The sequence below is a fragment of the Bacillus sp. bc15 genome, from assembly GCF_900142585.1.
GTDB classification, from domain to species: Bacteria; Bacillota; Bacilli; order Bacillales; family Bacillaceae_G; genus Bacillus_A; species Bacillus_A cereus.
The window spans coordinates 86414-143175 of record NZ_FRBJ01000008.1 but is presented as its reverse complement, the minus strand read 5'-3'; the positions used below and the strand labels follow the sequence as shown (position 1 = coordinate 143175).

Sequence of the window (56762 nt, the reverse complement as noted above, 5' to 3'; positions counted from 1 at the left end):
GTTTTTCGTAAAATTCCTCAACCCATCTTTGAAATGCAACGATATCCATTTCTTCCTCATCTCCTCAATATGTTGTACAATGTTCATTGTATCATAACAATATATAGTTTCGGGGTGTAGGAATGAGAAAGATTTGTGTGTTTGCAGGTTCTAATTTAGGGGAGAGACCAGAATTCAAAGAGCAGGCAATTCAGTTAGGTAAAATGTTTGTTGAGAACGAGTATGAGCTCGTATACGGTGGTTCATGCGTTGGATTAATGGGAGAAGTAGCAAACGAAGTTCTTCGTTTAGGTGGACGTGTAACAGGTGTTATGCCACGCGGTCTATTCCGAGGAGAAATTGTGCATACAGGATTAACAGAATTAATTGAAGTAGAGACGATGCATGAACGTAAAGCGAAAATGGCAGAGCTTGCAGATGCTTTTATTGCGCTTCCAGGCGGATACGGAACGTTTGAAGAACTATTTGAAGTTGTATGTTGGTCACAAATTGGTATACATAATAAGCCGGTTGGTTTATTAAACATAAAAGGTTTTTACGGACCAATTCTGCAAATGGTTGAACGTGCAGCAGAAGAAGGATTTATGAATCCATCAAATAAAGAATTGATCGTTTCAGCTGAGACGGCAGATAAACTAATTCATGCAATCCAAAATTATGAGCGTCCTGTTTTGGGAACGAAGTGGAAGCAACTATCATAGCAAATACGGAAACACATGTCGTTTTAATTTAAGATGGCATGTGTTTTTAATTTGGTTAAATATGTTAATGTTGAGATGTGATGTTTTTTGGAAAAGGAGAAATTGATGGAGGAGTTTGTGTATTTACGTCCTGTTTTTAAAAGTATTTTAGCAGCGTCTATTCTTGTTATGCTAATCGTTTCAATACAGAAGAAAGAGCTAATTAATGAATTTTCGCTTTGGTTTATTTCGATATTGTGTATCGGTGTTTCGGCGATAACACTCTTTATGATTGGCTTTATTGTTGATGAGTATAATTTGGCTGGAGATCCACAATCGTTTTGTATGTTTATTGCGATTGGTTGTATTAGTGGCCTGAATTTCATTATTTATTACAGAAGGCAATAAAAGAGGCATTCCATATTACTTTGGAATGCCTTTATCATTTTGATTGCTTTGTTTTTTATACAGGTACCAGCCACCCCAGCCGCCACCAATTGCTACGACAACGAGGAAAGCATAGTCTTTAACCTCGACACGTATATTGAAAATATTAGCTATAAGTAAGAGAATCCCAACTGTTATCAACGCAAAAAATGCTCTAATTAAGTAGTCTTTCAACTGAACCACTCCCGTCATTTAAGTAGTAAATGATGAATTTGGAAAAGCTTTTTGGATCTATGATACTAAAGGGTGTTTCCTATATTTTAACATAGATGAGATTGTAATATATTGATAAAAGTAGGGGAGAGGGGCGCTGATATTGTCGTGATTTGTCGGCAAATTGATATCCTTTGTCAAATCGTTGATATATTGCGGGTAATGATTGATATAATGAAAAAATCGTTGATATATTTCGAGTAATGATCGATATATTTGAAAAATCGTTGATATAATTTCGTGTACCGTTAAGTGCGACCATTACATAAAAAAGCGACTCTAAACGAGCCGCTTCTGCTTTAAAGTAATATCCAGCTCCGGTAGCTAGAATGTTCGGTGGCTTCGCTTTTTCCTGCGAGGCAAAGAGCGCCTCTACGTCAAAAGCTCCATCCCCCTCACATTCTGAGCAAGCTACCTCCGCTTTTAGGTGATATCCAGCTCCAGCGGCTAGAATCTCCGGTCATTTCGCTTTCTCGCTCGAAGCAAAAAGCGCTTCAAGGTCGAGAGCTCCAATGCCCTGCGATTCTGAGCAAGCCGCCTCCGCTTTTACATATTATTGATTCAAGAACGCACGTAGCATCCAAGCGTGTTTTTCTAGTTCTGTGTAGATACCTAGTAGTAGGTCAGATGTCATTTCATCGTCAGAATCTTGAGCGATTTCCATGCCTTTTTTCAGTTCGACTAGCATCATTTCGTAGTCTTTCATGATTGCTTCGACCATCCCTTCTGCAGTTTCTCCGTATGCTGCTTCTTGAATAGAAGATAGTTCTAAGTATTCTTTCATTGTTGCTACTGGTTTGCCGCCAATTGCTAAAATACGTTCTGCAATTTCATCGATGTGAGTAGCTGATTCTGTGTAAAGTTCTTCGAATTTCTCGTGTAATGTGAAGAATTGAGGTCCTTTTACATACCAATGGAAGTTGTGAAGTTTTGTGAATAAAACGCTCCAGTCTGCTACTTGTTTGTTTAATACTTCGATTACTTGTTTGTTCATTATGATCAATCTCCTTTTGAGTTGTTATGTGATATCAATTACTAATTTATAATTATTATAATCTAGTAATGTCTATAAATCAACCCTTTTGCTGGAATTAATTTGAACAAATTATGAACTGTTATAAATAAAAGGCCCTATTACGGTGAAGTAATAGGGCCTTTGTTTATTAAACAGCCTTTTGTTTTTCTTCTACATCCTGCCCATCCCAGCACTCTGTATTCTTTAAGCCAGGGATAGAGTTTGCAACGAAGACAGGATCTTTGCCTTGTTTCTTTTGCTTCAAATAGTCTACTAATGCAGCGTAAGCAAATTTGCTAAGGAATGAGATGGCAATTAAGTTTGTGAATACCATTAGTCCCATGAATAAATCAGCTAAACTCCAAACTGTTTTAAGAGCAGCGATTGATCCGAAGAATACCATTCCGACAACTGCAACACGATAAATCATTAACCATGTTTTGCTTTCTTTAATGAATGCGATATTTGTTTCACCATAATAGTAGTTTCCTAGAAGTGAACTGAAAGCGAATAGGAAAATAATAATCGCTAAGAAAGTGCTTGCCCACGGTCCAATTTGTGAACTTAATGCGTTTTGTGTTAATTCGATGCCTTCTAAATTTGATCCTTTGTAAAGTCCAGAACATAATACGATAAATGCTGTTGATGTACATACTAAGAATGTATCTACGAAAACGCCTAACGCTTGAACAAGTCCTTGTTTTACAGGGTGAGATACATCAGATGTTGCGGCTGCATTAGGAGAACTACCCATTCCTGCTTCTGTCGCGAATAAACCGCGCTGAATTCCGAACTTGATTGCGGCTCCAATACCACCAGCGATGGCTTGGTCTAAACCGAATGCACCGTTAAAGATTTCCATGAAAATGCTTGGTAACATACTAAAGTTGTTAATAACGACAAAAATAGCCACGCCGATATAAACGATTGCCATTGGCGGAACAATCATTTCTGTAATACGTGAAATGCTCTTAATACCACCAAAAATAATGACTGCAACTAATAAGGCTAATAGAGCTCCTACGATTGTTCGCTCTAGTCCAAAAGCATTTTCAAACGCTATTGTTACTGTATTCGCTTGTACTGAATTGAAAATTAATCCGTACGCAATTGTAATAAGAAGTGAGAACCAAACACCCATCCAGCGTTTGTTTAATCCTTTTTCCATGTAATATGCCGGCCCACCACGGAACCTGCTACCATCTTTTACTTTATAAATTTGAGCGAGCGTACATTCTACGAAACTAGTAGCTGCTCCGATAATTGCTATAAACCACATCCAAAATATTGCGCCAGGTCCACCCATCGAAATTGCTAATGCCACACCGGCTAAGTTCCCGATACCAATACGTGCGGCTGCACTTAAGCAAAATGCTTGGAATGGGGAGATGCTATCTTTCTTTTTTTCTTTTCGATTAAAGCCTTTACTAATTAAGCTGACCATCTCACTGAAATGAGTAATTTGGACAAATTTTAATTTAAAAGAGAAGTAAAGACCGAAGCCGATTAGCATTGCAATAAGAATATATGACCATAAAATATTATTCGTTACCTCAAGGAATCTGCTAAAGATATCAACCATATAATACACTTCCTTTTTTTCGTAATAAGAAAATTATATGCAAAAAATATACGAGAATCAATTTTTCTAAAAAATCATGTTACTTAAATCATTTTTGTGTTATGATTATGTTACATCGTAATATTTTTAGAATTATTTACATTTTAAAAAACTAAATTTAAAGCGGGAAAGTGGGGATAATTTGAAAGAAGATTCTTTATTGAAAGTAAGTCTTGAGAGTTTGAAAATGAGAAGTAATATATTTTTTATCATTACATCTTTAAGTATCTTTTTAGGGTCCACTTATTATTACAATAAAAGATTTCCAAGTCACAAATATCCTGAGTGGTTAGAATTTCTAAAGTTGATTGGATGAATAAAAGACAGAAAAACAGAAAATTAAAATAAACAAGTTATGGAGGAGCTAAAAATGAATATTAGAGAAAGTGAACTTCCAGGTATTGGTTATAAGTTTCAAATCGTTACGAAAGGTAACGAAAAGATGGTAATTGTCATTCATGATGATGGACGTAGAGAAATGTATCATTTTGATTCAGACCATGAAGAAAGCATCTCAAGTATTTCACTACGTGACTCAGAGGCAAGACAAATCGCAGCAATATTAGGTGGAATGGTATATAAGCCTAGGGCGTTAGAAAATGTTGAGATGGTTTTTGAAGGTTTAGCGATTGAGTGGTTTAAAGTGGAGAATACAGCTCCAGCAATCGGAAAAACAATTGGCGATCTTGAAATAAGAAAAACATATAGCGTAACGATCATCGCAGTTATGAAGAAGAACATGAAGAAGTTATTTAATCCAGGACCAGAAACAGTAATTGAAGAAGGAGATATGCTTGTAGTTTCAGGTGAGAGAGAAGAAATAAAAAAAATCATTAATGAATTACTTTCAAATAGGGGGGACTGATTATATGGATACGTTAATTTTTGAAGTTGGTACAGCTTTAGTTTTAGTGGCAATTGCAGCAGTAATTGCTGGGAAATTTAAATTCTCAGTAATTCCTTTTCTAATCGTTCTTGGAATGTTAGTAGGACCGCATGCACCGACAATAGGTGTTATCGATCTCAAATTTATTGAAAGTGCAAGTGTAATTTCCTTCCTTGGACGAATTGGGGTTCTATTCCTTCTATTCTATCTAGGATTAGAATTTTCAATGAAAAAACTAATTAAATCTGGACGCTCTATTGCGATTGGCGGAACGATTTATATTTTAATTAACTTTTCACTTGGTTTGTTATACGGATTTATAATGGGATTCCCATTACTAGAAATCTTAATTATTGCGGGTATTATTACGATTTCTTCTAGCGCTATCGTTGCTAAAGTGTTAGTGGACTTAAGAAGAACTGGTAATAATGAAACCGAATTAATTTTAGGAATTATTATGTTTGAAGATATATTCCTTGCTGTATATTTATCAGTTGTTTCTGGTTTAGTACTTGGGGATCACGCTTCCTTCTTAGGTGCCCTTACTTCAATTGGAATTGCTTTAGGATATATGCTTCTATTCTTTATAGTAGCTAGAAAGGCTACGCCGTTATTAAATAAATTGCTCAATATTAGCTCAGATGAAATCTTTATTATTGTAGTATTTGCTTCGTTATTCTTCATTGCTGGTTTTTCAGAAACAATTCACGTTGCAGAAGCAATTGGAGCACTTCTACTGGGGTTAGTTTTCTCTGAGACAGAGCATAGTGACCGAATTGAACATCTTGTTGTTCCATTTAGAGACTTTTTCGGAGCTATTTTCTTCTTCAGCTTCGGGTTAAGTATTGATCCATTCTCATTAGGCGGAGCGATATGGTTAACGTTAGGTGCTGTCCTTCTTACGATAATCGGTAACTTTGTAGCAGGGATGATTGCAGGAAGACAAGCTGGATTATCTCATAAAGCATCAACAAATATCGGATTAACAATCGTTTCAAGAGGAGAGTTCTCCATCATTATGGCTAATATCGGTATCGCCGGTGGTTTAATGTCAGTCTTAAAACCATTCTCAGCACTATACGTGCTTATACTATCCATTTTAGGCCCACTTCTGACAAAAGAGTCGAAGAATGTATATAAATTCTTAAATAAAATCTTTAAGTGGGATACGAAAACTAACTAAATTAAAAAAAATAAAAGTACAAGATATTTCCTGCTTGTACTTTTATTTTTGTAATGAAAACAGTAAAGAGAGGTAAATGATGTTAGGAGAGTTGATTCATTCGGTTTTAGTTTTTTTAGAAGGACTTGGTTATTGGGGAATTATGGTTGGATTAATGCTAGAGGTTATTCCAAGTGAAATCGTATTGTCTTATGCGGGTTATTTAGTATCAACAGGAAGCATTACATTTTGGGGCGCTGTCGCGTTCGGTACAATTGGTGGTGTAATTGCACAACTATTCATTTATTGGATTGGTCGATATGGAGGAAGACCTGTTCTTGAGCGATATGGAAAATATATTTTAATTCAGAAGAAACATATTGATTATGCTGAAGATTGGTTTAATCGTTATGGAACTGGCGTTATCTTTACCGCACGTTTTATTCCGGTTGTGCGTCATGCTATTTCAATACCAGCGGGTATTGCGAAAATGTCACATGCTAAGTTTATTACGCTAACTACATTAGCTGTTATTCCGTGGTCCATTGTGTTTGTATATTTAGGTTTTAAATTAGGAACAGAGTGGGAAAGTATTAATAAAGTTGCGGGGCCATATGTGAAATACTTTGCACTTGCTGCTATTGTTTGTGCAATTAGTTATTTTGTATTAAAAAAAATAATGAAAAAAAAGTGATTACAGAAAAGGAATCTATGTCGACGTAGATTCTTTTTTATTGGCATTTTTTCAAGGATGAAAGAATACGTTTAATATTTACCATATTGTGGCATACATATAGAAAAAGGGTGCTTGGAAAGGGGAATAAAGAGAAATGGAACTCCAGTTTGAAAATGTATATCAACAGGTAGAGAATTGGTATGTGTTGGATTCGGAGCTTCCTTGGGATGTCAAAAAGTTGAGAGAGGATTTGTTTTCTCTTATTGAAGTATGTAAAACGCCCGTTATTTTTTGTGATACGTGTGATGCAAACGATGTGCTTCTATCATTAGGAGAAGAGGAAGAAGAGTTCCTATTCCCAGTAGGTGGTTTTTATCATAAAGAAAAGCAATTAATTTTCGTTTGTATATGGGAAGAGTATGAGCAAGTTCTCAGAACGCTACTGCATGAATTCCGCCATGCGATGCAGCATAAGAGAGATATATTGTATGTGGGAAGTGAACGGTACGAAGAGCGGTGGATTGAAAAAGATGCGAGGAAGTTCGCGGAGAGGAAATTGGATGAATATAAGAGTAGAAAGTTAATGTAAAGCATAGTGGAGAAATAGCGCTGTGCTTTCTTTTTACTTATTAAAAATAAGTATTTGACTTTTATAAAGTTTAGTTCTAAACTAATGGTATGAAACGAGCGAGGTGATGAAATGAAAACAGAAGATAGACTAGGGCTACTATTATGGTTTCGTTTATCACGTTTTTATAATAAGAGTATTCGTGAGACGAATCAGCATTTGAAGAAATGGAATGTATCTGCCGCCCAGTTTGATGTGTTAGCTCAAGTTGGAGGACATGATCGTTTAACGCAGCAAGAACTTGGAAATAAGCTATTTGTTACGAAAGGAAATGTAACGCAGCTTTTAAATAAAATGGAGCAGCTTGAGTGGATTTCGCGTGAACAAGAGGGTACTACGAAATATATTTCTTTAACAGAAAAGGGAAGAGCTTTATATGAGGAAATCGTCCCACCTCAAGAAACGTTCCAAGCAGAGAAGTTTCATAATTTAAATATAGAGGAACAAAAGCAATTATTAACACTACTAAAAAAGTTACAGTAAGAAAAAATTTTAAAATAAATCTCGAATTCGAGATAGTATGAGGTGAAGGCTATGTTTAGAAAAGTTGATCATAAAAATATGGGCAGAGCAAATCATGGCTGGTTAAATACACATTTTCATTTCTCTTTTGCTAATTATTATAACCCAAATAACATGAACTTCGGAGCGTTACGTGTTATTAATGATGATCTAGTAGCGGCACAAACTGGTTTTGATATGCATCCGCACCGTGATATGGAGATTATTTCTTACGTTGTAGATGGTGCTTTAACACACGAAGACAGCATGGGAAATCGCGGAACGATTGAGCGTGGACATGTTCAATATATGAGTGCTGGCACGGGTGTATTTCATAGCGAGCATAATTTAGGCAATGAAACGCTGCGTTTATTACAAATTTGGATTTTACCAGACCGTGCGGATCATAAACCAAACTATGGTGAGTTTAAATTTGATTGGAGCAAGCGCGAAAATGAATGGTTCCATATGGTATCTTCAGTAGAAGGAAATGCACCAATTCAAATTCACCAAGATGCGAATTTATACTCCTTATCATTAGAGGCTGGAAAAGAAATTCATTTTCCAGTGAAAGAAGGCCGTCAATTGTACCTTGTACAAATTGAAGGAAGCAGTGTAATCAATGGTGAAAATCTTGTTATGCGTGATGCAGCAGAAGCGGTAGAAGATATTCACATTCAAGCGAAAGAGCAATCACACTATTTAGCAATTGAATTGAAAAAACAATAAAAGGTTTATAGAAAAGAGGACATCCGATAGATGTCCTCTTTTTTGATTGGAATTGTCTGAAAAATGTTTCTCAATTTTTTGGTAGAGGTATCGGTTGTAAAAATCAGAATTTTATAAAAGTGTCAAAAATCTTTATGGGAATGGGGAATGTTATAGTGAAAAAGCAAGTCATTTCATCAGCATTAGCGTTAACTGTTATCGCCGGGGGATTTGGAGCGTTTGGGGCAACGACAACGAAAGCGGAAGAACAAAAAATTCAATATCATCAAGAATTTAAAACACCTGCATACATAGGTGAAGAATGGAAAGCACCGGAAGGGCTAGATAAAAAAGAGACGGTCTTTCAATACTTAGAGAGTAAGAAAGATATGTTTAAATTAGCAGGAAATATTGAAAAGCATTTTAATATCGTTGGGGAAGAAAAAGACGCTGAATCTGATACGACACATGTAAAGCTAGTTGAGAAACATAATAACATTCCTGTGTACGGTTCTGATCAAACTGTTACACTTGATAAAGAGAATAATGTAAAAGCATTCTTCGGACAAGTTATTCCGAATTTAGATGATAAAAATATTCCTGCAGCTGCAAGCATTACTGCGGAACAAGCAGAAACAATTGCTAAGGCAGATATTGAGAAAGAAATTGGTAAAGTAAAGAGTTATGACGGTGTGAAAAAAGATTTATTTGTATATGAAAAGGAAGGTAATTACTACCTTGCATACTTAGTTAAGGCATCGATTTCAAAACCAGCTCCAGGGTATTGGCATTATTTTGTTGATGCAACAAATGGAAAAGTTATTGAGAAATATAATGCTGTAGATCACGTTACAGGGTTTGGCTACGGAGTATTAGGTGCTAGACAATCATTTGAAATTGCTCAAGATGAGAAAACAGGAGCATTCAATTTATTTGATGGTAAGCGTGGACAAGGTGTTCATACATTTGATGCAGAAAATATGGATGAAAACTTGTTTAATTTATTCTCACAATGGCTTGGATATACAGGCGAAGAAGTTGAAAGTAAATCTAAGTTCTTCGAGGATAAAGCTGCAGTCGATGCGCATGTAAATGCAGGAAAAGTATATGATTACTACAAAAAGACATTTAATCGTAACTCTTTCGATGATAAAGGTGCGAAGCTTATTTCTACTGTTCACGTAGGGGAGAGCTGGAATAACGCAGCTTGGAATGGTGTGCAAATGATGTATGGTGATGGCGATGGAAAAACATTCATTCCATTATCTGCGGGACTTGATGTTATCGGTCATGAATTAACGCATGCTGTAACTGAACATACAGCAAACCTTGTTTACAAAAATGAGTCAGGGGCGTTAAATGAATCATTATCTGACATTATGGGTGTTATGGTTGAGAAGAAGAGCTGGGATTTAGGTGCTGATATTTATACACCTGATAAACCTGGTGATGCACTTCGTTCACTAAAAGATCCGGCATCTATTCCAAACCCATTAAAACCAAGTGAAGGTTACCCAGATCACTATAGTAAACGTTATACTGGAACAGCTGATAATGGCGGCGTTCATATTAACAGTAGTATTAATAATAAAGCTGCTTATTTAGTATCTGAAGGCGGAGATCATTACGGCGTGAAAGTAACTGGAGTGGGCCGTGAAGCGACAGAAAAAATTTACTACCGCGCTCTTACGAAATATTTAACTGCAAACTCTGACTTCAAAATGATGCGTCAAGCTGCTCTTCAGTCAGCTGAAGATTTATATGGTAAAAACTCTAAAGCTGTACAAGCTGTAACGAAAGCTTATGATGCAGTAGGCGTAAAATAATAAGAGAAAAAAACCTGACTAGAGTGTCAGGTTTTTTTTCTTTATCCAGCTAGTCGCGAATACCTAATGCGATTTTCGCCATACGTGACATACGTTCTTTCGACCACGGTGGATTCCAAACGACATTTACTTCTATTTCATTGACTTCAGGTACGTTCGTTGATAATACTTTTTTAACGTCTGATACGATTTGCCCAGCCATTGGACAACCGATAGAAGTCATAGTCATCGTAATGACAGCATTATTATTTTCATCTGCTGTAACATCATACACTAATCCAAGATTAACGATATCAACACCTAGTTCAGGGTCAATAACAGCTTCTAAATTGGCAAATAATTTATTTTCAAATGCTTCTTGTGACATAAGCAGCCCCTCCTACATTTTAATGATATCGATTCTCATTATAACGGAAATGAGCATAATGTGCAGGAAATGAGCTCAAAAAAATATCCCTCTTTGAAAGAGGGATATTTTTTTGAAAATCTATTCTGTTTTAAAATGAGATACGAGTTGATCTAACTCTTCAACTGTTTGTTTCATTTTTCCAGCAGTTACTGTCATTTCATTCATAACGATAACTTTCTGTTCAGCAGATTGTGCCGTTGCGGCGGTTTCGCTGGATACTTCAGTCGAGATAGAAGCGATGTTATTAAGTGAAGCGTTCATTTCTTCAGCACTTGCAGCCATCTCTTCAGCAGTTGCTGATATATCTTGCATTTGAGTAGATACTTTATTTACTTGTTCTACAATTGTTGAGAAAGAAGTACCAGCTTCACGAATAACATTAATGCCTTCAAATGCTTCAGAACGGCCTTGAGACATCATAGAGCTAGCAGTTTCTGTATCATTTTGAATTTGATGTAGTAATTGATTAATGTCTGTTGCAGCTGTTTTAGATTGTTCAGCAAGTTTTCGAACTTCGTCAGCTACGACAGCAAATCCTTTTCCTTGCTCGCCAGCACGAGCTGCCTCAATAGAAGCATTTAAAGCAAGTAAGTTTGTTTGCTCAGCAATATTAGAAATAGATTGTACAGCAGTATCAATATATTTCGTATGAGTGATTAGACGTTCAACCACTTCTGACGTAGCATTTACAGCTTCGTGTATCGTTGTCATTTGTGAAACAGATTTTTGGATAACGGTACTTCCATCGCTAGCATGTTCAGATGTGGCAACAGCAAGTTCCGCTACAGATGAAGCAGATTCAGCAATACGCTGAACACTTACTGCCATATCGTCCATTGCAGTTGAACTTTCTTCCATACTAGAAGTTTGTGATTGAATACTTGCATTTAAGTTAGACATCGAGCTTTGGACTCTTACTGTCGCCTCACGTGATGTATTCGTTTTTTCTAGCATATTTTCAGAAGCAGTTTGTACTTCCACTGATGTTTTTTGAACACGATTAATGATATGTTGTAGGTTTTCTAACATTTTATTAAATGATGCTGCGATAGCACCGATTTCATCGTTGCTATTTACTTGTAGACGTGCCGTTAAGTCACCTTCTTGAGAGGCTAATTCTTTTAGTTTCGTGTCAATTTGTTGAATCGGTTTCACAAGTTTACCAGAGAACCACCATGCAAGAATAATTGCAGCGACAATACAAATAACAAGTGATAAGAAAATAACATATTCGATTAAGAGTGCAGATTGGTCAATTTTTTCAATAGATTGTTCACGTAATTTAGCTTGTTCATTACTGTAATTTGTGAAGTCACCAATTACTTTATAGACAGTTCCGTTCTCTGAAGAAGCTACTTGTAAAGCTTCTTCCCATTTTTGTTCTTTTGCAAGAGTGAATACTTTTTCTTCAACGAACTTTCTCCAAGTAGACCCTAATTCCATTGTGCTTTTTACGGACGAAGAAGCATTTGGATTAGAAAGAAGTTTATCTTTTGAATCCTCAAGACGTTTACTCATCTCATTAAACTTGTCTAATTCGACTTGATCATGTTGTAGTAAATAACCTCTTAAAGCAGAGAGCTGTACTTGATAAGCGTCTCCACGTTCTTTCAATTCTGTTGCCAGTGGAGAAATTTCTTTTTGTAATGTTTCAGCTTTACGAGATTGGTCGATAGCAAAAAATAAAATAAAAGCTAAGGCGATACCAAATAAAGCGCAAATCGTTCCCATCATGAACATAAGTTTTTTTCTGATACTTACAAAATTCATATGATAAAAAGCCTCCTTTGTGAAATCTTAGTATTAGAATTAATTAATGTAAAAAATTGAAAGAAAGCTTTACTCCAGTTGGAATAAAGCTTTCTTATTTCCTTTAGGAATTATAGCAGACGGAATGAGAGATAGAAAGAGATATTTTAAAGTGAAAAAAGAGAGACTGTAAAACTTTCTTTCTTATACCTTTGAGCTTGTGTCATTTTCACTTTAAGCGTTTGTTTTGAAATGAGAAACGAGAACTTCAAGTTCTTGTACGATTGTTTTCATTTCAGATGATTTGTTAGCCACGATACTCATTTTGTTTACTTGATCACCAGCCGAATGTGCTGTTTGTGATGTTTCTGCAGCAACTTCATTTGAAATAGAAGCGATATTATTTAAAGCTGCGTTCATTTCTTCAGAGCTTGCAGCCATCTCTTCAGCAGTTGCAGACATTTCTTGCATTTGCGTAGAGACTTTGTTAATGTGGTTAACAATTTCTGAGAATGAAGATCCAGCGGTACGAATAACCGTAATTCCTTCAGAAGCCTCTGCTTGACCTTGTGTCATCATGTCATTTGCTATTTTTGTATCAGTTTGAATTTGATGCAGTAAATGGTTAATGTCAGTTGCGGCTAGTTGAGATTGTTCAGCAAGTTTTCTAACTTCATCGGCAACAACAGCGAATCCTTTTCCGTGTTCACCAGCACGAGCTGCTTCAATAGAAGCATTTAAAGCAAGTAAATTTGTTTGTTCGGCGATATTCGAAATAGATTGAAGTGCAGTATCGATATGATTTGTATGTGTAATGAGTCGCTCAACTACTTGTGATGTAGCGTTAACGGCTTCGTTAATTGTATGCATTTGTGTAATAGATTTCTCAATGACTTTATTCCCATTATCTGCTTTTTCTGAAGTTGTGACAGCTAAACTAGTAACAGAAGAGGCGGACTCAGCGATACGCTGAACACTCGTTGCCATGTCATCCATTGCGGTTGAACTTTCTTCAATGCTAGAAACTTGTGAACGAATATTGTGTTCAAGAGCATTCATAGTTTCTTGGGTCCTTGCGGTATTTTCCATAGAAGCGGTTGTTTCAATAAATACATTTTCGGAAGCTTCTTTTACACTTGTTGATGTTTGTTGAACTTGTTTTATTATATGCTGTAAGTTAGTGAGCATTTGATTAAAGGAATTTGCAATGTCACCAATTTCATCTTTACTCGTTACGTGTAATCTAGCCGTTAAATCTCCATCTTGAGAAGCTAATTCTTTTAACTTCTCATCAATTTGTCGAATTGGTTTAACGAGTTTACCAGAGAACCACCATGCTAATAAAATAGACGTTAATGTACATGTAATGAGTGAGAAGAAAATAATATATTGAATAAGTGATGAAGAAGACTCGACATCAGCAATTAATGCGTCACGTTTCTCATTTTCTTCATTTGTATATTTATTAAAACGACCTAAAAGATCATTTACATAATCTGTTTGTGCTAAAGCAATTCTAGATGCTTCGTCCCATTTTCCTTCACGCGCAAGAGGGAGTACCTCATTATCTATGACGCTACGCCATTTTCCTCCCATTAAAATGGCTTCTTTCATTCCTTCTGGGAGCTTTTTGTCACTTGTTACTTTCTCTCTAGTATCAGCTAATTTTTTCCCTTCTCGGTTGAACTTATCTAATCCTTTTTGATCATGTGATAGCAAATATTCTTGTAAACCAGCAACTTGTCCTTGGAACCAATCGCCACGTTCTTTTAAAATCGTCGCTCTTTTCGATACATCATTTTTTAACGTTTCGATTTCACTTGCTTGATTCATGGCGAATGAAAGAATAACAATAAGAGCAATGCTAAATAAAGAAGAAATGCTTAAGAGTGTGAACAGTAGTTTTTTTCGAATACTAACATATTTCATAGTTACCCCTACCCTCATTTAAACTGTTTATTATGATTTATAGATATTTAAAACGAAATTAATAAAAACATTATTATGAAGTTATTAATCTGTTCAATAAAAATTATAGCAGATAATGGAAGGAGTCAGATTGGTATTAGAAAAAGTTCTTAAAATGTATACATTTGCATATCATAAAATTCATAAATAAATATTAGAAATGCTATTGAAATTTGAAATGACATCATGTATACTTTTAATTAGTTGATAACGATTATCAGTATCAACTAAAAAACATTACTCTTCGTTATGTTGGTCATACCCCTTTTTGACGACGTAAGTCAGAGACGAAATGTTGAAATATCTTGTGTCCTATTCTACAGAATTATGGTAATCTCCAACCTCAACTTATATGCGTGAGCATGCAAAAAGGATCCTATCCGTGAAGGGATCCTTTTTTGCATGCTGTCGCAATTATTGTATATAGACCAGGGATACGTTCTTCGATTCCTTCTGGTGCAGTAGAAGGGAAGACCCATCTTTGATGAGATCCATGTTCTTCAACTAGTTTTTCAATTTTAAAACGTTCTTCCGCAAGTGTTGTAATGATTTCTCCTAGCGTCCAGCGACGGATGGCTGTTTTAGGTAGCGATTCTTTCTGTGCTTCTGTAAGAAGGATGCTATAAGCAACATCATCTTCAATTAATTCTTCATCGAAATAATTTCCACTTGCTCGAAATGATGGATGGTCTACTCCTAATAGCTTTGTGTATATTGGATGGTAATCGCGAAGGATAAGTATCCCACCTGGCTTTAGTAGTTGAGAAATTTTTTTGAAAAGTGGTTTTAAATCTAGAAAGTAATGAAGTACACCAAGCTCCAGTAATACGATATCAAATGACTCGGAGAGATTTACATCTAGTACATCAGAAACGATGTAATGAATAGAGACGTCTGCGGCGGCAGCAAGTTCATTTGCATATTTTGCATTACTTGCTGAAATATCAACAACTGTTACGTCAGAGCCTAAAAGGGCGAGAGCAACAGCTTTATTTCCTTTTGAGCCGAGTAAATTAATAATACATTTTCCTTTTGGAGATTGTATGTAAGGTAAATAATGTGCTACTTCGCGTGTGGGATCTTCCATGATTTTTTTCGCATAATCCTCCGGTGCCCCATGGCGATTCGTCCAAGCTTCATAAGCAGCTGTATTCCAGCTTTTTTCATTTATAGTGCTTAGTTGTTTTTGGTTCAATGTTATCACTCCTTTTGTGAACGTATAGGTATTCGGCGGGAGGATGGGATTTCCTTTTCGTTCCGGATAAAAGTTTGATTTTTCTGTGATTAAGTCGTAAAATACTTGTTATACGTAAAAGCGTTGAAAAGGAAAAGTAGGATGAACACATTCTTTCCAGAGAGCTTCGGTAGCTGAGAAGAAGCAAGAATATTCATTTGAACAATGGCCTTTGAGCTTCGTCCTGAACTTATCAAATGATAATAGTAGGCGGCGACGAGAGTTGGTACTCGTTATCAAAACCACAGTATAAGAGCATAGAGCTCCGTACTTGTTAAGGCTAATTATGTGAGTGATTGGCGAAATAAGGTGGTACCGCGACTGTTTATACAGCCCCGCCCTTATCTTTTTTAAGATAGGGGCGGGGCTTTTTATATTTTAAAGGAGGAATATAAGATGAGTATTTTTATTGGAGGCGCTTGGCCGTATGCAAATGGTTCGTTACACCTTGGCCATATTGCGAGTTTATTACCTGGAGATATTTTAGCGCGTTATTACAGGGCAAAAGGTGAGAATGTGCTGTATGTTTCAGGGAGTGACTGCAATGGAACACCGATTGCAATTAGAGCAAAACAAGAAGGTGTGACAGCAAAAGAAATTGCTAATAAGTATCATGAAGAATTTCAGCGATGTTTTCGTGATCTCGGTTTTACGTATGATTGCTATACACGTACCGATAGCGAGCATCATCATGAAACTGTTCAAAAAGTTTTTTTACGTTTATTAGAAGAAGGCTATATTTATAAAAAAACAGTGGAACAAGCGTATTGTGAAACGTGTACGCAGTTTTTACGGGATCGTTATGTAGAAGGAATATGTCCATATTGCCATGAAGCAGCAAGAGGAGATCAATGCGATGCTTGTTCTGCTATTTTAGATCCTCTTGATTTGTTAGAAAAGAAATGTAAGTTATGTGGTAGTACGCCATCTGTAGAGGAAACAGAGCATTTCTATTTTGCATTGCATACATTTCAGGAGCAAATTAAAAAAGTTGTAGAAATCGCAAAAGAAAAAGGAACATGGCGTGATAATGCAATTCAATTAACGGAAAGATATGTAAAGGAAGGGTTACAAGATAGGGCTGTATCAAGAGATTTACCAATCGGGGTATCAATTCCAGTGAAAGGGTATGAAGATAAAAAAATTTACGTATGGATTGAAGCAGTGGCAGGATATTATTCAGCGAGTAAACATTGGGCTGAAGAAACAGGAAAAGATGATCAAGAGTTTTGGAATAGCGATGCGCAAACATATTATGTACACGGCAAGGATAATATTCCATTTCACTCCGTCATTTGGCCAGCGGTATTACTTGGAATAGGGGAAGAAGCAATCCCGCGTCATATCGTTTCGAATGAATATTTAACAGTTGAAAAAAGAAAATTATCTACAAATAAAAACTGGGCAGTATGGGTGCCTGACATATTAGAACGCTATGATCCAGATTCTATCCGTTACTTCTTAACAGTAAATGCACCAGAAAATCGTGACACTGATTTTTCATGGCGTGAATTTATTTACAGTCATAATAGTGAATTGTTAGGAGCATATGGAAACTTCGTGAACCGCACATTAAAGTTTATTGAAAAATATTATGATGGCACTGTACCAAAGGGGACTATTGATATAGAGCTGAAAGATAAAGTAGAAGGATTATATAAAAATGTAGGAGAGGCGATTGAGCAAACTAAATTTAAGGTGGCGTTAGAGACAATATTTGATGCAGTACGTTTTGCAAATAAATATTTTGATGAAAAGCAGCCTTGGAAACAAAGAGAAGATGATCCAGTTTCGTGTGAAGAAACGATTTATAACTGTGTGTATCTTATCGCTAATTTTGCAAATCTCCTTGAACCGTTTTTACCATTTTCAAGTGAAAGAGTTAGAAGCACATTGTCGATTATTAAACGAAATTGGGAACCGCAAAATACGTTGCCAAGTAGAATTGATAGCGTGCAGCCACTATTTGAGCGAATCGATGTAAAACAAATTGAGCATGAGGTAGGGAAGCTATATGGAGCGGTAAAGTGAAATATAGAAAAAGACCTTTCAAGTAAATGAAAGGTCTTTTGTTATGCAGTATGATTCTCTTTCTTATCTTTCAAAAAGAAAAGTACGGCAAGGATTACAAGAATAATAGCTGCAATATCATACGTTATTTTAAATGTAGTATTAAAGTTTAAGTACTCTACGAAAGGAGTTTTCACTGCTCCTGCATATATACAAACGGGAATGAGAAGTAAATCGTAAAATTTCTTTTCTTTCATATATCTTATTAGGAAGAAGATACACATAATAGCAAAAAATATGATGCTTAAAATAGTCATTTATACCTCCAGATAAATTTACTTATTTTAATTGCAGTTATATCTTTTATATAAATTCTGTATTTTTTCAAGCGCTATGCACGCGATTGTGTTTCCTTTCTTTCCTAGCCGTAAGCAGCTGAGGAGTGAAAATCCCAACCAATATAAAAATAATACCAATCCACTGCATGAATGTTACGACTTCATGTACAAGTGTAATAGAAGCGATAATAGCAGTTGGTAATTCAGCTGCACCTAATATTGTACCGAGTCCTGTTCCAACCTTTGGTACACCGATTGAAAAACAAATGACAGGTACAACAACGCCGAATAATCCGAGGAAGAAAGCATATTTCCATAGACCGGCTTGGAGGGCACCATCTGTTAAAAAGGTTGGTGGGAAGAATAGACATACGATAAGAGTCGCACTTGTTGTCATGAGAAAGCTTTTCGTATAAGGGGGAACATCTGTAGCAACGCGTCCGCTTGCAAAAACATAGAATGAAAAAGAGACTGCAGCTAATAGTCCAAAGATAATCCCTTTCGTAGAAAAACTTTGTCCGAGGCCTTCAAATACACCACCTGCAAACAATGTACCAGCAAATAAAATAAGGATAGATATGATCTTATCGCGGCTTGGAAAGGTTCGATTTGCAATCGCTTCGATAATGACACCAATCCAAGTGAACTGAAAGAGTAGGACGACAGCGATAGATGCGGGTAGTTCTTCTACAGAAATAGCGTAGAAAATCCCAGTCATACTCATTGTTGTTCCGACGGTTAGTAATGAAAAGAATTGTTTTTTTGTTACTTTATGACGTGAAAAGAAAAGAACGAGTAGAAATAGTCCAATCCATCCGAAGACATATTGTCCCCCTAATAGTTGATGTGCTGAAAATCCATTTATGAATCCGAGTTTGAAAATAGTTGAAAGTATGCCGTAGCTGCAAGCACCGAATAAAACGAGCAATGAATATTTAAACTTATCCATAAAAAATCCTCCTTTTAAGTAATAAAAAACGCCCGCTATCCAAATAAGGATAACGGGCGAACGAAACAGAGTAAGACACTCTACAAAATTCCGCCACTCACACATGAAGTATGAGTTTGGGGTATGTAATTATAGTGAATGTTACATTGCTTTTGGGAATACAATGGAGCATTTTACACCTTGAGCTGTGTTTTGTATCCCGTAAGGAAACTGATGTTTATCTAATATTTGTTTCACGATATATAATCCAAGACCACTACCTTGTACTAAACCGTGTTTATCAGGGTTTGCGCGATAGAAAGGCTCAAATAAATGAGCAAGTTTATCTTCATCAATTTGTGAACCTGTATTCAATACTTCTAATGCGTAACCGTTTGGTTTTTCATAAAGCTTTATATATACGTGCTGATGGTCAATTGTATAATGAATTGCATTTGAAATAATGTTAAAAATAGCAGTTTGAATAAATTTAGGATCAGCTAAAATTTGTACGTCGTGTTTAATATTAGATTGTACATTTAATTGTTTTACAGATACAAAGTAATCTACTTTCTTTATAACATCCTCAATAATATTAGATAAAGAAATGACTTCTAAATTCGGTTTAAATTGAGGGTTTTGTATTTTGGATAATTCCGACATTTTTTCCGTTAATATGTTAATGTCTTGCATCATCTCGTAGGAACGTTTCAAATACTTATCTCTATCTTTATAAGCTCCAATTCCGTGAATCATGCCATCTAGTTGTCCCATAACGGCTGCGATGGGTGTTTTTAATTCATGGGATACCATAGACATAAATTCTTTACGAGATTGTTCTAATTGTTGTTCCTTCTTGAGCTCATTTCTTAAATCTTGATTGCTTTCATGTAAATTCTTCACAATATTTGGTACTTGTGAAGCGGCTACTGACAAATTAAAATCTGTTTGATCTGTATTTTTGTTAAGTAGCTTTTTATCTGAGAAATCAAGATTCATAATATCTTTTAAAGCATCGCTCATATATTGAAAAGGTTTAGCAATTAGTTTTGCGTACATTAAAGATCCGAGTAGAGATAATGCAAGCATTGTCGCGCCAACCTGTGGAGCTAACTGCTGCAACGCATCTGCTAACTTTGGATTATCATTTGTATCATTTGTTTTACTTGCTGCATTTTGTGTATGTAAGGCATCATTATTAGCGGCTTTCTTTTCTGCTTCTGTAAGCTGATTAGAAGTGCTATTTTTCCCCGAAAGGTTTTGTGTATGTTCTTTTGCTTTTGCAGTTTGGCTAGGCTGCAAAAGGTGATTGATAGCTGCAGAAAGAGATTTATAATCTACAATAGAAGATTGGAAATTAGAAATGTTCCCTTCTGACACAGCTTTATTTTGATTCGTTTTACTTTGATCGTTTTGCTTATCTGAATCCGCCTGTTCTGTAGTCGGCGTTCCATTTTCTTTCGCAAAACGTTCTTTATCGTAGTTTGAAGCTAGAAAGTAAATAATTTGATAAAGACAAAGTGATAAAAGAATACAAAATAATAAGGTTTTGATGAAAATATTTTTGGTGATGTTGTCTTTACTACGATTCGATTTTGTAGCCAATACCTTTCACCGTTTTAATATAAGTAATTCCTAATTTTTTTCTTAGGTTTTTAATATGTGTATCTATAACTCTTACATCACCATAATGTTCATAGCCCCATACCTTATTCAACAAATCACTTCTTGATAATACTTTTCCTCGATTTTGCAGTAAAGTATAAATAATTTCAAATTCTTTTGTTGTCAATTCAATTTGATTACCATGAACATAAGCTGCATATGCTGTAGAGTTTAACATCAATTCATGGAATTGTAGTATAGTTGCAGCTTCTGCTTCCTTCGTTGCTGCCCTTCTTAATACAGCCTCTACACGCTTAATAAATACAGTGTAATGGAACGGTTTCGTAATATAGTCATCAATACCTAACTCAAATCCTTTAATTTCACTTTCTTCATTATGTAAGCCTGTTAACATAATGATTGGTACATCAGATTGTCCTCGCATAATTTTACAAATACTATAGCCATCTATATCTGGTAACATTACATCGAGGAGGACAAGATCATATGAATTTTTTTGGAAAAGAAGAATACCTTCTGTTCCAGCACCAACTACATCAACGGTAAAGTTTTGTGCCATTAGAAATTCACGAATAAGTTCTTGTATATCTGGGTTGTCTTCAATCACCAGTATATGCGTCATAGTAACACCTCCTAAATAACGCTTTTTACTGCAATATTCGAATTCATCATTTTTCGAGTGACTCAGATTGTTTATACATATAATAAGCCCCCGCTATAAAATAATCATGAAGGTAGCAAGGGGAATAGTTTAGTGTTACTGAATAGTTCAGAATTACAGTAGTTCTATTATAGTATGTATTATAAAATTTATAAAACATTATAACTGTATAATTTTAATATCTACGTTTATCAATGTTTAGATATTAGCTAATCAAATCTATTCCTATTATATATGTAAATACAGTTGTTTTGCTACTGTAAATGAATAAATAAAATAAGCCAAGACATAAAATTCTTGGCTACACATAAATCTTGTTTTTAGGCTATTTGACAGTGACAGTAGCTTGCTGCTGAACGCGCTCAAATAACCAGTGTATATCATTATTATACATACGAATACAACCAAGTGTTGTCCATTTGCCGATTGCTTGATTATTGTTAGTTCCGTGAATCGCATAAGTTGTTCCGTAAGTTCCTGCCATATTTAATCCAAGCCAACGGTCACCAAGTGGATTACGTGGATCCCCGCCTTTAATTTTGCCTGTATAATAAGGGCGGTTTTTAATTTTATTTACGATTTGAAAAGTGCCTTTAGGTGTAGGCGTTGCAGCTTTTCCAGTAGCGACAGTAAAACTTTTTATAAATTTGCCATCCTGATAATAATCCATTTTATTTAACTGAGTGTCTACAATTAATTGATCTTTCGTTGTAGCGGCCTCTGCGCTAGCGAATGGAAGAGTTAAAAATCCTAATGATAATAGTGCGCTTAATAATAATTTTTTCATTGTTATTCTCCTTTTACTATCGTAATAGTCTTACATACAATGAAGTTGTAATCCTCGTAATGCTTTATTTACATTTTCATCTAATGTTTCAAAGAATGTAGTGATTTTGCTGTTGTGTTTGTTGTTTTTATCAATAAGTAATCTTTCGTTCAATAAAAGCTCACCACGTAGTCCAAAACTTTGAACTTGAATATTTAGCTCATCTTCATTTTCAGAAATAATTGGTAAGAAATAGTGAAAAGCTTTCGTTGGAATGATGTAGCTTTTGCCAATCATGCTTTCTTGGTTTGAGTTAGTCCATTTTTTCGTGACAATTTTAATATTCTTTTTTGAAACGATAAAAGATAGTGTTGTAGATTTTGTTAAACTTACGTCAAATTCACTTGTTTCACATATGTGTAAATTAAAAACGGTTTCATTTTGATGAGATTCAACATTTGTATTAATAAAATCGTGCATTTTATATGCTTCCATTTCGTATTCACCCTTTTTTCAATTTCGAAAAACGACTTATATTTATTCAAATTAATGCTTAGTCATATATTAGTTAAATTTTTCAACAAATTCCGATATAATCTTACAATACGTATATGAAGCTAATATGAAGTTAGCATGAGTTTGTGGTGGTTTTTTATTGAGAACAAAATAAGAAAGGTTTTTCAGTGTTAAAAAATGGATAAAATTTGCATATTATTAATGCGTCTTTTTGTTATTTCGACTTGAAAAATGCTTTTAGCTACTTAATAAAGAACGGAAATCATTAGTGTGACCCTTACAAAAATGTAATAAAAATGTAAGCTATTGTGATAGTTATTTCGACAATTTTTTTATACAATAATAGTAAGAAGTTGTACGTGATTGAAAGGAGAGATGACATGGAATGGATTCATGAATTATTTCAGCAATACGGGTACTATGTTGTACTTGTAGGTTTGCTGTTAGAATATATTGCACTTCCGTTTCCGGGAGAGCCAACGTTAGCATATGCGGGATTTTTAGCACATAAGGGTGATTTAAGTTTACCGATTTTAATTATTCTATCCTTTATTGGGACAAGTGTAGGAATGACGATTCAATACTTTTTAGGAAATAAATTAGGTATGCCTTTCATTCAAAAGTATGGGAAATACGTATTTTTAACACAAAGAAAAATTGACTTAACGAGAATGTGGTTTGATAAGTATGGGTACTTCTTAATTTTTATTGGTTTCTTTATTCCTGGTGTACGTCATTTCACAGGATACTTTGCAGGAATTATTAATTTACCATTCCGTCGTTTTGCCATTACAATTTATTCAGGCGCTCTATTTTGGGTATCATTCTTCTTAATCGGTGGTTACTGGTTAGGTGGAAATTTACATGATATCTTTGGAGTGCTAGAAGGTCATATCGGTAAAATCATTTTTGGAGTTATTGTGATTGTAGCGGTTACGTTAGGTATTCGTTTCCGTAAGCAGTTAAAACGAGTATTACTACAAAACGCAAGCTAATATGAAATCCATTCTATGTCAGAATTTAGGAAGGCAGTGCAAAAGCACTGCCTTTTTTATTTTATTGTTAAGACTATGTTTAATGCACATTTTACATTCTTTATAGGAATTTGATACAGGATAAGAAATAAGTATCTTGTCAATTATTATAGTCGTAATGACAATTATAATTGACAAAAATAAGGATATTATTTACAATTTTAATTAAATAAATGAAAAAGAGGGAAGACATGAAGCTTCAAAATCGAGTGAGGGAATTGCGAGCAAAGCATCGTTTATCACAAGGGGATTTAGGAAAAGTAATTGGATCATCACGGCAAACGATTAGTTTAATTGAACGTGGGGATTATGCACCATCTATTGTATTGTCTTTAAAAATCGCGCAAATTTTCAATGTACCAGTGGAGGAAATATTTACGTTAGTAGAGGGGGAAGAGGACGATGAAGAGTAAGCGAAAAAAACAATTTGATTCTGTGGGGAAAATAGCAGTAAGTATGATGGGTGGCTTTTTAACGTCTTATATAGCTTTAAATTTACTCTCGGATGAACCGAGAAAATTATCATCTAATACATTTATAGGTATATGTACTATTTTTGGAATCTTAATGATGTACTATACTTGGAAGAATACACGTATGTTAGCAGAGGCACGCGATGAAGAAGAGAGCGTACAAGGCAGAAAATTAGGCATTATAAGTATATATTTACGTGTAGGTGATATAGTTACGCAGGCATGGTTTGTATATGCAGTTATTACATGTAGACGTGCACTGTTGCAGGATACAAATGTTTCATTTGCGGTGTGGAATTTAGTAGCTTCTATTGTTTGTTTAACTACTGTAGTAACTATCGGACTCATAACAAAAAATCGTTATAATAAGCTATATCCTGAACAAGGTGTAACGTATATGGAATCTATGAAAATGTGGACGAAAAATGCAGATGAAGGATTAAAGCACATTGTGCATGAGGCTGGATATAAAGCGTATGAATTTACGAATACAATATTGGCATATGTATGGTGGGCTGCCGTTATATATACAGCTGCTAGTGATATCGATTTTGTATTAATTGGCTTAATCTCATTTATTTGGATATTGCATCTCGGGAAGTTCATGTACGAAATGCAGAGAAAAATGATTTATTAAGGGGAGAAAAAGGTGGATATTTTAAGAAGGCCAGCTGGCTCAATGACAGTGGCGCTAATTCTGTCCATTTTATACGGAGTAATCCGAACTGGGAAATTAGAAGTAATTTTGAACCTATGGGCAATAGTTGGAATTTCATTGTTAGTGTTAGCCATTCATGAGCTAGGACATGTAGTATTTGGTGTAATAGGTGGTTTAACATTTAAATTTATGACAGTAGGACCCATTACTATTCAAAAAGAAAAGGGAAAATTACGCATTCGAGAAAATAAATTATGGGCGTACTTTGGAGGCGTTGCAACACTAGTACCACCTTCTATAGAGACACCGAATCTTTCGAAAAAGTGGGCGTGGCTCACTTTAGGTGGACCGATTACGAGTTTACTATTTGGTATTACTTCCGGTTACATATACATGGTGAGTTATTATCAATATCTTTTATATTTTTCCTTTTTCCATTTTGCAATCTTTGCGGTTACAATTGTGCCGATAAAAGGAATGCTTATGAGTGATGGGATGCAATTTCTTATTTTAATTAAAGGTGATGAAAGAGCTAGAAATCACTTATATGAGATTCAAATATCGAGTGAGTTATTTAGTTATAAAAGACCGAAAGATTGGGATGAAAGATTAGTAGAATTGAGTGAGGAGAAAATAAAAGAGAATAAAGGGATAAGGGAGATAATGAGTAGACTTATGCTCGTCTTTTTTGCTCGTGCAGATCAAGAGGGAATGGAAAGAGCGATACCGTATATAGAACGAATTGTTCAACTACCTGTAACGAAAGAAAATAAGTTTTTCGTTAGTAGTTTTCATAGTTGGTACCTTTTATATAAAGCCCTTTATCAGATGGATAGTCTTTCTTTGCAAGAAGCACAGGAACATGCAAAGGCTATTACAAAAATGGACCTAAGTGGATATTACCGTACACAAGGAATTATTAAATATGTAGAGGGCAATATGGAAGCGTCCCGTACTTATATGAAGAAAGCCGATCAAGAATTAAAGAGCGCCGAGAAGAGTGAGATGGGATATTTACAATTAGAAAGAGAATGGTTTAAGCAGCTGAAAGAGAGGGTATCTTACGATGGGTGAGGTATCCTCTTTTTTATATGTCATCTTATGCCGTTCCATAAACAGCCTAGGGCGAGTAAAATGAGATAAGAAGAGCAAAGCTTGGAGGAAGTAAATATGGAAATCTTATCAATTATTTTGATAGTCTTGCTCATTTATGTTGTTTTTAAAGTGGCATATGTAGCATTAAAGATACTCGCGATCCTATTAATTATCTTTTTAATCGTAGAGTTCGGCAGTAAGTTGCTTGGGGGATAGGGTATGTTGTGCGTTTTGAGTGTCGAAGGATGTCGGTAAATCGATATCTTGTGTCGAAGCGTCGATATAATGAAAAAATCGTTGATATAAGTGGAGAAACAATCGATATATTTTAGTGAATACGAAGTGGGGTATATGGAAAAGAAGTTGCCGTGAGGGTAACTTCTTTTTATCGTGATGCGGGGATATGCAAACCAACATAAAAAAGCTGGAAGAGTATCTTCCAGCTTAAGAGTTACTTTCGATTTGGCGACCGCTATCTTCTTCATTGTCTTGTAATAGGTTGAATACGTCTGCTAGGCAGAATGCAATGAACCAAGTCCATAGACCGTGGAAGAAAGCTGAGCTTAATTGAAGTGGTAATGTATAGTTTGTCATTGAGTAGGAAATACATCCACCAACGATTCCGATCATTGTTAATAACATTGTTTTTTGAGCATTTTCTTCTGGATTGAAGAGGAAGTAAATGTATCCACCTAAAATTGAAGCGCTTACAAGTGTTTCGATTCCATTAAAAATGATATTCTCTCCAAGCTGTGTGTTTGTCCAGAAGCAGATTGTTCCGCCGATAATAGCAAACAGGACAGCTATTGTATATCTTATATATTGATTCATATGTTCATCTCCTTATGTAATAAGATGATTTGGAAGTCAAAAAGGTAGGTATAGTATATTGAAGTGAGTTTTAATTGTACGTATCTTTTTATAAAAAGATCATTGAAGAGTAACTAAGATGATCGGTTGTTTAAACCGTTACGTGTATGGTGTCTGAAATATACCCGACTGCTCGTTTCTTTTTGCTTGTAAAATAAGAGAAACTTCCAAGTCTATATACTCTTTTTTTGTGAGTCTGCTTTCATTATAACACATTTAGAGACATAATAATAGAATTATCTGATTTTGTAATAAGTGTAAAAAATAAAAAGCGCAAGGAAATACCATTAACGGTGCAGTTTAGTGGAAGAAGGATTTTAATTTATTATGATGAAATATGTAATAAAGGTGAGATCTAAGAAGGAGGCTTAAATACTATAAAAAATGTTTTATAGTATGAATGTAAGGGAGGAGAGCTAACTTGGAGTTCACAACAGAAAGATTAATAATTAGACCTTTTAAGAGTACTGATTTACAGGATGTATTTGTTATTTATAATAGTGATGATACATGTAAGTTCCTATTACATAATAAGTGGACTCATGAAGACATGCAGAAAAGATTTAATAAGAAGTTAGCAAATAATGTACTTACTAAAGAATCAATATTAAGTTTGGCAGTTATATACAAAACTAAAGTAGTTGGTGATTTATCCGTATGGTACACAAATATGAAAGACACTGTTGAGATTGGTTATAGTTTTTCAAATGAAGTAGCTGGGAAAGGTTTGGCGACAGAAGCAGTAAGTAGTTTGGTATTGAAATTATTTAATGAATTTAATGTACATCGTATACAGGCTAATCTTGATGCACGTAATACAGCTTCACAAAAATTGTGTGAACGAATAGGCATGAGAAAGGAAGCCCATTTCATACAAGATTTTTGGAATAAAGATGAATGGACAGATAGTATTGTATATGGGATGCTATCCTCCGATTTGTAGTAATAAACTTAGTGATTTTATTATGCTAAAAGGTACGTGAGTTGAATAACAAAGGGCATAACATATTATATATGACTAATATGTTATGCCCTTTAATTTATTAACCTTTTTTATATGCGTTTGAAACGGCCGACAATTTCAACTGTTTCAGTAATGTTCATAAATGCTTTGTTATCCACTTGACGGATAATACGTTTCATTTCGCCTAACTCATAGCGAGTCACGACAGTGTAAATCATTTTTTTCTTATGGTTTGTATAGCCGCCGACAGCGTCTACCATTGTCACCCCGCGTATGCCGTGATGTAGTAGTGCGCTTTTTATTTCCTCACCTTTTTCTGTAACTGTCATTATCGTTAATTTAATATGTTTCGTATGCACAGCATCGATAACTTTGCTGACTACAAACCGGCTAATTAACGTATAAAGTGTAATATCCCATCCGAAAATAAAACCTGCTGCAACAAGTAAGACTAAGTTGAATACAAAGATGATTGCTCCAATTGAAATATCTCGATGTTTCGCTACAATCAATCCAACAACATCAAAGCCACCTGTTGAAGAAGCAAATCGGAATATGATTCCGGAAGCTGCTCCGCAGATTACACCACCGAATACAGAAGATAGTAAAATATCGTCTGAAACCTGGTGTACAGGGATAATGTTCATCGCTAACGATGATACAGCTACAAAGTAAGCTGTTAAAAAGGTTGTCTTCTTGCCTAAGTAAAAGTGACTTAAAATAAGAAGAGGAATGTTTAGTAAAAAGATAAGTGCACCGATATTGTAGTGCATTAAATAACCGATAATCATCCCTACACCAGCGAATCCACCGCTAATCATGTTATGCGGGATAAAAAACATATTCATAGAAATTGCATACAAAATAGAAGCTATAAAAATAACAACCAACTGTATCATAAATTCTAAGTGAAATGTTTTAGCTGCTGGGAAGGATAAAAAGGCGGTGTCGGGAACGTAATCGGCGTCTCCTAGTTGACCCATAGTATGTTTCATCTCCATATTCATTTTTGATTACAAGAAGAGAATAAAGGTTTTTTCAAAAACTGGCAATAGTTTTATTATAATGCAAAAATTTTATAAATTTCTAATAAATCAAGCCTATTCATTGAGGTGCGTGAATATACTAAAGAAAGCGAATACAACGTTTCTTAATTATTATTTTCTTGAGAAAATATGCAAAATACTTTTTTTGAAAATAAAAGGAAATAGAGAATGTTTGCCTAATGTGCTAAAATGACCTTATTAAGGATGTGAAGCGATGGAATTTTTATTGCAGGATGCAATTCTATATATATCGTTTGTAACGACGGCACTTTGTTTATTAGAAGTTTTCTTCCTTGCTAATGTTTCTCGCTTTGTGCGTCAACAAGCATCAAGCGGTAGACAAAGAGCTTTTGCGCTAGTTGATACATGTGAAGATAGTGCGGGAAATGTACCGCTATTTTCTATTTTTTATAAATATGGAATGATTCGTTCTGTACGCAGACAAGAATCAAGTGAAGAGAATGACGAGGTCGGTCCGTATACACCAATGTTTCGCTAAATAATTACGAAACATTGGAGGAATGAACATGTTAAAATCATACCGAGCTGTGCTCGTTAGTTTATCATTATTATTTGTTTTTGTTTTATCTGGTTGCAGTAATGCAGCCCCAATTGATGCACATAGTACTGGGATTTGGGATCATTATTTTGTATATCCAATCTCGTTTATGATTCAATTTGTCGCTCATCATATACCTGGAGCTAGCTTTGGGATTGCCATCATTATTATGACGCTCGTTATTCGTTCAGCAATGATTCCATTAGCTGTTTCGCAATATCGCAGTCAAGCGAAAATGAAGAAAATGCAACCTGAACTGCAGAAGCTAAAGAAAAAGTACGGTGATGTAAGCAAAGACCTTGAAAAACAAAAGCAGTATCAAAAAGAAATGTCAGAACTAATGAAATCAGGCGGTTGGAATCCACTTGCTGGTTGCTGGCCATTATTAATACAAATGCCGATTTTCTCTGCTTTGTATTATGCGATTAGCAGAACGGAAGAGATTCGCACATCTTCGTTTTTATGGGTGAACCTAGGACATGCAGATCCATATCATATATTACCGATTATTGCAGCGTTAACGACATTTATTCAGATGAAAGTTTTCCAATCGAATATTACATCTGGAGAACAAGTACAGATGCTAAAGATGCAGCAAATTATGATGCCGGCAATGATTCTATTTATGGGGTTTGCGGCGCCATCAGGACTTGTGTTGTACTGGATAACAGGTAACTTATTTACAATGACACAAACAATTGTATTAAGAAAAATAATGGAACGTGAAGAGTTACAATTACAAAAAGCATAGAGAAACACCGCTCATTACGAGCGGTGTTTTTTTTTTTAGTCGTTAAGGAAATGTTAAGAAACCGGCATTACTATAGGCATTGTATACGAAAGTGTACATGCATTAGAAATATGAAGGAGGAAATTTCCTATGAAGAAGAAAACAGTTGGGTATTTAGCGATTGCAGGTGCGTTATCATTCGGAATCATTGGAGGAGTCGGCATTCCGGCATTCGCGGCAACGAATACTCCAGCAGTGGATCAGCCTGCAAAAACGGCGAAAAAGGATTTGGATGACGCTACAAAACAAAAATTAAAAACAATTATGGACGATACAAAGAAACAGTTAGAGGAACTAGGTGTAAAGCTTCCAGAGAAAGAGAAGCGTAAAGACATGTTTGCAGGATTAGATGAACAGGCGAAAGAAAAAGCGAAGTCCATTTTAGAGCAAGAGAAATCCGGAAAACTAACACGTGAACAAGCAAAAGAGGAATTAACAAAGCTAGGCGTGAAAATGCCGGAGAAAGGTAAGCGTGGAGACATGTTTGCTAACTTAGATGAACAGGCGAAGGAGAAAGCGAAGTCGATTTTAGAGCAAAAGAAATCTGGAAAATTAACGCATGAGCAAGCAAAAGAGGAATTAACAAAGCTAGGCGTGAAAATGCCGGAGAAAGATAAACATGGAGACATGTTTGCTAACTTAGATGAACAGGCGAAGGAGAAAGCAAAGTCAATTTTAGAGCAAAAGAAATCTGGAAAATTAACGCATGAGCAAGCAAAAGAAGAATTAACAAAATTAGGTGTGAAACTTCCAGAGAAAGAGAAGCGTGAAGATATCTTTGCGGGATTAGATGAAGCAACAAAAATAAAAGCAAAAGCGATTTTAGACAATGAAAAGAAACAATTAGAGGCATTGAATGTTGATTTACCGCACCATAAGTTTTTTATGAAAAAAGAAGATAAATAATTGAATGAAGTCGTATCTTTCGTGTGGGCAACCGGAAGGTACGTGCGAGGACCGATTTCTGTCAGCAGAAATCGGTCCCTTTTAATGATTCAATAAAATTCTTTTCATTGTTAGTATGTATCCGAAGATGCAGTAGAAGATTGCAAAACCGATAAACACTTCCGTATATTGATATTTACCCAATACGTAGAAGGAAACAGCTGGTATAATAGCTACCGCTAAAATGCTATAACCAGGATACTTGTGCCGATGCATGATAGCGAATAGAACAGAGAGAAACGTAGCGATGATACAAAAGACAGCAATCATTATTGGTGCACCTCCTAAATAGATTATACCATTTTTAGGGAAATGGAGAAGTGTCGTACCTTCTGTTATAATATAAGAAGAGAAATATTTCCTATGTTATATAAAAAAATATATTGATTTTTTCTAACAATTCAATATAATGAACAATAACTACAAAATTCGACATCAAGAAGTGATGATGAGGACACGATCAATTTTTTACGATTCTCAGAGAGGGAAGCCTTTGGCTGTGAGCTTCCTAATACGGAAAAATGGATTACCACCTCTGAACTGCAGCAGTGAACGAACATCTAGTAATTGCTTGCCGGCAAAAACCGTTATTTAGACTTGAGAAATTGGTGAAGTGTGTTACTTTACGAATTGAAACAAGGGTGGAACCACGAATACAACACTCGTCCCTTTTTTAGGGAGGAGTGTTTTTTTATTTCATTTTTGCATCACACTAGGATTGGAAGGAGGATACGCAGCATGCATCATGATGAGAAGAACAAAATTGGTTTAACAGTAGCACTTTCTATCGTAGTAGGAACGATTATTGGATCTGGTGTGTTTATGAAACCAGGGAGCGTATTAGATTACTCGGGGAGTTCTAATATGGCCATTCTTGCTTGGGTAATTGGTGGTCTGTTGACGCTAGCAAGTGGTTTAACAGTAGCTGAAATTGGAGCGCAAATCCCGAAAAATGGTGGGTTGTATACGTATTTAGAGGAGATTTACGGGAGTTTTTGGGGATATTTATCAGGTTGGATGCAAACAATTGTTTATGGACCTGCTATTATCGGAACATTAGGTTTATACTTTAGTTCTTTAATGATTAATTTTTTCTATTTAGATAAAGTGTGGAATTTACCAATTGCAATTGGAACAGTTGTGTTCCTTGGCGTTATAAATAGTATGGGAACAAAATACGGAGGTATCGTCCAAACAATCACGACAATCGGGAAGATGATTCCGATCATATTAATTGTCGTGCTAGGTTTTTGGAAAGGGAATAGCGATATCTTTAACGTAGTAGTGCCGATATCAGAAAATCAAAGTATCGGTATGGCAATTTTAGCAACGTTATTTGCTTATGACGGATGGATTTTACTTGCTTCGATTGGCGGAGAAATGAAGAATCCAACAAAGTTATTACCGAAAGCAATGACAGTGGGGATTTTAATCGTAACGGCTGCTTACGTATTAATTAACTTGGCGTTATTAAATGTATTACCAGCAGCGAAAATTGTAGACCTTGGAGAAAATGCGACAGCGACAGCTGCGGGTATGTTACTTGGAGAATATGGCGGGAAAATTATTAGTATCGGTATTATCGTTTCTATTTTCGGCTGTTTAAATGGAAAGATTTTAACGTTTCCACGTATCCCAATGTCTATGGCAGAGCGTGGACAACTTCCATTTTCTAAGTTTATTGCAAAGGAAAGTCCGAGATTTAAAACACCAGCAAATGCGATTACTGTTGAAATCATTTTAGGAATTATTTTAATGATTATTAGTGATCCAAATAAGCTATCTGAGATTTCCGTATTCATTATTTATATTTTCTATGTAATGACGTTTATTGGTGTCTTCATTTTAAGAAAACGTAATAAGAATAAAGAGCGTGCATATAGTGTACCGTTATTCCCAATCGTACCAATCGTAGCGATTTTAGGTTCGTTCTTTGTAATTGGTAGTGCGATTATTAACGATCCAGTAAGTTGTTTCTTATCGATTGGAATTGTATTTACGGGACTGCCGGTGTATTGGTACTTGAATAAGAAGAAAGAAACAGAATGATGAAAAGGTAGGCGTATTATACGCCTACCTTTTTTACTGTAAAAAAATTGTACTTGCTTCCACTTTCTATTTTGGTTACCATGATGGTAGTAACCAAAATAGAAAGCGTGGGGAAAGACTTGAATTTTCGTGTTTATATTTTAGCTATCGCGGCTTTTGTAGTCGGAACGGTTGAGCTAATTATAGGAGGAACGCTCGATTTAGTTGCCAATGATTTAGGAGTATCTATTAGTGCAGCTGGTCAGCTTATCACAATATTTTCGGTAGTATTTGCTTTGTCAGGTCCAGTTTTATTAGCTTTGACAGGGAAGTTTGAAAGAAAAACATTGTATGTTGGAGCATTATCGATTTTCTTAATCGGAAATATTATTTCGGCATTTAGTGTGAATTACGGAATGCTGATGTTCTCAAGGGTTATTTGTGCGGCCAGTGGTTCATTAATTATTGCACTATCGGTAACACTTGCTTCTAGTGTAGTAGAACCGCATTTTCGTGCGCGTGCAATTGGAATCATTTTTATGGGAATTAGTGGATCACTTGTACTTGGAGTACCGCTTGGTCTTGTACTCGGAAATGCATACGGATGGCGTGCGCCATTTGTATTAATTTCTGTATTAACAGTTATGGCAATAGCTTGTATTTCATTGTTCTTAACGAAAGTACCACCGACATCGGTATTATCAATAAAAGAACAACTTGCTACTTTAAAAGATAAAAAAATTGTAAGTGCACAGTTAACATCATTTTTGTTTTTAACGGGGCATTTAACATTGTATGCATATTTAACACCGTTTTTAAAAGATGTCATGCATGTTGAAGCAAATTGGATTAGTGTGTTTTACTTCATTTTCGGAATCGCAGCAGTAATTGGCGGCGGATTCGGTGGATGGCTTGCTGATAAATGGGGATCGAAGAAAAGTATTATCTCGATTATTATCGTATTTGCATGTGCAATCTTCATGTTGCCATTAATGACATTCTCATTCCCGCTCTTCATCATTATGATGGGACTTTGGAGTATGCTGAGCTGGGCGATTTCACCAGCGCAGCAAAATTATTTAATTGAAATTGCACCGGAATCAGCTGGTATTCAACAAGGTTTAAATAACTCTGCGCTTCATTTAGGAATTGCACTTGGTTCAACAGTAGGTGGAGTTGTTATTGAAAAATCATCTGTTATATATAATGCTTGGGTAGGTGGTGGCTTTATTATATTAGCACTGCTTTGCGCGATTTTCTCGATTACGAGAGGACGCTCTACTCAGTTCGTGAAAGAAGAATCTATCGTTTGATAGGTTCTTTTTTATTTGTAAAATATTGCAGGTTTTAGTAGGTAAATGGAGAAAAGGGTATATAGCGAGGTGAGGTATATGTATACGAATTTTTCAATTATTGGTTTTCTAATTTCAGTAATCCCGTTGTTTCTTATTATTCTTGCACTTAGATGGGTTCGTTTCATCTATAAAAATTCTGAGAAACAGGTAGAGCAAAATGAGAAAATCATTGAGCTGTTGATGGACATAAAGGAACAAAACGAAAAGGAGTCTAAGTGAAAAACTAGACTCCTTTTTATTATTTAATTAGTACCTCAATTTCATCAGCAAACTCTTAATTTCCTCATCTTCCATAAAGAGATCATGATGTTTCTGAGTAATCTTTGCAAGTGCAACGTCGTGATAGAAAAATTCTGTAAAGAACTTTACGAAAGGTTGTGACATTGTTTTCATCGCTTGCCATGATTCTTGTTCTACGCCAGCAAATAAAATTTCACGATCGTCAACGATGAGTAGCAAGTAGCGCTCTAATGCATTAGGCTCTTCAGCTGGGATTAGAAAATGCATGTTTTCTAAGTCTGTTTCTACTTCTCCAACAATAAGAGATTCAATTTGAACACCTTGTTTTGCTTTTTGTTCTAGTAAAGGGAGATATTCTAAAAGAGTATCATTCCAAGCTGAAATACGGATGGATTCTTGTGCACTTTCAATGAGTTCTTTACTTTGAACTCGAATAGAAGATTGCATTTTTAAGCTCCACACACGGTCATCTGTAAATGATTTTTTTGATATGTTTGTTTCCAGTTCTTTAATATTTGATTGGAATTCTGTCGTTAATTTTTCAATTGCTAGTTTTAGTGGTAATGCTGTATACAATTTTTTCTTTTCTGAAACAGAATCCATTACCATTCCTTTATCGATTAGGCGTGCTAGTACTTCATATATTTTTGCTTTTGGAACACCTGAATGCTTCACAATTGTTGTAGCATCTAATGGTTCATTGCTTGATACGACAACTTCATAAGCTTGGCTTTCATATTGTGAGAAACCGAATTTTTGTAACATAGTTCCCTCCGAACGAATGAGATTATATTTTAAGGATAATGAACTATTTGTTTTTGCACAAGTGGTAGTCCGTTTTCTAATTGTATTAAGGTGAGAATTAATTTCAATTTTTTAATTTTATCTATTATACTTAATATAATGATTAATAAGATTTCAATTTAATGCGAAGGGGATGCTGGGGGGAAGATGTTAAGAAGTTTACGTTTAAAAATTGCGGTAGTGTTTTCAGTACTTATTTCTATGATGTTCGTAATATTGGGTACAGCTGTGTATCAATTACAGAAAGAAAAGGAAGTGCGTTCCTTAGACGAGTATTCTCAAAATGCGATGGATCTTGTGACAGAGCAACTTACGACATTTGTTCAAAGAACGGATGAAGATATGGGGTATTACGCGAACAGTGAGATGATTCGTAATATGCTTCAAGGTGGGGTTACTCCAGAAGAGGAAGCGTTTTTAACGAAAGAGTTTGCAGAGTATAAAAAGAATCATCCTGGTATTTTAGATTTATATATTGGTACGAAAGATAAAAAAACATTAAGTGCCAATCTTGCTGAAGGTGGGCAAGTGCCAGAAGGATATGATCCAACGACAAGACCATGGTATAAAGATTCAGAGGCTGATGTAAAAAAGGTCCATTGGGGACAACCTTCTTATGAAATTGCAACAGGAAAGTTAAGTGTAGGTGTTTCTAAAGCAATTACAGCTCAAGATGGATCTGTATTAGGCGTTGTTGCGATGGATGTATCGCTTGGGACAATTCAGAAGTTGCTTCACAATATTCAATACAATAATGACGGAGAAATGTTTATTATAAATGATAAAAATATGGCTCTTGTTTATCCAGAAAAGATAGGAAAAGATGTTTCTAAAGAGCCACTTATAAAGAGCTTGAATAAAGAGGTAACAAAATATGCGGGCAGTACAATAAAAGGTGAAGATGTAGTAGTTTATAGTCAATCATTTGATACGATGAAATGGACGATAGGAATCTTTTATCCGAAAGAAACGATCGATGGGTTATTAAATAGTACGAGGAATACAGTTATTATAATGGCATGTATTAGTTTATTAGTTGGAATCGTAGCTTCCTACTTGTTCTCAAGAAGATTAGCAAGACCACTGCAACTATTAAAGAATCACGTGCAAAAAGTAGCAGAAGGCGATTTAACGCTGCGAATGAAAGTGACAAGTAAAGATGAAGTTGGAGAGTTGACTAAGCACTTTAATGATATGGTTGAACAAATGAATGAAATGGTAAGTAAAATTAAAAACAGCGTATCAACGGTGCAACAATCAACGAATAGTTTACATTACTTAACGAATGAAACAGTAGCGGCTAGTAGAGAAGTTTCAGGAGCAATGGATGATGTGAGTGGAGGAGCCTCTACTCTTGCGAATGGTGTGGATGAAGTTTCAGCTCAGCTCGAGAATATGGCGGAGTCAGTGGAACAAATGAATAGCTCCGTTGGTGAAATAAAAGGAGTGGCTGGCAAAGCGGAAGAGGCATCTAAGCAAGGATTAAATACAATGAGGAATTTAATCCGTACGAGGGGGCAATCATCTTCGATTGTTGTTCATACAGAAGAAGCATCGGATAAGTTAGAACAAAGAGTTGGATCGATTCAAAATGTTGTTGAGCTTATAAAAGGTATTTCGGATCAAACAAATTTACTTGCTTTAAATGCTTCGATTGAAGCTGCCCGTGCAGGTGAGCAAGGTAAGGGATTTGCGGTTGTTGCTGAAGAGGTTCGGAAATTAGCGGAACAATCAAAAGAGGCAACAGGAGAAATTACAACGATGATTGGTGATGTGCAAGTAGAAGTAAAAAGAGTTGTAGAAGTTGTAAGTAAATTGAAAGACATTGCAGATGTGCAAAATAAAGTGACGACAGAGGCAGAAATGGAGTTCCGCACAATTATGTCAGTTGTAAATACGATTAGTACTTCAGTTGAAAAAATTGTAGAAGAGGTACATAACATAGGTTACGAGCAAGGAGAAATTACAGCGGTAATGCACACAATTGCTGGTACGAGTCAAGAAAGTGCAGCTGTTTCCGAAGAGGTACATGCTGCAACGGAATCACAGGTGAATCATTTAGAAAAGGTAGCTCTCACGATGGAAAGTTTGACAGAACATATGAGAGATTTAGAAAGATTAGTCGAGCAGTTTAAAGTGGAAGAGTAACATATTAGTAAAATGATGAGGATTTCGGTAAAATAGACAATGGATATATAAGAAACGATTATAGGAGGAAGACTACTATGGCAATTGTTGATGTATCGATTATTCCAGTAGGAACAGGTAATCCAAGTGTTAGTGAATATGTAGCAGAAGTACAAAAGGTGCTAGAGAAAAATGCGGATCGCGTGAAGTATCAATTAACACCGATGAATACAATTATTGAAGGAGATCTTCCTGTCATTCTAGAAGTAATTCAACAAATGCATGAAGTGCCTTATACGAAAGGTGCACAGCGTGTTGCAACAACAATTCGTATTGATGATCGTCGTGATAAAGTAAGCACAATGGAGAAGAAATTAAACTCTGTTCGATCAAAATTATAAGAAAAAGCAGCGATCTTCGCTGCTTTTTTCATATAGGAGGTAAATAAGATGAGTGAAAAGTTTAATGAACAATTTGACGGGTTGTTAGAGAAATACACGGAATTATTACTTGGAGAGAGCAATGAAGAGCGAAAAGAACAGGTGCAGAAGTGGGCACTTTATTCTTACATAGCGAAGACGATGCCAGCTTTAGTGAAGCATTGGAATGAGACATATCCAGATGCGAAAGAAGAGATGGTGCAGTTAATTACGGATATTAAAAGGCTGAATGAAGAGAAGCGAAATGAGCAGTGAGAAAACTTGAGGTGAATGTTACCTCAAGTTTTCTTTATTAATATCCTTATATAATTTACATGGAATATTAAGGGTTTTATAGGCATGTCGAATATTTTCGGTATGCCTATTTTTGCCCTAGTAAACCCGTTTTTTCTAAATGTCGAAAAATATTCCCTTCATATTTACATGCGAGAATATAGGTTTTTAAATGTTTTTATAGTATTTTATAAATTATCTAAATAATTATTTGTATCCAATAATTTTAAACAATGATATAATTTTGAAGAGGGGTAAAAAACAGATAAATTACAGTCATAGGGGTGAATTACATGGAACAATTAATGCGAAATTCGTTTCTTTTCTTATCTAAAAATAAAGCGCTAACAAAACTGGCTAAAAAGTACGGTTTACGCTTTGGTGCAGGTCGCTTCGTCGCAGGGGAGACGATTGAATTAGCGACAGCTGCCATTCAGGCATTAAATAAGCAAGGACTTTGTGTAACAATCGATTATTTAGGTGAATTCGTTGATAATGAAGCGGAAGCAAATGAAATGGCTAACCAATCGATTGAAGCGATCCGTGCAATTGGAAGAGAAGGTCTTGATTCGCAGCTTTCTTTAAAGATGACTTCTATGGGATTAGATATCTCTGATGAAATCGTAATGAACAATATGCGCCGTATTTTAGAAGCGGCAAAAGAAAATGGTGTGTTCGTTACAATTGATATGGAAGACTATACACGCTGCGGGAAAACAATTGATATCTTTAAACAATTAAAATCTGAATACGATAATATTGGTACTGTTATTCAAGCTTACCTATATCGTACAGAAAAAGATATTGAAGATTTAAATGCTTATAATCCTAATTTACGTCTTGTAAAAGGTGCTTATAAAGAACCTGAAGAAGTGGCATTCCCAGACAAGAAAGATGTAGATGACAATTATAAAAAAATTATTAAAATGCACTTATTAAATGGGAATTATACTGCAATTGCTTCACATGACGAAGCGATTATTGAATATACAAAAAAACTTGCCGAAGAACACAACATTCCAAGGGATCAATTTGAATTCCAAATGTTATATGGTATTCGTAATGAGCGTCAACTTGAGCTAGTAAAAGAAGGTTACAAAATGCGTGTTTACGTACCTTATGGAAACGACTGGTATGGCTACTTCATGCGTCGTCTAGCAGAGCGTCCAGCAAACGTTGCGTTCGTATTAAAAGGTATGGTTAAAAAATAACCAAGGAGTAAATACTCCTTGGTTATTTTAATTGCTGAAATGCGTAATGTGCCATTTTCTTCGTATCAGGATACAGTTGCTTGCGGGTAGAAGATAATACAACATTAATGACACGTTTACCGTCTTTTTCATCCACTGTTACGACTGTATATTTGCCAAGTGCTGATAGACCGCTTTTACTTCCAATCGCATATGGATCGTCATATAGTTCTTCTCGTCCATAGTTTGCGATGTTTGGAGAGCGTTCTGAAGTATGTAGAGTTGTACGTGTTGAATTCATATATTCTAAAACAACTGGATACTTTAATGCTTCTTTCGTAATAATAGCAATGTCATATGGTGATACTTTATTCCCAATTGCATCAGCACCACTTGCGTTCTTGAAAGTTGCATGCTTTGTACCAAGTTCCTTTGCTCTAGCATTCATCATTTTCACAAATTCATTTTTTGATCCTGCGATATGTTCTGCAATTGATTCAGCTATTGGATCTGCACTAATGATAAGCATAAGTTTTAATGCCTCATCACGCTTTAATTTTTCTCCAGCACGAAGTTTAATTTTCTTGCTTTGACTTTCTGTTTTAATTGCATTTTCTGTAACCGTAATTTCTTCATCTTCTTTTACATTCTCTAGTAAAAGAAGGGTTGTCATCATTTTGGCTATACTAGCCGGATAAGAACGTTCGTCTTCGCGTTTCCCATATAAAATTTCACCTGTGTTTGCATCGATTGTAACCCCATATTGCCCAGTAATGTTAGGTTGATCAGCTCTTACAGCTTGTTGCCTTTGTGCATAAGAGAAGAAAATCATCCCTGTAAATAGTGTAGCAATCATTACAATCATAACTATTGTTCGTTTCATCATCGTTCCCTCTTTTGTTTTCCATATGTACAAATAAATTGGGCAGAAAAAGCAGCCATTAATCATTATGCCACGTTCTCTGCCCAAAAATATAGCGTTATTTTTCGCCCATATTATGCTTCTTATATTGTTGGTTATTACCTTGGCGTCCTTTTTCAACACCGTGATTATGTGGACCTGCGTTTCCAGTTACACTAGCTGCACTAATTCCAGCCTTTGAAGGGTTCTTCTTAAGTTTTGCCATATATATTCCTCCAGTTTCGTCAGATTATAAAAAGGAAAAGTGCATTTAAACAAAGAAAATACACATGTATAGCATAGCCAAATGAAAGAAAAATATTTATTTCAGAAAATTTTATCAATAAATATATTGCGAAAATTTAAACAGTATCATATATTTATTAGTAGAGGCTCACTCATTGATTGCGACTTATGTCGAAAAATTGAATGAGCATTCATTCAAGAATAGGGGGAGAATTGGATGTTCCAAATTAAAAAGGCTGCTGTTCTAGGTTCAGGCGTAATGGGTTCGGGAATTGCGGCACACTTAGCTAATATTGGTATTCCGACATTATTGCTTGATATTGTACCACCTGCGCTTACGAAAGAAGAGGAAGCGAAGGGACTTACATTAGAACATAAAAGTGTGAGAAATCGTTTTAGTAATACGGCTGTACAGAAACTATTGAAGCAAAAACCAGCTCCTCTGACAGTGAAAGGAAATCTAGCACTGATTGAAGCAGGTAACTTAGAAGATGATCTTGAGCTTCTTGCTGATGTAGATTGGATTATTGAAGTAGTAGTTGAAAACTTAGATATTAAAAAGAAATTATTTGAAAAAGTAGACGCTGTTCGTAAACCAGGTTCTATTGTAAGCTCGAATACGTCAGGTATTTCAGTTGAAAAAATGGCAGAAGGTCGTTCAGACGACTTCCAGAAACACTTCTTAGGCACACACTTTTTTAACCCACCACGATATTTAAAACTTCTAGAGGTAATACCGACGAAAGAAACAGATCCACAAGTATTAAGCTTCATGAAACTATTTGGCGAAGACGTTCTTGGAAAAGGCGTTGTTATCGCAAAAGACACACCAAACTTTATTGGAAACCGCATCGGTACGTACGGTTTATTAGTAACTCTTCAAGAGATGATAAAACGGGGCTACAGCATTGGGGAAGTTGATTCTGTAACAGGTCCATTAATTGGTCGTCCGAAGAGTGCAACGTTCCGTACATTAGATGTTGTTGGTTTAGATACATTCGTACACGTTGCAAATAACGTATATGAAAACGTACAAGAAGAAGAGCGTGATGTATTTAAAGTACCAGCTTTCATGCATGACATGCTTGATAAAAAATGGCTTGGAAGCAAAACAGGTCAAGGCTTCTTCTTAAAACAAGGAAAAGAAATTTTAGAACTAAATCCTGAAACGATGGAATATGAAGCGCGTAAAAAATTAAAAGCTGCATCCGTAGAGTTAAGTAAACAAGAAAAAGGATTAGCGAATAAATTGAAAGCGCTTGTATACGCAAAAGACCGCGCAGGAGAGTTATTATGGAACATCATTACACCAACTCTTTTATACTCTGCAAAACTTCATAAAGAAATTGCTGACGATATCGTTGCAATTGACCAAGCGATGAAGTGGGGCTTCGGCTGGGAGCAAGGGCCGTTTGAAGTTTGGGATGCAATCGGCGTTGAAAAATCTGTTCAAAAGATGGAAGAAAACGGCGTAGTCGTTCCTACTTGGGTGAAAGAAATGTTAGAGAAAGGTTTCACTACTTTCTATAAACATGATAACGGCGATAGCTACTATTACGATAATGGCGAATATAAGCTAATCGAGCGTAATAAAAAAGCAATTTCTCTTAAGCAATTAAAAGCGAAAAATGGTGTATTAAAGAAAAATAGCGGAGCGAGCTTAATTGATTTAGGCGACGGCATCCTTTGCTTAGAGTTCCATTCGAAGAGCAATGCAATCGGTATGGATATTACGCAAATGATTAACTACGCTGTTGATGAAGTAGAAAAGAATTATAAAGGTCTTGTTATCGGTAACCAATCGAAGAACTTCTGCGTTGGTGCGAACCTAGCAATGATCTTAATGGAAGCACAAGACGACAATTACTTTGAAATTGAGTTGGTTGTGAAAAACTTCCAAGATGCAATGACGAAAATTAAGTACTCTTCTAAGCCAGTTGTAGCAGCACCATACGGTATGACGCTTGGCGGAGGTACAGAAGTTTGCTTACCAGCAGCTAGCATTCAAGCTTCTAGTGAAACGTATATGGGCTTAGTAGAAGTTGGTGTTGGCTTAATCCCTGGCGGAGGCGGTAATAAAGAGCTATACATTAAACACTTAAATAAAATGCCAAACGGTGTAGAGTTTGATCTGCAAAAAGTTGCGAATAAAGTGTTCGAATCTGTAGCGATGGCGAAAGTTTCTACATCAGCACAAGAAGCTGTATCGAACAACTTCTTAGGCGATAAAGACGGTATTAGTGTGAATGGTGATCACTTACTATATGATGCGAAACAGAAAGCACTTGCTTTATATGAAGCGGGCTATAAAGCACCGATTCGTAAAAAGATACCAGTTGTTGGTGAAACAGGATATGCAACTCTTGTACTTGGTGCAGAAGCAATGCATTTATCAGGTTACATTTCTGAACATGATCTTCACATTGCGAAGAAACTTGCATATGTCATTGCGGGCGGAAAAGTGCCGTACGGAACAGAAGTTGATGAGCAGTATTTATTAGATGTAGAACGTGAAGCATTTATTAGCTTAGTAAGTGAGATGAAATCACAAGCAAGAATGCAGCACATGCTTGTAAAAGGAAAGCCATTACGTAACTAATAATGAGGGGAGATATCGTTCATGAGAGAAGCTGTCATTGTTGCGGGAGCAAGAACACCAATTGGAAAAGCAAAGAGGGGTTCATTAAAAACAGTTCGTCCTGACGATCTAGGGGCGTTAGTAGTAAAGGAAACGTTAAAGCGTGCAAATTATGAAGGACCAATCGATGATTTAATTTTCGGTTGTGCGATGCCAGAAGCAGAACAAGGTTTAAATATGGCTCGTAATATCGGCGGACTAGCAGGACTTTCTTACGATGTTCCAGCTATTACAATTAACCGTTACTGTTCTTCTGGTTTACAAAGTATCGCTTACGGAGCAGAGCGCATTATGCTTGGTCACTCTGAAGCTGTATTATCAGGCGGAGCGGAATCAATGAGTTTAGTTCCAATGATGGGACACGTTGTTCGTCCGAATAGTCGCCTTGTAGAAGCGGCTCCGGAATATTATATGGGTATGGGACATACAGCAGAGCAAGTTGCTGTGAAATATGGAATTTCTCGTGAAGAGCAAGATGCATTTGCAGTAAGAAGTCATCAACGTGCTGCCAAAGCATTAGCGGCAGGAAACTTTGCTGATGAAACAGTATCTGTAGATGTGACGTTACGCTCGGTTGGCTCAAACAATAAACTGCAAGAAGAAACAATCATTTTCGCACAAGATGAAGGTGTAAGAGCAGAGACGACGCTAGACATTTTAGGGAAATTACGTCCAGCATTTAATGTTCGCGGTTCTGTAACAGCTGGTAACTCTTCACAAATGAGTGACGGTGCAGCATCTGTACTATTAATGGATCGTGAAAAAGCAGTGAGCGATGGCATGAAGCCACTTGCGAAATTCCGTTCATTTGCAGTAGCTGGCGTACCACCAGAAGTAATGGGAATCGGCCCAATCGCTGCAATTCCAAAAGCGTTAAAACTAGCTGGCTTAGAGCTATCTGATATTGGCTTATTCGAACTAAACGAAGCATTTGCTTCTCAATCGATCCAAGTTATTCGTGAACTTGGTTTAGATGAAGAAAAAGTAAACGTAAACGGTGGTGCAATCGCACTTGGACATCCACTTGGCTGTACAGGAGCAAAACTAACACTATCTCTTATTCACGAAATGAAACGCCGCAACGAACAATTCGGTATCGTAACAATGTGTATTGGCGGCGGAATGGGAGCAGCGGGAGTGTTTGAATTACTATAAAAAAAGTGGAAGCGGCTTGTTCAGAATGTGAGGGGGATGGAGCTTCAGACGTAGAGGCGCTCTTTACCTCGTAGGAAGAAGCGAAGCCACCGAACATTCTAGCCGCTGGAACTGGATTATAAAAAAAGTGCAGGTGGCTCGCTCAGAACAGGAGGGCGTTGGAAGCCCTGACGAAGAGGCGCTTTTTGCCTCACAGGAAGGGGTGAAACGACCGACTGTTCTAGCCACTGGAACTGGATTATAAAAAAAGTGCAAGCAGTTCGCTCAGAACGAGACGACGCTAAAGCAAAGAATGGAAGCAACAAAGGTTTATAAAAAATAAACGGGAGAGCCAGCTTCTTTCAAAAAGAGAGAAGCTGCTCATGAAAATATGAAGGAGGAAATTTTCATGGAAAAAACAGTAGGAAATGCGGTTAAAGGCGGTAGCTTTTTAGTTGATGAGATTACGATTGATCAAGTGTTTACGCCAGAAGATTTTTCATCTGAGCATAAAATGATTGCAAAAACGACAGAGGACTTTATCGTAAATGAAGTTCTTCCAGAGCTTGAATATTTAGAGCAACATGAATTTGATCGTTCAGTTCGTCTTTTAAAAGAAGCTGGGGAGCTTGGTTTATTAGGCGCTGACGTACCAGAAGAGTACGGTGGGATTGGTCTTGATAAAGTAAGCTCAGCGTTAATCGCAGAGAAATTCTCTCGCGCTGGCGGCTTTGCAATCACTCACGGTGCTCACGTAGGTATCGGATCTTTACCAATCGTATTATTCGGTAACGAAGAGCAAAAGAAAAAGTATTTACCATTACTTGCAACTGGTGAAAAATTAGCTGCATACGCATTAACTGAGCCAGGTTCAGGATCTGACGCATTAGGCGCAAAAACAACTGCACGTTTAAATGCAGAAGGTACACATTATGTATTAAACGGTGAAAAACAGTGGATTACAAACTCTGCATTCGCTGACGTATTCGTTGTATATGCAAAAATTGATGGAGAGCATTTCTCAGCATTTATCGTAGAGAAAGAATACGCTGGTGTATCTACAAGCCCTGAAGAGAAGAAAATGGGTATTAAATGTTCTTCAACTCGTACGTTAATTTTAGAAGATGCGTTAGTACCGAAAGAAAACCTACTTGGTGAAATCGGTAAAGGTCATATTATCGCATTCAACATTTTAAATATCGGTCGTTATAAATTAGGTGTTGGTACAGTTGGATCTGCAAAACGTGCAGTAGAAATTTCAGCACAATATGCAAACCAACGTCAACAGTTCAAGCAACCAATCGCTCGCTTCCCATTAATTCAAGAGAAACTTGCGAATATGGCAGCAAAAACATATGCAGCTGAAAGTTCTGTATATCGTACAGTAGGTTTATTCGAAAGCCGCATGAGCACATTATCTGAAGAAGAAGTAAAAGACGGTAAAGCAGTAGCAGCTTCTATCGCTGAATATGCAATCGAGTGCTCTTTAAACAAAGTATTCGGTTCTGAAGTATTAGACTATACAGTAGATGAAGGTGTTCAAATTCACGGTGGTTACGGGTTTATGGCAGAGTACGAGATTGAAAGAATGTACCGTGATTCTCGTATTAACCGTATTTTCGAAGGAACGAACGAAATTAATCGCCTAATCGTACCAGGTACGTTCTTACGTAAAGCGATGAAAGGTGAATTACCACTTCTTCAAAAAGCACAAAAATTACAAGAAGAGTTAATGATGATGATGCCAGAAGAAGTAGGCGATGAGCCATTAGCACTTCAAAAATATTTAGTAACTAACGCGAAGAAAATCGGCTTAATGGTAGCTGGATTAGCTGCTCAAAAATACGGTAAAGCATTAGATAAAGAGCAAGAAATTCTTGTGAATATCGCTGACATTGTAAGCAATCTATACGCAATGGAATCAGCTGTTCTTCGTACAGAAAAAGCAATCAAAACAACTGGTCTTGAAAAGAATAAACAAAAAGTGTTATACACTGAAGTATTCTGCCAAGAAGCATTTAACGAAATCGAAGCAGATGCGAAAGAAACACTTATCGCAGTTGAAAACGGCGACATGCTGCGCATGATGTTATCATCATTACGTAAATTAACTCGCCACACACCACTTAACGTAATTCCGAAGAAACGTGAAATCGCTGCGAAAATTTTAGAAGATGAGCGTTACACAGTTTAATATCTTTAAAGAACAGTAGTCGTTTATACGGCTACTGTTCTTTTTTCTGAAAAAATGAAATTTTTAGTGGTATAAAACTAATACCATTAGTATAATAAAACTAATGGTATTAGTTTTCGTGAAGAGGGAGATGGGAATATGAGAATGATGCATGAAAAAACGGTATATCAATTGTCATTTTTGCCAAGAGCGTTTCCTGTGAATTGTTACTTTGTGGAGGAAGAGGATGGTTTAACTTTAATTGATGCTGCTTTGCCATATAGCGCAAAAGGAATTTTACAGGCGGCTGAGAAAATAGGAAAACCAATTACGAATATTGTATTAACACATGCGCATGATGATCACATCGGTGCATTAGACGCATTAAAGGAAGTACTTCCTCATGTTCCAGTCTACATTTCTAAGCGGGACGCAAAGCTGTTAGAAGGAGATACGACGTTACAAAAGGATGAACCAAATAAGCCAATAAAAGGCGGTGTACCTAAAAAGATAAAAACGGTACCTGATGTTTTATTGGAAGATGGCGACCGAGTTGGATCGCTTCTTGCGATTATGACACCGGGACATACGCCGGGCTCCATGTCGTTTCTTGATGTACGAAATAAAGCTCTTATTGTTGGGGATGCATTTCAAACAAGAGGAGGTATGGCTGTTTCGGGACAAATGAAATTTTGGTTTCCGTTTCCAGCGATGGCAACGTGGAGCAAAGAAATATCATTACAAAGTGCACAGAAGCTAAGCGAATATGAACCTTCCTTGCTTGCGGCAGGGCACGGAAAAATGATAAAGGATCCAGGGGCTGTCATAGAGCTTGCTATTCAGGAAGCGAAGCGGAATATAGAAAGTAAGAAAGAGGGTTAATTTATGTCACCTAGAATCGGACTTACATTACAGAAAATTGTAGAAACAGCTGCAGAAATTGCAGATACAAATGGAATACAAGAAGTAACGTTAGCTTCATTAGCGCAAAGATTAGGGATACGTTCGCCCTCACTATATAATCATGTAAAAGGGTTACAAGATGTACGGAAAAATCTTGGTATTTACGGAATACAACAGCTGCATAACAAACTGGAAGAAGCAGCCGAGGATAAACAGATGGATGAAGCAATTCATGCATTAGGAGAAGCATATGTAGCATTTGTCCGAAAACATCCTGGACTATATGAAGCAACTTTTTTACGAGATGAAGAAGTAAGAAAAGCAGGTGACGGAATTGTAAAGCTTTGTCTTCGAGTTTTACAACAGTATGGCTTAGAAGGAGAGAATGCACTTCATGCGACACGCGGATTCAGAAGTATTTGTCATGGATTTGCTTCGATTGAACAGCAAGGCGGATTTGGTTTGCCGTTAGATCTGGATATAAGTTTACATGTATTATTGGAAACGTTTATTAAAGGATTACGTGAATAAGAAACGAGGCAAACAAAAACCTTAGAAGTGATTCTAAGGTTTTTTAGTGCATATAATTCGAAAAGAGCGGTAGGCTTTTTCTCATTACATGATATTATTTAGCAGGTTTGAAAAATGTGTATATAGCTACGGAAAGGCAAACGAAAATAAAAGCAATAGGATCTTGATATGGACTAGGCTCAGAGCCCTTCTGGATTTCTGTAAGGAAGTCATGTGTTTTCATGTTCATTGCTCCTTTAACTAATAAGTTTTATATGATGCGAGGGTTATGGTGGATAGATAAGAAATTTTTGGAATTTCATCTAATAATTATTCTATAGTAATCTAATTCCAAAAACTATATAATACAAAGCTTTCATGATATGTAAAATTGCATATTATTCTTTTTGAAAAATTTTTTATATTATCTATATATTTGTATTAAAGGGTTTTTGTTAAGGTAATGAAAACAAATGGAGGAATAGTATGAGAAAAACAGTATTAGACGCGTATAATGCAGAAAGAGAAGTAGATAACATAACATATAAAAATCTAGTTGTAACGATTGCAAGCATTCTAGGGTTCTCACTCTTAGGGGGATTATTCCTTGCTTTAGCCCTTGGGATTTTTGGAGAAGAGGTATTACGTGCTAATTTAGAGGGATATTATTTACTTCTATTTGATGCAGCTGTTGTTACTATTGTTTTATTTGCGTATAAACCAGTGCTTCATTTTATTAAGAACATATGGGATGTATCTATTTTAAAAAATGGGAAAACCTACTTGTATTTATTAATAGGTTTTATCATCATTGCATTAACTCAGTATGTAATGTTAGAGTTGTTTAGCTTTGAAAGTGCAGAGCAGCAACGAGATCAATTAGGGAGCTTAGGACTTCAAAATAGTCTACAAAGTATTATATATGTGTTAAGTGTTGCTATAATTACACCAATTAAAGAAGAAATTTTATATAGAGGTATTTTGTATCGATTTTTTGAAAAGAAATATAGTTTTCTAGTTGGTATCATTATTTCTTCCTTTATCTTTGGGATTCTTCATGGTGGTTTTCCAGTTACGGCAATGATTATGGGGATTGTATTTGCTATGTTATATAAGAAAACACAATCTATTTTACCTAGCATTATTTTACATATTGTATGGAACCTACTTGTGAGTATAAGTATGATTGTTTCTTTATAAAATTGAATGAATATTTAGCATAAAAGATGAATGGCCTAGCTATTCATCTTTTATTTTGTTTATATGTGCGAAAAGTTGATGAATACAATCCAAAAAGAACCAAATACTAATGATGAATGAACAAAGAAAGGCGGGTATGTTATATGCAAAACTTAACAGAGCTTGAAGTAGAAAACTTACGTCATTTAATTGGTGGACACGCAACAATTATTAACAAGTTGGAGCAGTATGCACAGACGTGTACAGATCCACAACTGAAACAAATGCTACAAAAAGATGCGCAAGATGCACGAAATACAAAACAGCAATTACTGACTTTCCTAGGATAGGAGGAAGAGAAAGATGAATGAAAAAGATATGGTAAATGATTATTTAGCAGGATTGAATGCAAGTTTAACAAGCTATGCAAATTATATTGCTCAGTCTGATAATGAACAGTTACATCAAACGTTAATTCAAATTCGTAATCAAGACGAGGCGCGCCAACGTAATATGTATGAGTACGCAAAGCAAAAGAGTTATTACAAACCGGCAGCACCTGCTAATCCAATGATTGTACAGCAATTAAAAAGTCAATTAAGTGCGGAACAATAGTGAAAAGAAAACGAGCGAATTTATTCGCTCGTTTTCTTTTTGTATATGTCAATAAATACATAATAAATATTTTTCCAGTTGTAACAAATATGACGAAAATGGAATATAACAATTCACAAAAAGGCCAAAAATTTTGTTCAATATTTCACAAAGTATCCATGGTTTCTATCGTGAGAACCTCTATAATTAGGAGTGTAAAGAGCAAAAGAAATAGATTATATGATCAATTAGGAGAGATTGCTATGAAAAGACATACAAGAAAAATTGCAATTATCGGTACTGGATTAGTTGGATCAAGTTGTGCGTATTCTATTGTGAATCAAGGTATTTGCGAAGAGCTATTATTAATTGATATAAATCATGAACGTGCAGTTGGGGAAGCAATGGATTTATCACATTGCATTAACTTTACAAATACAAGAACAAAAGTATATGCAGGAAACTATGAAGACTGCAAAGATATGGACATTGTCATTATTACAGCAGGACCAGCACCAAAACCAGGGCAAAGTCGCTTAGATACTTTAGGAGCGAGTGCGAAGATTATGGAAAGTGTTGTTGTTGGCGTAATGGAAAGTGGATTTGATGGTATTTTCTTACTTGCATCGAACCCAGTTGATATTATTACATATCAAGTTTGGAAATTATCTGGATTACCTAGAAATCGCGTAATCGGTACTGGTACATCACTAGATTCTTCTCGCTTAAGAACAATTTTATCTGAAATGCTACATGTAGACCCTCGTAGTATTCATGGGTATTCATTAGGAGAACATGGTGATTCTCAAATGGTTGCTTGGTCTCATGTAACTGTTGGTGGAAAGCCAATTCTGCAAATTTTAGAAGAACAAAAAGAACGATTTGGAGAAATAAATTTAGATGAAATTGTTGAGAAAACTGCAAAAGCTGGCTGGGAAATTTATAAACGTAAAGGAACTACTTATTACGGAATCGGAAACTCTCTAGCGTATATTGCGAGTTCAATCTTTAACGATGATCACCGTGTCATTGCTGTATCAGCCATTTTAGATGGTGAGTACGGTGAATACGATATTTGTACAGGAGTACCAGCTATTATTACTAGAGACGGTATAAGAGAAGTTGTAGAACTCAATTTAACAGAGGATGAAGAATCTCGATTCGCAAAATCAAACGATATTTTACGTGATTATATGAAAACAATTGGTTACTAACTTATAGAAGAAGGTGAAACAAATGAAGGAATATATAATGTCTCGTGTATTTAAAGCATCTGCTGGAATCGCACAAGGTATTTTCGTATCCCTCGGAATTGGTTTACTAATCGAAAATATAGGAAGAATTGTTGATATTCCGTTGCTTATTACAATCGGAGTTGTTGCAAAATCACTAATGGCACCAGCGATTGGTGCCGGCATTGCTTTTATGCTCGGTGCAAACGGTCTTGTAATCTTCTCGGCGATGGTAGCCGGAGCGATTGGTGCCGGATCCATTTCAATTACTGAAGCTGGTCTAATTATTAAAACAGGTGAGCCAATCGGTGCATTATTAACAGCAACTTTAGCTGTATATATTGGTAAACGTTTAAGCGGAAAAACTGCTTTAGATATGATGCTCGTTCCATTTGCGGCCATATTAGGTTCTGGTTTAGTTGGTATTTGGTTATCTCATAATATTACTCCTGTTTTAAATGCAGTTGGAGCGTTCATTAAAGATAGCTCAGCTGGTAGCCCGTTTATCGCTTCTATCGTCATTGCAGTAGTTTGGGGACTATTACTTATCTCTCCAGCTTCATCAGCTGCGTTAGCGATCGCACTTAGCTTAGACGGTGTTGCAGGTGGTGCAGCTCTTGCCGGATGCGTCGCTCAGTTTATCGGATTCTCTGTCATCTCAGCAAAAGAAAACAATTTAGGTGGCATATTAGCTCAAGCTCTTTGTACTCCGAAAGTACAGTTGCCAAATATCACTAAAAATCCAATGATTCTCGTCCCAACTGTCGTCGCCAGTGCTATAGTTGGTCCGGTATCCGCATTAATTTTCCAACTGGAAGCAGGAAAAGAAATTGCAGGTCTTGGATTAAGTTCTCTTATCGCACCAATTAATTTAATTTCCAGCGAAGGATGGGAAGTTCTCCCGGCGATGGTAATTACTTATATCGTCATTCCAGTAGCTGTTTCTTATATACTTTACATTGCTCTTAAAAAAGCAGGTCGTATTCATTCTGGTGATATGACTGTACCGCAATCTTAAATTGAAAATCTCCTTAATAATAGATAAAAGCAGACTGAGAAGCCACAGTCTGCTTTTTTGTCATGTTACATTCTATGATTTTGTTTTACTGGAACTCTTATTGATTCTTTGGCCAATAAGAGTTGAACGCCGAAGTAAAGTATGCTTGCAAGTGTCATTCCAGAAACGGCATCTACAAAGGCATGTTGCTTCGTAAATAGCGTTGATAAAATAATAAGTGTACCGAAGAAAGTAAGGATGTAATATTCAAAAGCATGTTGTTCTCTACGCTTAAAGGCAGCTAACATAATTACAAATGTAGTAAGAACGTGAATGCTAGGGAAACAGTTTACTGGCTGGTCGATACTATAAATATAGCGAACTAGTTCAGAAAATACATCTGTTCCAACGACAGTCGGACGCGGTACAGTTGTTTGCCAAAAATAATAAATAGAAAAACAAGCAAGCTTTCCAAAAATAACACTACTTAAAGTGACATAATATTGCTTTCGGTCAGCGAAGCAGTAATAAATAAGTGCGCCGTATAAGTATGGAAACCAAAGTAAATAAGGAATAATAAATGCTTTTACAAATGGAATCCAATCATCTACTACAGTTGTAACGTCTACTGCGTGAACAGTCGATTTATTTAATACGTCGTAAAGGGGACTTACGAGTACGAGTAGAAGTATATAACTTAACGGAAGAAAAGATGAAAGTTTAAATTTCTTCATGTTGATCTCCTATGTTTAGTAATGTAAGTAAATTCAATTGATTATAATATAGAAACGTGAATTGGGCTATCGATTTTACTTACATTTTCTTGAATTAACCTTACGTTTTTGTCACTTGACTAAAAAGAAGGGGGAGGGTGCTAAATGAAGCGTTTATCATATTTTTTAGTTTTTATATTGTTATGCCTAGTAGGTGCTGGGTGTGCAAAGAATAACGAAGGAGAAAAATTAGAATATAACGGAAGAGCACTCGTAATTGGAGTTGTTGGAGAAAAGCCGAAAGATACGTTTAGGAATGTAAAGTTTGAAAGTATAAAGTTAGAAGAAATGCAGGAGAAATCAGCAAAAGTTGATGGTTTTTTCGTTATGAAAGAATACTTTAAAGAGGCATCAAAGGAGCAGTATACGGACTTATTTTTATCGTTAAAGAAGCCGGTATTTTTTATTGGTTTGCAAGATAGACCGTATTTAATTTTTACTAACAAGGATTTAGATTATGATAATACCCCAAAGGATAAAACGATGACGTATACGCAAGGGTTTGTAAATATGGGGAACCCTGAAGGTCAATATTGGGGTATGGGATTATATAATGATACTGTTTCCGATCGAAATATTCATAATATGTATATAGTAGTATTTCAAACCATTTCGGATTACTTAAGTCGATGATGAAGGAGCCTGTAAAAAAGGCTTCTTATTTTTTAAAAATAAACGTTTGTTTAAGCTGTATGTTCGGTAGGAAGAAACCGATGCAGCTCAAAGGTTAAGAAAGAAAAATGGAGAATTAATCAAACGTTTGTTTAAGCTGTATGTTCGGTAGAAAGAAACTCATGTAGTTCAAAGGCTAACAAAGAAAAATAAGAAATTAATCAAACGCTTGTTTAAGATATATGTTTGGTGCAGAATCTAAAAAAATTTATATATTTATTTTTTTCTTAACAAATGGCGGAAAAATAAGAAAAATTCGCAGGATTATTAAAAATTATCACGAAATAAGTAAAAGTTTAGCGAATAATGGTTTGAAATAATAAAACGTTTTCTATATGATAAAGGTAAAGGTTAGTAAAAAAGTAGGTGAATTTATGACAGTAACATTTTATTCATATCCAAAGTGTGGCACATGTCAAAAGGCAAAGAAATGGTTTGAGGCAAACGATGTAGCATATGAGATGATTCATATTGTTGAAAATCCACCATCAAAAGAAGATTTACGTAATTTACATGAAAAAAGTGAATTACCATTAAAAAAATTCTTTAATACAAGTGGAATGCGTTACCGTGAACTTGGTCTGAAAGATAAGTTGAAAGATGCAAGCGAAGACGAAATGTATGAGCTTTTAGCATCTGATGGCATGTTGATCAAACGTCCAATTGTAACAGATGGAACGAATGTAACACTTGGTTTTAACGAAGAGCAGTTTGAAAGTGTGTGGAAAAAGTACCAATAAGGTATTTTTACATAATTAATACATTCACTGGAGGTACAGTCATGAGCATTCCAAATAATTTACGTTACTCTGAAGAACACGAATGGGTAAAAACTGAAGGTAATGAAGTTGTTATCGGTATCACTCACTTTGCACAAGGTGAGCTAGGCGATATCGTATTCGTTGAACTTCCTGAAGTAGGTGCAACAATCGAAGCTGACGAGCCATTCGGAAGCGTAGAATCTGTTAAAACAGTTTCTGAGCTATACGCACCTGTAAGTGGTAAAGTTGTAGCAGTAAACGAAGAATTAAGTGACCAACCAGAACTTGTTAACGAATCTCCATACGAGGGTGCATGGATGGTTAAAGTTGAACTTTCTGATGCAAGCCAAGTTGAGAAGTTATTAACTGCAGAAAAATATGCAGAAATGACAAACCAAGACTAATTATAGTCGACTAAAGGACAGCCTTTGTGCTGTCCTTTTTTATTTTGTGTAAAATAATGAATGTAGAATCATATACTAATTATCGTGTAGGAGAACGTTTTTTGAAAAAAACTTTTTCGTATAACCTTTATGCAGGTCTAGCCGCTTTTGCTTTTCGTTGTCTAGCTTTTCACGTCTAAGAATTTTCTGCACAAGAAGACAAAAAAGCGTTTTCTGTGCGAAAGAACTTTAGCCAAAAGAACTAAAAAGTTGGGCATTTCACTCCTTTACTTGAGGCGAAAAGAGCCTTGAGTGAAGGAGTTCGGGTACATTCTTGTTCTAAACGAGCCGCTTCCGCTTTTCATTGTCTAGCTCCAACTCCTAGCCCTTCATGTCTAAGAACCTTCCGCACGAGAAGACAAAAAGCGTCTTCTGTACGGAAGAACCTTAGCCAACAGGGCTAAACAGTCGGTTTCGCTTTTCTTTTGCAAAAATAAACAGGAAACAACATGAAAATAACGAATATACTATATACTAAGTTAAAGGTTGTATAGTATATGGTGATCGGGTGATGACATATGATTTATGTAGAAAAAGTCATTATTGTAGAAGGTACATCAGATAGAAGAAAGATTGAATCTATTATTCGTGAACCGGTGGAAATTGTTTGTACAAATGGTACAATTGGTTTGTCGAAAATGGATGAGCTCGTTGATCAGTTTTTTGATAAGGAAGTGTATGTGCTAGTGGATGCTGATGATGCTGGAGAAAAGTTAAGGAAACAATTTCGAAAAGAATTTCCGCAAGCCGAGCATATCTATATTGATCGCTCGTACCGAGAAGTGGCAACTGCGCCATCTACACACTTAGCAAATGTATTATGGGGAGCCGATATTGACGTTTATACAGAATATTTACGGTAAGGAATGATAGAAGTGATCGATTGGACAGGAGCCGAAGCTACAGCCCTAATAGAGAATGAAGAAAAAACAGTGTTATATGTATATACTCCAATGTGTGGAACATGCCAATTAGCAAAAAAGATGTTAACAGTCGTTGAGATGACAATTGAAGGCCTCAAAATTGGGATGTTAGATTTAAATTATGCTCCGCATTTAGCGAAAGAGTATGGGATTGAAAGTGTACCTTGTTTACTTGTTTTTGAAAATGGGACACTGATGAAGAAGATATACGCATTTCATTCGGTTGAATATTTATATACGGAATTAAAGTAGGCGGCAAAATTTTTGCCGCCTCGACATATTTCTTGGGAAATATGTCGAGATGCAGGGTGGATACAGTATTTGTCGAGCGAAAATAACAGGATTGCTCTTTAGTGAGAGGGAATGGTATGTAATAGAAAGTGATATGAAGGATGTGATTTAGGGTGAGATTATATTCTTTGCTTCAATCATTTGTAAATTACGCTAATGGTCAATATCATTTAGAACCACTTTTAAGACAAGAAGAAAAAACTGTTAATTTCCGCTTTAGAGATGAAAGTTGTTCGTTACAAATTTCAAGAGATTATATAGAGCTGGTACATGAGGAAAGAGGAACGGAACAAATCATTTGCTTAGACGAAAAGGATATAGAACAATTGGTGAATGGAAATGTACGATTGCAAATGTTAATGAATGATGGACGTGTACAATATTCAGGAACGTACCGAACGATGTTATTAGTGGAATCGATGTTTCATATATGTAAACCGATGTCAGTAGGTGCTTAAAATTCTGAAGTTTCATTTTTTGCGAAAATTTCTGTTGACATGGTGAGCGTATATTGATACAATTCAAGTCATAAAATATAGACAATTTCATAAATTTCAAATCAGACGAAAATTGAATCTGATTTCTCTTATCAAGAGAGGTGGAGGGACTGTGCCCTGTGAAGCCCGGCAACCGTCAACTTATGTTGAAATGGTGCCAATTCCTGCAAAGCGAATGCTTTGAGAGATGAGAGAGAGGGATAATGTTGTTATATACGCATATAAACCTTTCTGCTTCTCTAAAGCGGAAAGGTTTTTTGTTGTTTGAATGTGGAGGACATTCAAATAATAAAAGTAGTGATAGCGGTGGACTACACGCATCAAAAATAAAAAAATGCGGAGTCTATCTAAACAAAAAAGGGGTGAACATCATGATTCTATTAGAGAATGTAAGGAAAATATATAAGGCGAAAAGCGGTGATGTCACTGCTGTAGA

At 35.9% G+C, this 56762-nt stretch carries 64 protein-coding genes, 1 riboswitch and 2 other annotated features (2 of these 67 running past the window's edge); of the genes, 43 read left to right on the top strand and 21 right to left on the bottom strand.

Annotated features, from left to right (window positions below):
* A protein-coding gene (locus BUA87_RS22675; RefSeq protein ID WP_065229527.1) for a MazG nucleotide pyrophosphohydrolase domain-containing protein crosses the window boundary here: on the bottom strand, positions 1-49 show its 5' end (the start). 275 nt of this gene lie to the left of the window's left edge; the window shows 49 of its 324 coding nt (coding positions 1-49); the start codon lies at positions 47-49; the stop codon falls past the left edge of the window.
* 88 nt (positions 50-137) lie between these two features.
* Here BUA87_RS22675 and BUA87_RS22670 point away from each other — a divergent pair, with 88 nt between their 5' ends.
* Both BUA87_RS22670 and BUA87_RS22665 read left to right on the top strand, forming a co-directional pair.
* The gene (locus tag BUA87_RS22670; protein WP_002094193.1) at positions 138-701 is read left to right on the top strand and encodes an LOG family protein; all 564 of its coding nucleotides are present in this window, start codon (positions 138-140) and stop codon (positions 699-701) included.
* Positions 702-806: 105 nt separating this feature from the next.
* Positions 807-1088, top strand: a complete 282-nt coding sequence (locus BUA87_RS22665; RefSeq protein WP_016513205.1) for a hypothetical protein — start codon at positions 807-809, stop codon at positions 1086-1088.
* A gap of 15 nt (positions 1089-1103) precedes the next feature.
* Here BUA87_RS22665 and BUA87_RS22660 read toward each other — a convergent pair whose 3' ends face one another.
* The 3 genes from BUA87_RS22660 to BUA87_RS22650 all read right to left on the bottom strand — a co-directional run bounded on the left by BUA87_RS22660 (position 1104) and on the right by BUA87_RS22650 (position 3937).
* Positions 1104-1301 carry a hypothetical protein gene (locus BUA87_RS22660; protein ID WP_000656312.1) on the bottom strand — a complete coding sequence of 66 codons (198 nt, stop codon included), beginning with the start codon at positions 1299-1301 and terminating at the stop codon, positions 1104-1106.
* A gap of 592 nt (positions 1302-1893) precedes the next feature.
* Entirely contained in the window at positions 1894-2334 is a 441-nt protein-coding gene (locus BUA87_RS22655) for a Dps family protein (RefSeq protein WP_001041895.1), read from the bottom strand.
* Between the two features lie 169 nt (positions 2335-2503).
* Positions 2504-3937 (bottom strand): alanine/glycine:cation symporter family protein, encoded by a 1434-nt coding sequence (locus BUA87_RS22650; protein WP_000227586.1) that lies wholly within the window; start codon positions 3935-3937, stop codon positions 2504-2506.
* 409 nt (positions 3938-4346) lie between these two features.
* Between BUA87_RS22650 and BUA87_RS22645 the strand changes: the two genes are divergently transcribed.
* From BUA87_RS22645 to nprB, 7 genes are all read left to right on the top strand, one after another.
* On the top strand, positions 4347-4841 hold the full coding sequence (locus BUA87_RS22645) for a cation:proton antiporter regulatory subunit (RefSeq protein WP_001026075.1): 495 nt from the start codon (positions 4347-4349) through the stop codon (positions 4839-4841).
* 4 nt (positions 4842-4845) lie between these two features.
* Positions 4846-6045, top strand: a complete 1200-nt coding sequence (locus BUA87_RS22640; protein ID WP_000380223.1) for a cation:proton antiporter — start codon at positions 4846-4848, stop codon at positions 6043-6045.
* Between the two features lie 79 nt (positions 6046-6124).
* Positions 6125-6718 (top strand): undecaprenyl phosphate transporter UptA, encoded by a 594-nt coding sequence (locus tag BUA87_RS22635; protein ID WP_072940886.1) that lies wholly within the window; start codon positions 6125-6127, stop codon positions 6716-6718.
* 136 nt (positions 6719-6854) lie between these two features.
* Positions 6855-7289 carry a DUF3920 family protein gene (locus tag BUA87_RS22630; RefSeq protein ID WP_000422785.1) on the top strand — a complete coding sequence of 145 codons (435 nt, stop codon included), beginning with the start codon at positions 6855-6857 and terminating at the stop codon, positions 7287-7289.
* Positions 7290-7400: 111 nt separating this feature from the next.
* On the top strand, positions 7401-7811 hold the full coding sequence (locus BUA87_RS22625) for a MarR family winged helix-turn-helix transcriptional regulator (protein ID WP_000845480.1): 411 nt from the start codon (positions 7401-7403) through the stop codon (positions 7809-7811).
* A gap of 51 nt (positions 7812-7862) precedes the next feature.
* Positions 7863-8558, top strand: coding sequence for a pirin family protein (locus tag BUA87_RS22620; protein WP_000488934.1), 696 nt, complete (start codon positions 7863-7865; stop codon positions 8556-8558).
* Between the two features lie 155 nt (positions 8559-8713).
* Positions 8714-10363 carry a neutral protease NprB gene (nprB, locus tag BUA87_RS22615; protein WP_065229524.1) on the top strand — a complete coding sequence of 550 codons (1650 nt, stop codon included), beginning with the start codon at positions 8714-8716 and terminating at the stop codon, positions 10361-10363.
* A 49-nt stretch (positions 10364-10412) separates the two neighbouring features.
* Here the strand turns inward: nprB and BUA87_RS22610 are convergent, their stop codons facing one another.
* The 4 genes from BUA87_RS22610 to BUA87_RS22595 all read right to left on the bottom strand — a co-directional run bounded on the left by BUA87_RS22610 (position 10413) and on the right by BUA87_RS22595 (position 15684).
* Positions 10413-10730 carry a metal-sulfur cluster assembly factor gene (locus tag BUA87_RS22610; RefSeq protein ID WP_000076418.1) on the bottom strand — a complete coding sequence of 106 codons (318 nt, stop codon included), beginning with the start codon at positions 10728-10730 and terminating at the stop codon, positions 10413-10415.
* A 120-nt stretch (positions 10731-10850) separates the two neighbouring features.
* A complete protein-coding gene (locus BUA87_RS22605) occupies positions 10851-12542 on the bottom strand; it encodes a methyl-accepting chemotaxis protein (RefSeq protein WP_016513203.1) in 1692 nt (563 codons plus the stop codon).
* 213 nt (positions 12543-12755) lie between these two features.
* Positions 12756-14450, bottom strand: a complete 1695-nt coding sequence (locus BUA87_RS22600) for a methyl-accepting chemotaxis protein (protein WP_016513202.1) — start codon at positions 14448-14450, stop codon at positions 12756-12758.
* 415 nt (positions 14451-14865) lie between these two features.
* Positions 14866-15684 carry a class I SAM-dependent methyltransferase gene (locus BUA87_RS22595; RefSeq protein WP_001072258.1) on the bottom strand — a complete coding sequence of 273 codons (819 nt, stop codon included), beginning with the start codon at positions 15682-15684 and terminating at the stop codon, positions 14866-14868.
* Positions 15685-15798: 114 nt separating this feature from the next.
* Positions 15799-16069: a binding site (T-box leader), on the top strand.
* 50 nt (positions 16070-16119) lie between these two features.
* On the opposite strand from BUA87_RS22595, the gene metG reads away from it, so the two are divergent.
* Positions 16120-17754 (top strand): methionine--tRNA ligase, encoded by a 1635-nt coding sequence (gene metG / locus BUA87_RS22590; protein ID WP_072940879.1) that lies wholly within the window; start codon positions 16120-16122, stop codon positions 17752-17754.
* 41 nt (positions 17755-17795) lie between these two features.
* Here the strand turns inward: metG and BUA87_RS22585 are convergent, their stop codons facing one another.
* From BUA87_RS22585 to BUA87_RS22560, 6 genes are all read right to left on the bottom strand, one after another.
* Positions 17796-18050 (bottom strand): hypothetical protein, encoded by a 255-nt coding sequence (locus BUA87_RS22585; RefSeq protein WP_000154123.1) that lies wholly within the window; start codon positions 18048-18050, stop codon positions 17796-17798.
* A 67-nt stretch (positions 18051-18117) separates the two neighbouring features.
* Positions 18118-19020: an EamA family transporter gene (locus BUA87_RS22580; protein WP_000357148.1), complete on the bottom strand. Its 903-nt coding sequence runs from the start codon at positions 19018-19020 to the stop codon at positions 18118-18120.
* Positions 19021-19161: 141 nt separating this feature from the next.
* Positions 19162-20604, bottom strand: coding sequence for a sensor histidine kinase (locus tag BUA87_RS22575; protein WP_000201961.1), 1443 nt, complete (start codon positions 20602-20604; stop codon positions 19162-19164).
* Complete coding sequence (locus BUA87_RS22570; RefSeq protein WP_000148834.1) at positions 20582-21247, bottom strand: response regulator transcription factor; 666 nt, start codon at positions 21245-21247, stop codon at positions 20582-20584. Before BUA87_RS22570 ends, BUA87_RS22575 begins: the two co-directional genes overlap by 23 nt.
* Positions 21248-21611: 364 nt before the next feature.
* Positions 21612-22073 (bottom strand): L,D-transpeptidase, encoded by a 462-nt coding sequence (locus BUA87_RS22565; RefSeq protein WP_000735058.1) that lies wholly within the window; start codon positions 22071-22073, stop codon positions 21612-21614.
* 30 nt (positions 22074-22103) lie between these two features.
* Positions 22104-22547, bottom strand: coding sequence for a DUF3978 family protein (locus BUA87_RS22560; protein ID WP_000388762.1), 444 nt, complete (start codon positions 22545-22547; stop codon positions 22104-22106).
* A gap of 401 nt (positions 22548-22948) precedes the next feature.
* Between BUA87_RS22560 and BUA87_RS22555 the strand changes: the two genes are divergently transcribed.
* The 5 genes from BUA87_RS22555 to BUA87_RS22535 all read left to right on the top strand — a co-directional run bounded on the left by BUA87_RS22555 (position 22949) and on the right by BUA87_RS22535 (position 26044).
* A complete protein-coding gene (locus BUA87_RS22555; protein ID WP_000454754.1) occupies positions 22949-23563 on the top strand; it encodes a DedA family protein in 615 nt (204 codons plus the stop codon).
* Positions 23564-23793: 230 nt separating this feature from the next.
* A complete protein-coding gene (locus BUA87_RS22550; protein WP_000776173.1) occupies positions 23794-24015 on the top strand; it encodes a helix-turn-helix transcriptional regulator in 222 nt (73 codons plus the stop codon).
* A complete protein-coding gene (locus BUA87_RS22545) occupies positions 24005-24712 on the top strand; it encodes a DUF3169 family protein (RefSeq protein ID WP_000837721.1) in 708 nt (235 codons plus the stop codon). The genes BUA87_RS22550 and BUA87_RS22545 overlap by 11 nt, the downstream gene beginning before the upstream one ends.
* A gap of 42 nt (positions 24713-24754) precedes the next feature.
* The gene (locus tag BUA87_RS22540; RefSeq protein WP_071714580.1) at positions 24755-25807 is read left to right on the top strand and encodes a zinc metalloprotease; all 1053 of its coding nucleotides are present in this window, start codon (positions 24755-24757) and stop codon (positions 25805-25807) included.
* 96 nt (positions 25808-25903) lie between these two features.
* Positions 25904-26044, top strand: a complete 141-nt coding sequence (locus tag BUA87_RS22535; RefSeq protein ID WP_000404758.1) for a DUF3985 family protein — start codon at positions 25904-25906, stop codon at positions 26042-26044.
* Positions 26045-26272: 228 nt separating this feature from the next.
* Here the strand turns inward: BUA87_RS22535 and BUA87_RS22525 are convergent, their stop codons facing one another.
* A complete protein-coding gene (locus tag BUA87_RS22525; RefSeq protein WP_001077773.1) occupies positions 26273-26659 on the bottom strand; it encodes a DUF3938 domain-containing protein in 387 nt (128 codons plus the stop codon).
* 460 nt (positions 26660-27119) lie between these two features.
* Here BUA87_RS22525 and BUA87_RS22520 point away from each other — a divergent pair, with 460 nt between their 5' ends.
* Entirely contained in the window at positions 27120-27641 is a 522-nt protein-coding gene (locus BUA87_RS22520) for a GNAT family N-acetyltransferase (RefSeq protein WP_000397314.1), read from the top strand.
* Positions 27642-27751: 110 nt separating this feature from the next.
* On the opposite strand, the gene BUA87_RS22515 is transcribed toward BUA87_RS22520, so the two are convergent.
* Entirely contained in the window at positions 27752-28645 is an 894-nt protein-coding gene (locus BUA87_RS22515) for a YitT family protein (protein WP_000530043.1), read from the bottom strand.
* A gap of 277 nt (positions 28646-28922) precedes the next feature.
* On the opposite strand from BUA87_RS22515, the gene BUA87_RS22510 reads away from it, so the two are divergent.
* The 3 genes from BUA87_RS22510 to BUA87_RS22500 all read left to right on the top strand — a co-directional run bounded on the left by BUA87_RS22510 (position 28923) and on the right by BUA87_RS22500 (position 30963).
* Positions 28923-29207 (top strand): hypothetical protein, encoded by a 285-nt coding sequence (locus BUA87_RS22510; RefSeq protein ID WP_000394930.1) that lies wholly within the window; start codon positions 28923-28925, stop codon positions 29205-29207.
* A 28-nt stretch (positions 29208-29235) separates the two neighbouring features.
* Positions 29236-30018 carry a membrane protein insertase YidC gene (gene yidC / locus BUA87_RS22505; RefSeq protein ID WP_000920525.1) on the top strand — a complete coding sequence of 261 codons (783 nt, stop codon included), beginning with the start codon at positions 29236-29238 and terminating at the stop codon, positions 30016-30018.
* A 129-nt stretch (positions 30019-30147) separates the two neighbouring features.
* The gene (locus tag BUA87_RS22500) at positions 30148-30963 is read left to right on the top strand and encodes a hypothetical protein (protein ID WP_072940876.1); all 816 of its coding nucleotides are present in this window, start codon (positions 30148-30150) and stop codon (positions 30961-30963) included.
* 81 nt (positions 30964-31044) lie between these two features.
* Here the strand turns inward: BUA87_RS22500 and BUA87_RS22495 are convergent, their stop codons facing one another.
* Positions 31045-31272, bottom strand: a complete 228-nt coding sequence (locus BUA87_RS22495; RefSeq protein ID WP_000562237.1) for a hypothetical protein — start codon at positions 31270-31272, stop codon at positions 31045-31047.
* Between the two features lie 166 nt (positions 31273-31438).
* Positions 31439-31675 (top strand) — a binding site (T-box leader).
* A gap of 65 nt (positions 31676-31740) precedes the next feature.
* Between BUA87_RS22495 and BUA87_RS22490 the strand changes: the two genes are divergently transcribed.
* The 3 genes from BUA87_RS22490 (at position 31741) to BUA87_RS22480 (ending at position 34604) form a co-directional block, all read left to right on the top strand.
* Positions 31741-33051 (top strand): APC family permease, encoded by a 1311-nt coding sequence (locus BUA87_RS22490; protein WP_023523356.1) that lies wholly within the window; start codon positions 31741-31743, stop codon positions 33049-33051.
* Positions 33052-33131: 80 nt separating this feature from the next.
* Positions 33132-34343: an MFS transporter gene (locus tag BUA87_RS22485; RefSeq protein ID WP_206704207.1), complete on the top strand. Its 1212-nt coding sequence runs from the start codon at positions 33132-33134 to the stop codon at positions 34341-34343.
* 78 nt (positions 34344-34421) lie between these two features.
* Positions 34422-34604, top strand: coding sequence for a hypothetical protein (locus BUA87_RS22480; protein WP_071714577.1), 183 nt, complete (start codon positions 34422-34424; stop codon positions 34602-34604).
* Between the two features lie 27 nt (positions 34605-34631).
* Here BUA87_RS22480 and BUA87_RS22475 read toward each other — a convergent pair whose 3' ends face one another.
* Positions 34632-35390 carry a TrmB family transcriptional regulator gene (locus tag BUA87_RS22475; RefSeq protein ID WP_000939481.1) on the bottom strand — a complete coding sequence of 253 codons (759 nt, stop codon included), beginning with the start codon at positions 35388-35390 and terminating at the stop codon, positions 34632-34634.
* A gap of 186 nt (positions 35391-35576) precedes the next feature.
* On the opposite strand from BUA87_RS22475, the gene BUA87_RS22470 reads away from it, so the two are divergent.
* The 4 genes from BUA87_RS22470 (at position 35577) to BUA87_RS22455 (ending at position 39480) form a co-directional block, all read left to right on the top strand.
* Complete coding sequence (locus BUA87_RS22470; protein WP_072940873.1) at positions 35577-37577, top strand: methyl-accepting chemotaxis protein; 2001 nt, start codon at positions 35577-35579, stop codon at positions 37575-37577.
* A gap of 77 nt (positions 37578-37654) precedes the next feature.
* Complete coding sequence (locus BUA87_RS22465; RefSeq protein WP_001018860.1) at positions 37655-37957, top strand: MTH1187 family thiamine-binding protein; 303 nt, start codon at positions 37655-37657, stop codon at positions 37955-37957.
* 48 nt (positions 37958-38005) lie between these two features.
* Complete coding sequence (locus BUA87_RS22460) at positions 38006-38251, top strand: YusU family protein (protein ID WP_001290594.1); 246 nt, start codon at positions 38006-38008, stop codon at positions 38249-38251.
* A 311-nt stretch (positions 38252-38562) separates the two neighbouring features.
* Entirely contained in the window at positions 38563-39480 is a 918-nt protein-coding gene (locus BUA87_RS22455) for a proline dehydrogenase family protein (protein WP_000436780.1), read from the top strand.
* Between the two features lie 22 nt (positions 39481-39502).
* Here the strand turns inward: BUA87_RS22455 and BUA87_RS22450 are convergent, their stop codons facing one another.
* The gene (locus tag BUA87_RS22450; protein ID WP_000831466.1) at positions 39503-40342 is read right to left on the bottom strand and encodes a D-alanyl-D-alanine carboxypeptidase family protein; all 840 of its coding nucleotides are present in this window, start codon (positions 40340-40342) and stop codon (positions 39503-39505) included.
* A 97-nt stretch (positions 40343-40439) separates the two neighbouring features.
* Entirely contained in the window at positions 40440-40586 is a 147-nt protein-coding gene (locus BUA87_RS22445) for a YuzL family protein (RefSeq protein WP_001096344.1), read from the bottom strand.
* Positions 40587-40823: 237 nt separating this feature from the next.
* Between BUA87_RS22445 and BUA87_RS22440 the strand changes: the two genes are divergently transcribed.
* The 10 genes from BUA87_RS22440 (at position 40824) to BUA87_RS22395 (ending at position 51987) form a co-directional block, all read left to right on the top strand.
* Complete coding sequence (locus BUA87_RS22440) at positions 40824-43205, top strand: 3-hydroxyacyl-CoA dehydrogenase/enoyl-CoA hydratase family protein (protein ID WP_000486359.1); 2382 nt, start codon at positions 40824-40826, stop codon at positions 43203-43205.
* Positions 43206-43226: 21 nt separating this feature from the next.
* Positions 43227-44399, top strand: coding sequence for an acetyl-CoA C-acetyltransferase (locus BUA87_RS22435; protein ID WP_001206331.1), 1173 nt, complete (start codon positions 43227-43229; stop codon positions 44397-44399).
* A 388-nt stretch (positions 44400-44787) separates the two neighbouring features.
* The gene (locus tag BUA87_RS22430; RefSeq protein ID WP_000416293.1) at positions 44788-46572 is read left to right on the top strand and encodes an acyl-CoA dehydrogenase family protein; all 1785 of its coding nucleotides are present in this window, start codon (positions 44788-44790) and stop codon (positions 46570-46572) included.
* A gap of 138 nt (positions 46573-46710) precedes the next feature.
* Positions 46711-47433 (top strand): MBL fold metallo-hydrolase, encoded by a 723-nt coding sequence (locus tag BUA87_RS22425; RefSeq protein WP_046393069.1) that lies wholly within the window; start codon positions 46711-46713, stop codon positions 47431-47433.
* 3 nt (positions 47434-47436) lie between these two features.
* The gene (locus BUA87_RS22420; protein WP_000074940.1) at positions 47437-47985 is read left to right on the top strand and encodes a TetR/AcrR family transcriptional regulator; all 549 of its coding nucleotides are present in this window, start codon (positions 47437-47439) and stop codon (positions 47983-47985) included.
* 465 nt (positions 47986-48450) lie between these two features.
* A complete protein-coding gene (locus tag BUA87_RS22415; RefSeq protein WP_001232991.1) occupies positions 48451-49164 on the top strand; it encodes a CPBP family intramembrane glutamic endopeptidase in 714 nt (237 codons plus the stop codon).
* 143 nt (positions 49165-49307) lie between these two features.
* Entirely contained in the window at positions 49308-49493 is a 186-nt protein-coding gene (locus tag BUA87_RS22410; protein WP_001180554.1) for a hypothetical protein, read from the top strand.
* Positions 49494-49506: 13 nt separating this feature from the next.
* Positions 49507-49758, top strand: a complete 252-nt coding sequence (locus BUA87_RS22405; protein WP_001002982.1) for a spore coat protein — start codon at positions 49507-49509, stop codon at positions 49756-49758.
* 89 nt (positions 49759-49847) lie between these two features.
* The gene (locus BUA87_RS22400; protein WP_255291138.1) at positions 49848-50951 is read left to right on the top strand and encodes an L-lactate dehydrogenase; all 1104 of its coding nucleotides are present in this window, start codon (positions 49848-49850) and stop codon (positions 50949-50951) included.
* A gap of 22 nt (positions 50952-50973) precedes the next feature.
* Positions 50974-51987, top strand: a complete 1014-nt coding sequence (locus BUA87_RS22395) for a PTS sugar transporter subunit IIC (RefSeq protein ID WP_000666168.1) — start codon at positions 50974-50976, stop codon at positions 51985-51987.
* A gap of 65 nt (positions 51988-52052) precedes the next feature.
* On the opposite strand, the gene BUA87_RS22390 is transcribed toward BUA87_RS22395, so the two are convergent.
* Positions 52053-52700: a phosphatase PAP2 family protein gene (locus tag BUA87_RS22390; protein ID WP_000713773.1), complete on the bottom strand. Its 648-nt coding sequence runs from the start codon at positions 52698-52700 to the stop codon at positions 52053-52055.
* Between the two features lie 144 nt (positions 52701-52844).
* Between BUA87_RS22390 and BUA87_RS22385 the strand changes: the two genes are divergently transcribed.
* From BUA87_RS22385 to BUA87_RS22355, 7 genes are all read left to right on the top strand, one after another.
* Positions 52845-53372, top strand: coding sequence for a hypothetical protein (locus tag BUA87_RS22385; RefSeq protein ID WP_000826910.1), 528 nt, complete (start codon positions 52845-52847; stop codon positions 53370-53372).
* A gap of 413 nt (positions 53373-53785) precedes the next feature.
* Positions 53786-54151, top strand: a complete 366-nt coding sequence (locus BUA87_RS22380; protein WP_000218968.1) for an arsenate reductase family protein — start codon at positions 53786-53788, stop codon at positions 54149-54151.
* A 41-nt stretch (positions 54152-54192) separates the two neighbouring features.
* Positions 54193-54576, top strand: a complete 384-nt coding sequence (gcvH, locus tag BUA87_RS22375; protein WP_000026896.1) for a glycine cleavage system protein GcvH — start codon at positions 54193-54195, stop codon at positions 54574-54576.
* Positions 54577-55133: 557 nt separating this feature from the next.
* Positions 55134-55478: a toprim domain-containing protein gene (locus tag BUA87_RS22370; RefSeq protein ID WP_000640870.1), complete on the top strand. Its 345-nt coding sequence runs from the start codon at positions 55134-55136 to the stop codon at positions 55476-55478.
* Between the two features lie 3 nt (positions 55479-55481).
* The gene (locus tag BUA87_RS22365; protein WP_002025020.1) at positions 55482-55790 is read left to right on the top strand and encodes a thioredoxin family protein; all 309 of its coding nucleotides are present in this window, start codon (positions 55482-55484) and stop codon (positions 55788-55790) included.
* Between the two features lie 152 nt (positions 55791-55942).
* Entirely contained in the window at positions 55943-56287 is a 345-nt protein-coding gene (locus tag BUA87_RS22360; protein ID WP_001242140.1) for a hypothetical protein, read from the top strand.
* Positions 56288-56412: 125 nt separating this feature from the next.
* Positions 56413-56520: riboswitch (SAM riboswitch) on the top strand.
* Positions 56521-56697: 177 nt separating this feature from the next.
* Positions 56698-56762 carry the 5' end (the start) of a methionine ABC transporter ATP-binding protein gene (locus BUA87_RS22355; RefSeq protein WP_000601791.1) on the top strand. Its footprint extends 961 nt past the window's final position, so the window shows 65 of its 1026 coding nt (coding positions 1-65); it begins with the start codon at positions 56698-56700; its stop codon lies off the right edge, out of view.

What these genes read in the sequence shown, in the direction of transcription:
- BUA87_RS22665 (WP_016513205.1), top strand. Translation starts at nt 807, where the DNA reads ATGGAGGAGTTTGTGTATTTACGTCCTGTTTTTAAAAGTATTTTAGCA.
- BUA87_RS22655 (WP_001041895.1), bottom strand. Translation starts at nt 2,334, where the DNA reads ATGAACAAACAAGTAATCGAAGTATTAAACAAACAAGTAGCAGACTGG.
- BUA87_RS22650 (WP_000227586.1), bottom strand. Translation starts at nt 3,937, where the DNA reads ATGGTTGATATCTTTAGCAGATTCCTTGAGGTAACGAATAATATTTTA.
- BUA87_RS22645 (WP_001026075.1), top strand. Translation starts at nt 4,347, where the DNA reads ATGAATATTAGAGAAAGTGAACTTCCAGGTATTGGTTATAAGTTTCAA.
- BUA87_RS22640 (WP_000380223.1), top strand. Translation starts at nt 4,846, where the DNA reads ATGGATACGTTAATTTTTGAAGTTGGTACAGCTTTAGTTTTAGTGGCA.
- BUA87_RS22635 (WP_072940886.1), top strand. Translation starts at nt 6,125, where the DNA reads ATGTTAGGAGAGTTGATTCATTCGGTTTTAGTTTTTTTAGAAGGACTT.
- BUA87_RS22630 (WP_000422785.1), top strand. Translation starts at nt 6,855, where the DNA reads ATGGAACTCCAGTTTGAAAATGTATATCAACAGGTAGAGAATTGGTAT.
- BUA87_RS22625 (WP_000845480.1), top strand. Translation starts at nt 7,401, where the DNA reads ATGAAAACAGAAGATAGACTAGGGCTACTATTATGGTTTCGTTTATCA.
- BUA87_RS22620 (WP_000488934.1), top strand. Translation starts at nt 7,863, where the DNA reads ATGTTTAGAAAAGTTGATCATAAAAATATGGGCAGAGCAAATCATGGC.
- BUA87_RS22610 (WP_000076418.1), bottom strand. Translation starts at nt 10,730, where the DNA reads ATGTCACAAGAAGCATTTGAAAATAAATTATTTGCCAATTTAGAAGCT.
- BUA87_RS22605 (WP_016513203.1), bottom strand. Translation starts at nt 12,542, where the DNA reads ATGAATTTTGTAAGTATCAGAAAAAAACTTATGTTCATGATGGGAACG.
- BUA87_RS22600 (WP_016513202.1), bottom strand. Translation starts at nt 14,450, where the DNA reads ATGAAATATGTTAGTATTCGAAAAAAACTACTGTTCACACTCTTAAGC.
- metG (WP_072940879.1), top strand. Translation starts at nt 16,120, where the DNA reads ATGAGTATTTTTATTGGAGGCGCTTGGCCGTATGCAAATGGTTCGTTA.
- BUA87_RS22585 (WP_000154123.1), bottom strand. Translation starts at nt 18,050, where the DNA reads ATGACTATTTTAAGCATCATATTTTTTGCTATTATGTGTATCTTCTTC.
- BUA87_RS22580 (WP_000357148.1), bottom strand. Translation starts at nt 19,020, where the DNA reads ATGGATAAGTTTAAATATTCATTGCTCGTTTTATTCGGTGCTTGCAGC.
- BUA87_RS22570 (WP_000148834.1), bottom strand. Translation starts at nt 21,247, where the DNA reads ATGACGCATATACTGGTGATTGAAGACAACCCAGATATACAAGAACTT.
- BUA87_RS22565 (WP_000735058.1), bottom strand. Translation starts at nt 22,073, where the DNA reads ATGAAAAAATTATTATTAAGCGCACTATTATCATTAGGATTTTTAACT.
- BUA87_RS22560 (WP_000388762.1), bottom strand. Translation starts at nt 22,547, where the DNA reads ATGGAAGCATATAAAATGCACGATTTTATTAATACAAATGTTGAATCT.
- BUA87_RS22555 (WP_000454754.1), top strand. Translation starts at nt 22,949, where the DNA reads ATGGAATGGATTCATGAATTATTTCAGCAATACGGGTACTATGTTGTA.
- BUA87_RS22550 (WP_000776173.1), top strand. Translation starts at nt 23,794, where the DNA reads ATGAAGCTTCAAAATCGAGTGAGGGAATTGCGAGCAAAGCATCGTTTA.
- BUA87_RS22545 (WP_000837721.1), top strand. Translation starts at nt 24,005, where the DNA reads ATGAAGAGTAAGCGAAAAAAACAATTTGATTCTGTGGGGAAAATAGCA.
- BUA87_RS22540 (WP_071714580.1), top strand. Translation starts at nt 24,755, where the DNA reads ATGACAGTGGCGCTAATTCTGTCCATTTTATACGGAGTAATCCGAACT.
- BUA87_RS22535 (WP_000404758.1), top strand. Translation starts at nt 25,904, where the DNA reads ATGGAAATCTTATCAATTATTTTGATAGTCTTGCTCATTTATGTTGTT.
- BUA87_RS22525 (WP_001077773.1), bottom strand. Translation starts at nt 26,659, where the DNA reads ATGAATCAATATATAAGATATACAATAGCTGTCCTGTTTGCTATTATC.
- BUA87_RS22515 (WP_000530043.1), bottom strand. Translation starts at nt 28,645, where the DNA reads ATGGGTCAACTAGGAGACGCCGATTACGTTCCCGACACCGCCTTTTTA.
- BUA87_RS22510 (WP_000394930.1), top strand. Translation starts at nt 28,923, where the DNA reads ATGGAATTTTTATTGCAGGATGCAATTCTATATATATCGTTTGTAACG.
- yidC (WP_000920525.1), top strand. Translation starts at nt 29,236, where the DNA reads ATGTTAAAATCATACCGAGCTGTGCTCGTTAGTTTATCATTATTATTT.
- BUA87_RS22500 (WP_072940876.1), top strand. Translation starts at nt 30,148, where the DNA reads ATGAAGAAGAAAACAGTTGGGTATTTAGCGATTGCAGGTGCGTTATCA.
- BUA87_RS22495 (WP_000562237.1), bottom strand. Translation starts at nt 31,272, where the DNA reads ATGATTGCTGTCTTTTGTATCATCGCTACGTTTCTCTCTGTTCTATTC.
- BUA87_RS22490 (WP_023523356.1), top strand. Translation starts at nt 31,741, where the DNA reads ATGCATCATGATGAGAAGAACAAAATTGGTTTAACAGTAGCACTTTCT.
- BUA87_RS22485 (WP_206704207.1), top strand. Translation starts at nt 33,132, where the DNA reads ATGATGGTAGTAACCAAAATAGAAAGCGTGGGGAAAGACTTGAATTTT.
- BUA87_RS22480 (WP_071714577.1), top strand. Translation starts at nt 34,422, where the DNA reads ATGTATACGAATTTTTCAATTATTGGTTTTCTAATTTCAGTAATCCCG.
- BUA87_RS22475 (WP_000939481.1), bottom strand. Translation starts at nt 35,390, where the DNA reads ATGTTACAAAAATTCGGTTTCTCACAATATGAAAGCCAAGCTTATGAA.
- BUA87_RS22470 (WP_072940873.1), top strand. Translation starts at nt 35,577, where the DNA reads ATGTTAAGAAGTTTACGTTTAAAAATTGCGGTAGTGTTTTCAGTACTT.
- BUA87_RS22465 (WP_001018860.1), top strand. Translation starts at nt 37,655, where the DNA reads ATGGCAATTGTTGATGTATCGATTATTCCAGTAGGAACAGGTAATCCA.
- BUA87_RS22460 (WP_001290594.1), top strand. Translation starts at nt 38,006, where the DNA reads ATGAGTGAAAAGTTTAATGAACAATTTGACGGGTTGTTAGAGAAATAC.
- BUA87_RS22455 (WP_000436780.1), top strand. Translation starts at nt 38,563, where the DNA reads ATGGAACAATTAATGCGAAATTCGTTTCTTTTCTTATCTAAAAATAAA.
- BUA87_RS22450 (WP_000831466.1), bottom strand. Translation starts at nt 40,342, where the DNA reads ATGAAACGAACAATAGTTATGATTGTAATGATTGCTACACTATTTACA.
- BUA87_RS22445 (WP_001096344.1), bottom strand. Translation starts at nt 40,586, where the DNA reads ATGGCAAAACTTAAGAAGAACCCTTCAAAGGCTGGAATTAGTGCAGCT.
- BUA87_RS22440 (WP_000486359.1), top strand. Translation starts at nt 40,824, where the DNA reads ATGTTCCAAATTAAAAAGGCTGCTGTTCTAGGTTCAGGCGTAATGGGT.
- BUA87_RS22435 (WP_001206331.1), top strand. Translation starts at nt 43,227, where the DNA reads ATGAGAGAAGCTGTCATTGTTGCGGGAGCAAGAACACCAATTGGAAAA.
- BUA87_RS22430 (WP_000416293.1), top strand. Translation starts at nt 44,788, where the DNA reads ATGGAAAAAACAGTAGGAAATGCGGTTAAAGGCGGTAGCTTTTTAGTT.
- BUA87_RS22425 (WP_046393069.1), top strand. Translation starts at nt 46,711, where the DNA reads ATGAGAATGATGCATGAAAAAACGGTATATCAATTGTCATTTTTGCCA.
- BUA87_RS22420 (WP_000074940.1), top strand. Translation starts at nt 47,437, where the DNA reads ATGTCACCTAGAATCGGACTTACATTACAGAAAATTGTAGAAACAGCT.
- BUA87_RS22415 (WP_001232991.1), top strand. Translation starts at nt 48,451, where the DNA reads ATGAGAAAAACAGTATTAGACGCGTATAATGCAGAAAGAGAAGTAGAT.
- BUA87_RS22410 (WP_001180554.1), top strand. Translation starts at nt 49,308, where the DNA reads ATGCAAAACTTAACAGAGCTTGAAGTAGAAAACTTACGTCATTTAATT.
- BUA87_RS22405 (WP_001002982.1), top strand. Translation starts at nt 49,507, where the DNA reads ATGAATGAAAAAGATATGGTAAATGATTATTTAGCAGGATTGAATGCA.
- BUA87_RS22400 (WP_255291138.1), top strand. Translation starts at nt 49,848, where the DNA reads ATGACGAAAATGGAATATAACAATTCACAAAAAGGCCAAAAATTTTGT.
- BUA87_RS22395 (WP_000666168.1), top strand. Translation starts at nt 50,974, where the DNA reads ATGAAGGAATATATAATGTCTCGTGTATTTAAAGCATCTGCTGGAATC.
- BUA87_RS22390 (WP_000713773.1), bottom strand. Translation starts at nt 52,700, where the DNA reads ATGAAGAAATTTAAACTTTCATCTTTTCTTCCGTTAAGTTATATACTT.
- BUA87_RS22385 (WP_000826910.1), top strand. Translation starts at nt 52,845, where the DNA reads ATGAAGCGTTTATCATATTTTTTAGTTTTTATATTGTTATGCCTAGTA.
- BUA87_RS22380 (WP_000218968.1), top strand. Translation starts at nt 53,786, where the DNA reads ATGACAGTAACATTTTATTCATATCCAAAGTGTGGCACATGTCAAAAG.
- gcvH (WP_000026896.1), top strand. Translation starts at nt 54,193, where the DNA reads ATGAGCATTCCAAATAATTTACGTTACTCTGAAGAACACGAATGGGTA.
- BUA87_RS22370 (WP_000640870.1), top strand. Translation starts at nt 55,134, where the DNA reads ATGATTTATGTAGAAAAAGTCATTATTGTAGAAGGTACATCAGATAGA.
- BUA87_RS22365 (WP_002025020.1), top strand. Translation starts at nt 55,482, where the DNA reads ATGATAGAAGTGATCGATTGGACAGGAGCCGAAGCTACAGCCCTAATA.